59 protein-coding genes and 1 riboswitch (2 of these 60 only partly in view) are annotated in these 55,276 nt (G+C 62.6%); of the genes, 32 read left to right on the top strand and 27 right to left on the bottom strand.

The window, feature by feature from the left end:
- A protein-coding gene (locus KUD11_RS01990; protein WP_224380136.1) for a GntR family transcriptional regulator crosses the window boundary here: on the top strand, window positions 1–25 show its final stretch. It extends 959 nt beyond the left edge of the window; only the last 25 of its 984 coding nucleotides appear in the window; its start codon lies beyond the left edge, outside the window; it ends in the stop codon at window positions 23–25.
- Window positions 22–1,365 (top strand): nucleotide disphospho-sugar-binding domain-containing protein, encoded by a 1,344-nt coding sequence (locus tag KUD11_RS01995; RefSeq protein WP_109387071.1) that lies wholly within the window; start codon window positions 22–24, stop codon window positions 1,363–1,365. Before KUD11_RS01990 ends, KUD11_RS01995 begins: the two co-directional genes overlap by 4 nt.
- Here the strand turns inward: KUD11_RS01995 and KUD11_RS15160 are convergent.
- The 4 genes from KUD11_RS15160 to trxB form a co-directional block, all read right to left on the bottom strand.
- On the bottom strand, window positions 1,307–3,952 hold the full coding sequence (locus KUD11_RS15160; protein WP_109387069.1) for a calcium-binding protein: 2,646 nt from the start codon (window positions 3,950–3,952) through the stop codon (window positions 1,307–1,309). The genes KUD11_RS01995 and KUD11_RS15160 overlap by 59 nt on opposite strands.
- Window positions 3,953–4,116: 164 nt before the next feature.
- Complete coding sequence (locus KUD11_RS02010) at window positions 4,117–5,832, bottom strand: bifunctional sulfate adenylyltransferase/adenylylsulfate kinase (RefSeq protein ID WP_109387067.1); 1,716 nt, start codon at window positions 5,830–5,832, stop codon at window positions 4,117–4,119.
- Window positions 5,833–6,003: 171 nt separating this feature from the next.
- Window positions 6,004–6,834 (bottom strand): MBL fold metallo-hydrolase, encoded by an 831-nt coding sequence (locus KUD11_RS02015; protein WP_109387065.1) that lies wholly within the window; start codon window positions 6,832–6,834, stop codon window positions 6,004–6,006.
- Between the two features lie 31 nt (window positions 6,835–6,865).
- Complete coding sequence (gene trxB, locus KUD11_RS02020) at window positions 6,866–7,831, bottom strand: thioredoxin-disulfide reductase (RefSeq protein WP_109387063.1); 966 nt, start codon at window positions 7,829–7,831, stop codon at window positions 6,866–6,868.
- A 220-nt stretch (window positions 7,832–8,051) separates the two neighbouring features.
- Here trxB and KUD11_RS02025 point away from each other — a divergent pair, with 220 nt between their 5' ends.
- Complete coding sequence (locus KUD11_RS02025) at window positions 8,052–8,552, top strand: Lrp/AsnC family transcriptional regulator (RefSeq protein WP_109387061.1); 501 nt, start codon at window positions 8,052–8,054, stop codon at window positions 8,550–8,552.
- On the opposite strand, the gene KUD11_RS02030 is transcribed toward KUD11_RS02025, so the two are convergent.
- The 5 genes from KUD11_RS02030 to lgt form a co-directional block, all read right to left on the bottom strand.
- Window positions 8,549–9,307: a Hint domain-containing protein gene (locus tag KUD11_RS02030; RefSeq protein WP_109387059.1), complete on the bottom strand. Its 759-nt coding sequence runs from the start codon at window positions 9,305–9,307 to the stop codon at window positions 8,549–8,551. The two genes, KUD11_RS02025 and KUD11_RS02030, sit on opposite strands and share 4 nt — an antisense overlap.
- Before the next feature lie 289 nt (window positions 9,308–9,596).
- Window positions 9,597–9,758: a hypothetical protein gene (locus tag KUD11_RS02035; protein WP_181375321.1), complete on the bottom strand. Its 162-nt coding sequence runs from the start codon at window positions 9,756–9,758 to the stop codon at window positions 9,597–9,599.
- 273 nt (window positions 9,759–10,031) lie between these two features.
- Window positions 10,032–10,787 (bottom strand): peptidoglycan editing factor PgeF, encoded by a 756-nt coding sequence (gene pgeF, locus KUD11_RS02040; RefSeq protein ID WP_109387057.1) that lies wholly within the window; start codon window positions 10,785–10,787, stop codon window positions 10,032–10,034.
- Window positions 10,784–11,842, bottom strand: a complete 1,059-nt coding sequence (locus KUD11_RS02045) for a class I SAM-dependent methyltransferase (protein ID WP_109387055.1) — start codon at window positions 11,840–11,842, stop codon at window positions 10,784–10,786. Before KUD11_RS02045 ends, pgeF begins: the two co-directional genes overlap by 4 nt.
- The gene (gene lgt / locus KUD11_RS02050; RefSeq protein ID WP_109387053.1) at window positions 11,839–12,726 is read right to left on the bottom strand and encodes a prolipoprotein diacylglyceryl transferase; all 888 of its coding nucleotides are present in this window, start codon (window positions 12,724–12,726) and stop codon (window positions 11,839–11,841) included. Before lgt ends, KUD11_RS02045 begins: the two co-directional genes overlap by 4 nt.
- A gap of 97 nt (window positions 12,727–12,823) precedes the next feature.
- Between lgt and KUD11_RS02055 the strand changes: the two genes are divergently transcribed.
- The 8 genes from KUD11_RS02055 to KUD11_RS02090 all read left to right on the top strand — a co-directional run bounded on the left by KUD11_RS02055 (window position 12,824) and on the right by KUD11_RS02090 (window position 18,090).
- Entirely contained in the window at window positions 12,824–13,072 is a 249-nt protein-coding gene (locus KUD11_RS02055; RefSeq protein WP_109388350.1) for an accessory factor UbiK family protein, read from the top strand.
- 129 nt (window positions 13,073–13,201) lie between these two features.
- Window positions 13,202–13,423, top strand: a complete 222-nt coding sequence (locus tag KUD11_RS02060; RefSeq protein ID WP_146190868.1) for a hypothetical protein — start codon at window positions 13,202–13,204, stop codon at window positions 13,421–13,423.
- Window positions 13,424–13,639: 216 nt separating this feature from the next.
- The gene (locus KUD11_RS02065; protein ID WP_109387049.1) at window positions 13,640–14,140 is read left to right on the top strand and encodes a type III secretion system chaperone family protein; all 501 of its coding nucleotides are present in this window, start codon (window positions 13,640–13,642) and stop codon (window positions 14,138–14,140) included.
- Window positions 14,141–14,175: 35 nt separating this feature from the next.
- Window positions 14,176–14,991, top strand: coding sequence for a pyrroline-5-carboxylate reductase (gene proC, locus KUD11_RS02070; protein ID WP_109387047.1), 816 nt, complete (start codon window positions 14,176–14,178; stop codon window positions 14,989–14,991).
- Complete coding sequence (locus KUD11_RS02075) at window positions 14,984–15,322, top strand: tRNA-binding protein (RefSeq protein WP_109387045.1); 339 nt, start codon at window positions 14,984–14,986, stop codon at window positions 15,320–15,322. Before proC ends, KUD11_RS02075 begins: the two co-directional genes overlap by 8 nt.
- The gene (locus tag KUD11_RS02080) at window positions 15,319–16,269 is read left to right on the top strand and encodes a 2-hydroxyacid dehydrogenase (RefSeq protein WP_109387043.1); all 951 of its coding nucleotides are present in this window, start codon (window positions 15,319–15,321) and stop codon (window positions 16,267–16,269) included. The genes KUD11_RS02075 and KUD11_RS02080 overlap by 4 nt, the downstream gene beginning before the upstream one ends.
- A 66-nt stretch (window positions 16,270–16,335) precedes the next feature.
- Complete coding sequence (locus KUD11_RS02085; RefSeq protein ID WP_109387041.1) at window positions 16,336–17,457, top strand: beta-ketoacyl-ACP synthase III; 1,122 nt, start codon at window positions 16,336–16,338, stop codon at window positions 17,455–17,457.
- 174 nt (window positions 17,458–17,631) lie between these two features.
- Window positions 17,632–18,090, top strand: coding sequence for a hypothetical protein (locus KUD11_RS02090; protein WP_109387039.1), 459 nt, complete (start codon window positions 17,632–17,634; stop codon window positions 18,088–18,090).
- Between the two features lie 44 nt (window positions 18,091–18,134).
- Here KUD11_RS02090 and KUD11_RS02095 read toward each other — a convergent pair whose 3' ends face one another.
- Complete coding sequence (locus tag KUD11_RS02095; RefSeq protein ID WP_258305394.1) at window positions 18,135–19,037, bottom strand: GlxA family transcriptional regulator; 903 nt, start codon at window positions 19,035–19,037, stop codon at window positions 18,135–18,137.
- 126 nt (window positions 19,038–19,163) lie between these two features.
- Here KUD11_RS02095 and KUD11_RS02100 point away from each other — a divergent pair, with 126 nt between their 5' ends.
- The 9 genes from KUD11_RS02100 to KUD11_RS02140 all read left to right on the top strand — a co-directional run bounded on the left by KUD11_RS02100 (window position 19,164) and on the right by KUD11_RS02140 (window position 29,800).
- On the top strand, window positions 19,164–20,078 hold the full coding sequence (locus tag KUD11_RS02100) for a BKACE family enzyme (protein ID WP_109387037.1): 915 nt from the start codon (window positions 19,164–19,166) through the stop codon (window positions 20,076–20,078).
- A gap of 2 nt (window positions 20,079–20,080) precedes the next feature.
- Entirely contained in the window at window positions 20,081–20,839 is a 759-nt protein-coding gene (locus KUD11_RS02105; protein WP_109387035.1) for an SDR family oxidoreductase, read from the top strand.
- A gap of 25 nt (window positions 20,840–20,864) precedes the next feature.
- Complete coding sequence (locus tag KUD11_RS02110; RefSeq protein WP_109387033.1) at window positions 20,865–22,274, top strand: carnitine 3-dehydrogenase; 1,410 nt, start codon at window positions 20,865–20,867, stop codon at window positions 22,272–22,274.
- A 1-nt stretch (window position 22,275) separates the two neighbouring features.
- Window positions 22,276–23,436 (top strand): acyl-CoA dehydrogenase family protein, encoded by a 1,161-nt coding sequence (locus KUD11_RS02115; RefSeq protein WP_109387031.1) that lies wholly within the window; start codon window positions 22,276–22,278, stop codon window positions 23,434–23,436.
- 225 nt (window positions 23,437–23,661) lie between these two features.
- Complete coding sequence (locus tag KUD11_RS02120; RefSeq protein WP_109387029.1) at window positions 23,662–25,692, top strand: acetate--CoA ligase family protein; 2,031 nt, start codon at window positions 23,662–23,664, stop codon at window positions 25,690–25,692.
- The gene (locus tag KUD11_RS02125; protein ID WP_109387027.1) at window positions 25,689–26,471 is read left to right on the top strand and encodes a carnitinyl-CoA dehydratase; all 783 of its coding nucleotides are present in this window, start codon (window positions 25,689–25,691) and stop codon (window positions 26,469–26,471) included. Before KUD11_RS02120 ends, KUD11_RS02125 begins: the two co-directional genes overlap by 4 nt.
- A gap of 154 nt (window positions 26,472–26,625) precedes the next feature.
- Complete coding sequence (locus tag KUD11_RS02130; protein ID WP_109387025.1) at window positions 26,626–27,642, top strand: type 2 periplasmic-binding domain-containing protein; 1,017 nt, start codon at window positions 26,626–26,628, stop codon at window positions 27,640–27,642.
- A 112-nt stretch (window positions 27,643–27,754) separates the two neighbouring features.
- Window positions 27,755–28,387: a TRAP transporter small permease subunit gene (locus KUD11_RS02135; RefSeq protein ID WP_109387023.1), complete on the top strand. Its 633-nt coding sequence runs from the start codon at window positions 27,755–27,757 to the stop codon at window positions 28,385–28,387.
- Between the two features lie 3 nt (window positions 28,388–28,390).
- Window positions 28,391–29,800, top strand: a complete 1,410-nt coding sequence (locus KUD11_RS02140) for a TRAP transporter large permease (RefSeq protein WP_109387021.1) — start codon at window positions 28,391–28,393, stop codon at window positions 29,798–29,800.
- Here the strand turns inward: KUD11_RS02140 and KUD11_RS02145 are convergent.
- Window positions 29,797–31,971: a thiamine pyrophosphate-dependent enzyme gene (locus KUD11_RS02145; RefSeq protein ID WP_109387019.1), complete on the bottom strand. Its 2,175-nt coding sequence runs from the start codon at window positions 31,969–31,971 to the stop codon at window positions 29,797–29,799. The two genes, KUD11_RS02140 and KUD11_RS02145, sit on opposite strands and share 4 nt — an antisense overlap.
- A gap of 165 nt (window positions 31,972–32,136) precedes the next feature.
- On the opposite strand from KUD11_RS02145, the gene KUD11_RS02150 reads away from it, so the two are divergent.
- Genes KUD11_RS02150 through KUD11_RS02160 form a run of 3 tightly spaced genes read left to right on the top strand, consistent with a single transcriptional unit; the run spans window position 32,137 to window position 34,019 of the window.
- The gene (locus KUD11_RS02150; protein ID WP_109388346.1) at window positions 32,137–32,871 is read left to right on the top strand and encodes an energy-coupling factor ABC transporter ATP-binding protein; all 735 of its coding nucleotides are present in this window, start codon (window positions 32,137–32,139) and stop codon (window positions 32,869–32,871) included.
- Complete coding sequence (locus KUD11_RS02155; protein WP_109387017.1) at window positions 32,846–33,463, top strand: energy-coupling factor transporter transmembrane component T family protein; 618 nt, start codon at window positions 32,846–32,848, stop codon at window positions 33,461–33,463. Before KUD11_RS02150 ends, KUD11_RS02155 begins: the two co-directional genes overlap by 26 nt.
- Window positions 33,464–33,473: 10 nt before the next feature.
- A complete protein-coding gene (locus tag KUD11_RS02160) occupies window positions 33,474–34,019 on the top strand; it encodes a biotin transporter BioY (RefSeq protein ID WP_109387015.1) in 546 nt (181 codons plus the stop codon).
- On the opposite strand, the gene KUD11_RS02165 is transcribed toward KUD11_RS02160, so the two are convergent.
- The 5 genes from KUD11_RS02165 to KUD11_RS02185 form a co-directional block, all read right to left on the bottom strand.
- Window positions 34,016–35,116 carry a thiolase family protein gene (locus tag KUD11_RS02165; protein ID WP_109387013.1) on the bottom strand — a complete coding sequence of 367 codons (1,101 nt, stop codon included), beginning with the start codon at window positions 35,114–35,116 and terminating at the stop codon, window positions 34,016–34,018. The two genes, KUD11_RS02160 and KUD11_RS02165, sit on opposite strands and share 4 nt — an antisense overlap.
- A complete protein-coding gene (locus tag KUD11_RS02170) occupies window positions 35,113–36,210 on the bottom strand; it encodes an ANL family adenylate-forming protein (protein ID WP_109387011.1) in 1,098 nt (365 codons plus the stop codon). The genes KUD11_RS02165 and KUD11_RS02170 overlap by 4 nt, the downstream gene beginning before the upstream one ends.
- Window positions 36,207–37,064 (bottom strand): glycosyltransferase family 10 domain-containing protein, encoded by an 858-nt coding sequence (locus tag KUD11_RS02175; RefSeq protein WP_109388344.1) that lies wholly within the window; start codon window positions 37,062–37,064, stop codon window positions 36,207–36,209. The genes KUD11_RS02170 and KUD11_RS02175 overlap by 4 nt, the downstream gene beginning before the upstream one ends.
- Window positions 37,065–37,205: 141 nt before the next feature.
- Window positions 37,206–37,433: a DUF1150 family protein gene (locus KUD11_RS02180; RefSeq protein WP_109387009.1), complete on the bottom strand. Its 228-nt coding sequence runs from the start codon at window positions 37,431–37,433 to the stop codon at window positions 37,206–37,208.
- 12 nt (window positions 37,434–37,445) lie between these two features.
- Window positions 37,446–37,865, bottom strand: a complete 420-nt coding sequence (locus KUD11_RS02185) for an Hsp20 family protein (protein ID WP_109388342.1) — start codon at window positions 37,863–37,865, stop codon at window positions 37,446–37,448.
- Window positions 37,866–38,031: 166 nt separating this feature from the next.
- Between KUD11_RS02185 and KUD11_RS02190 the strand changes: the two genes are divergently transcribed.
- Window positions 38,032–38,256, top strand: coding sequence for a YdcH family protein (locus KUD11_RS02190; RefSeq protein ID WP_109387007.1), 225 nt, complete (start codon window positions 38,032–38,034; stop codon window positions 38,254–38,256).
- Window positions 38,257–38,262: 6 nt separating this feature from the next.
- On the opposite strand, the gene KUD11_RS02195 is transcribed toward KUD11_RS02190, so the two are convergent.
- On the bottom strand, window positions 38,263–39,060 hold the full coding sequence (locus KUD11_RS02195; protein ID WP_109387005.1) for a class I SAM-dependent methyltransferase: 798 nt from the start codon (window positions 39,058–39,060) through the stop codon (window positions 38,263–38,265).
- Window positions 39,061–39,202: 142 nt separating this feature from the next.
- Between KUD11_RS02195 and purE the strand changes: the two genes are divergently transcribed.
- Both purE and KUD11_RS02205 read left to right on the top strand, forming a co-directional pair.
- Window positions 39,203–39,691 carry a 5-(carboxyamino)imidazole ribonucleotide mutase gene (gene purE / locus KUD11_RS02200; RefSeq protein ID WP_109387003.1) on the top strand — a complete coding sequence of 163 codons (489 nt, stop codon included), beginning with the start codon at window positions 39,203–39,205 and terminating at the stop codon, window positions 39,689–39,691.
- On the top strand, window positions 39,684–40,757 hold the full coding sequence (locus KUD11_RS02205) for a 5-(carboxyamino)imidazole ribonucleotide synthase (protein ID WP_109387001.1): 1,074 nt from the start codon (window positions 39,684–39,686) through the stop codon (window positions 40,755–40,757). The genes purE and KUD11_RS02205 overlap by 8 nt, the downstream gene beginning before the upstream one ends.
- Window positions 40,758–40,810: 53 nt before the next feature.
- Here KUD11_RS02205 and rnr read toward each other — a convergent pair whose 3' ends face one another.
- Genes rnr through dapE form a run of 4 tightly spaced genes read right to left on the bottom strand, consistent with a single transcriptional unit; the run spans window position 40,811 to window position 45,264 of the window.
- Window positions 40,811–43,072: a ribonuclease R gene (gene rnr / locus KUD11_RS02210; RefSeq protein ID WP_109386999.1), complete on the bottom strand. Its 2,262-nt coding sequence runs from the start codon at window positions 43,070–43,072 to the stop codon at window positions 40,811–40,813.
- Window positions 43,073–43,103: 31 nt separating this feature from the next.
- Window positions 43,104–43,682 carry a TIGR04282 family arsenosugar biosynthesis glycosyltransferase gene (locus KUD11_RS02215; RefSeq protein WP_109388341.1) on the bottom strand — a complete coding sequence of 193 codons (579 nt, stop codon included), beginning with the start codon at window positions 43,680–43,682 and terminating at the stop codon, window positions 43,104–43,106.
- Window positions 43,683–43,702: 20 nt separating this feature from the next.
- Entirely contained in the window at window positions 43,703–44,116 is a 414-nt protein-coding gene (locus KUD11_RS02220; protein ID WP_109386997.1) for a GNAT family N-acetyltransferase, read from the bottom strand.
- Window positions 44,113–45,264 (bottom strand): succinyl-diaminopimelate desuccinylase, encoded by a 1,152-nt coding sequence (gene dapE / locus KUD11_RS02225; protein WP_109388339.1) that lies wholly within the window; start codon window positions 45,262–45,264, stop codon window positions 44,113–44,115. The genes KUD11_RS02220 and dapE overlap by 4 nt, the downstream gene beginning before the upstream one ends.
- 260 nt (window positions 45,265–45,524) lie before the next feature.
- Between dapE and KUD11_RS02230 the strand changes: the two genes are divergently transcribed.
- Together KUD11_RS02230 and KUD11_RS02235 are read left to right on the top strand one after the other, a co-directional pair.
- Complete coding sequence (locus tag KUD11_RS02230) at window positions 45,525–47,102, top strand: Hint domain-containing protein (protein ID WP_109386995.1); 1,578 nt, start codon at window positions 45,525–45,527, stop codon at window positions 47,100–47,102.
- A gap of 1 nt (window position 47,103) precedes the next feature.
- Entirely contained in the window at window positions 47,104–48,207 is a 1,104-nt protein-coding gene (locus KUD11_RS02235) for a Hint domain-containing protein (protein ID WP_109386993.1), read from the top strand.
- Here KUD11_RS02235 and KUD11_RS02240 read toward each other — a convergent pair.
- Together KUD11_RS02240 and dapD are read right to left on the bottom strand one after the other, a co-directional pair.
- On the bottom strand, window positions 48,204–48,566 hold the full coding sequence (locus KUD11_RS02240) for a hypothetical protein (protein WP_109386991.1): 363 nt from the start codon (window positions 48,564–48,566) through the stop codon (window positions 48,204–48,206). The two genes, KUD11_RS02235 and KUD11_RS02240, sit on opposite strands and share 4 nt — an antisense overlap.
- A complete protein-coding gene (dapD, locus tag KUD11_RS02245; RefSeq protein ID WP_109386989.1) occupies window positions 48,559–49,386 on the bottom strand; it encodes a 2,3,4,5-tetrahydropyridine-2,6-dicarboxylate N-succinyltransferase in 828 nt (275 codons plus the stop codon). The genes KUD11_RS02240 and dapD overlap by 8 nt, the downstream gene beginning before the upstream one ends.
- A gap of 266 nt (window positions 49,387–49,652) precedes the next feature.
- On the opposite strand from dapD, the gene KUD11_RS02250 reads away from it, so the two are divergent.
- Complete coding sequence (locus KUD11_RS02250; protein WP_109386987.1) at window positions 49,653–50,477, top strand: LOG family protein; 825 nt, start codon at window positions 49,653–49,655, stop codon at window positions 50,475–50,477.
- Between the two features lie 6 nt (window positions 50,478–50,483).
- Here the strand turns inward: KUD11_RS02250 and KUD11_RS02255 are convergent, their stop codons facing one another.
- From KUD11_RS02255 to KUD11_RS02270, 4 genes are all read right to left on the bottom strand, one after another.
- The gene (locus KUD11_RS02255) at window positions 50,484–50,675 is read right to left on the bottom strand and encodes a hypothetical protein (protein ID WP_109386985.1); all 192 of its coding nucleotides are present in this window, start codon (window positions 50,673–50,675) and stop codon (window positions 50,484–50,486) included.
- 253 nt (window positions 50,676–50,928) lie between these two features.
- Window positions 50,929–51,141, bottom strand: coding sequence for a hypothetical protein (locus KUD11_RS02260; protein WP_109388337.1), 213 nt, complete (start codon window positions 51,139–51,141; stop codon window positions 50,929–50,931).
- 174 nt (window positions 51,142–51,315) lie between these two features.
- Complete coding sequence (rlmN, locus tag KUD11_RS02265) at window positions 51,316–52,503, bottom strand: 23S rRNA (adenine(2503)-C(2))-methyltransferase RlmN (RefSeq protein ID WP_109386983.1); 1,188 nt, start codon at window positions 52,501–52,503, stop codon at window positions 51,316–51,318.
- Between the two features lie 186 nt (window positions 52,504–52,689).
- The gene (locus KUD11_RS02270; RefSeq protein WP_109388335.1) at window positions 52,690–53,184 is read right to left on the bottom strand and encodes an invasion associated locus B family protein; all 495 of its coding nucleotides are present in this window, start codon (window positions 53,182–53,184) and stop codon (window positions 52,690–52,692) included.
- Between the two features lie 278 nt (window positions 53,185–53,462).
- On the opposite strand from KUD11_RS02270, the gene KUD11_RS02275 reads away from it, so the two are divergent.
- The 3 genes from KUD11_RS02275 to KUD11_RS02285 form a co-directional block, all read left to right on the top strand.
- On the top strand, window positions 53,463–54,458 hold the full coding sequence (locus KUD11_RS02275) for an asparaginase (protein ID WP_109386981.1): 996 nt from the start codon (window positions 53,463–53,465) through the stop codon (window positions 54,456–54,458).
- Between the two features lie 46 nt (window positions 54,459–54,504).
- Window positions 54,505–54,729: riboswitch (FMN riboswitch) on the top strand.
- The gene (locus KUD11_RS02280; protein WP_181375320.1) at window positions 54,714–54,854 is read left to right on the top strand and encodes a hypothetical protein; all 141 of its coding nucleotides are present in this window, start codon (window positions 54,714–54,716) and stop codon (window positions 54,852–54,854) included. It overlaps the preceding riboswitch by 16 nt.
- Before the next feature lie 14 nt (window positions 54,855–54,868).
- On the top strand, window positions 54,869–55,276 hold the 5' portion of the coding sequence (locus KUD11_RS02285; protein ID WP_109386979.1) for a 6,7-dimethyl-8-ribityllumazine synthase. Its footprint extends 27 nt past the window's final position; 408 of the gene's 435 nt are visible here — the first part of the coding sequence; it begins with the start codon at window positions 54,869–54,871; its stop codon lies beyond the right edge, outside the window.

Consider the following 55,276-nt stretch of genomic DNA (forward strand, 5'->3'; position numbering starts at 1 on the left):
GCAACGCAGTGGCGGGATGACATGAGCCCACCCCCCGTGATCGCCTTCTTCCCCGAAGCAAGCTTCGGTGCGGCGCTTAACTGCGTCGGCATCGCACAGGAGCTGCACCGCAAGGGGGCTGTACCGGTGTTTATCTGCCATGCAGGGTTCACTGGGGTTTTTGCCCAATATGGTTTTAAGGAATACCATCTACCGGCTGCCGCAACCGACGCGCAGACCGAGGAATACTGGCAATCCTTCCTGCGCACCCATCTGGACGATTTCAACCTTTCGCCGCTGGAGCAATTGCCGCGCTACGTGGCCCCGACATGGGAGGCAATCGTCGACACGGCCATCGACGCGGAGGCGGGGCTCGCAACCCTTTTGGCGCGGATCAGACCCAGCGCCATCGTCCTCGACAACGTGATCATGTTCCCGGCCATCGCGTCCGCGGGCGTGCCGTGGGTGCGTGTCATCTCCTGCGCCGAGACAGAACTGCCGGATGCAAATGTCCCGCCCTACCTCTCGGGGCTGAGCGCTGATGATCCGGGCCGGGCCACGTTCGAGGCTGCAGCACTCACGGCCTGTGCAGCACCCCATGCGCGTTACAACCACTTTCGCGCCGCGCGCGGCCTCAAGCCCCTCCCTCCGGGTCAGTTCTTGGAGCCGTCACCGGATTTGAACCTGCTGCTCGCGCCCAGCGCAATCCGTCACACGCGCGCGGCACATCTCCCCGAGGAGCGCTTCGTTTTCCTTGAGGGCTGTGTGCGTGATGAGGCGCATTTCGACGTGCCCGCCCTGCCGCGCAACCAAGGCCCGCTGATCTATCTCAGCTTCGGCAGCCTCGGCGCGATCGACACTGACCTCATCTCGCGTATGATCGCGGCCTTCGCCGATCTGCCGGCGCGGTTTTTCGTCAATGTCGGCGATCACCTGGAGGCCTATGCCGCCGTGCCTGACAACGTCTATCTTGGGAGTTGGTTTCCCCAGCCGTCCATTGTGTCCCAAGCCGCTCTTTTCATCCATCACGGCGGCAATAACAGCTATTGCGAGGCGCTGTATCATGGCGTCCCCTCGCTGGTGATGCCCTATTGCTGGGACGGTCACGACAACGCGCACCGCGCTGTGCAAACCGGCACTGGGCTGCACATGCACCGTGCCAATTGGAGCGACGCGGAGTTGCGCCAGACAGTTATGGATCTCGCTCAGGACAGGAAAATACGCAACCGTATGCAAGGCATGTCACTAACTATGAAAGCCGATCCTGGCACGGTTCGCGCCGCTGAAGCCATCCTGCACACGGCCTCCTGCGCCAAGGCACCGCGCCTTAGAGAAACAAGAAATCCGCCTCCGTCAGGTCAATCACCTGCACCCCGCTCAGCGTGATCTGATCGCTCGGCGCACCATAGCGCACCACAGTGTCAGGGCCGCTCTGCGCCAAATCAAGATCACCCCATCCGAGACCCGTATGATGCAACAACACCGTATCAAGGCCGCTCTGGAAATCGGTGATCACATCGGCCCCATCACCGGGGATGAACGCAAACGTATCCGCCCCAAGCCCACCAATCAGTCGGTCATCGCCCGCGCCGCCAAAAAGGCTGTCACGCCCGCCATTACCACGCAGCATATCATTGCCATGCCCACCCGCGAAAATGTTGTCGCCTTCATCCCCGATAAGCTGATCACTGAAAGTCGTGCCGACCACCCTCTCTATGGAGACCAGATCAACGATATCCGCCCATGTGCCGGTACCAAGCGTGGGGCCAAGCCGCGTCCAGACCTCTTTGTCGGTTAGGTCAAGACTGACCCAGATTGCGGCACCGAAGAGCGAAAAATCCGCCGTATCCGTGCCCCCACGCCCATCCATAATCTCAAGGGGGGTCCGCGCGGGCATGGGGGTGAGATCGCTCACGTAGCTAAAGCTGTTGTCCATTGCATTGCCATAGAACTGATCAATGCCGCGCGTGCCAATGATGTTTTCCACCTCTTGCAGGCTGGCAAGCGCGCGCCATGTCCCGCTGAGCACATCGCCACCATCACGCGTCCAGACCGCAGAGCCGGACAAGTCCATATCCACCCAGATCGCCGCATCAAAACGCGAGAAATCCGCCGTGTCAGTGCCGCCGCGCCCATTGATGATATCGACCGCACGAGAGGGCACAGCCCCGCCCACATATCCAAAACTATTGTCCTGCGCGTCTCCGGCGAAATGATCCGCCCCCGCCGTCCCGACGACGTTCTCTACATTGGCCAGATCCATGATCTCCCGCCACACACCGCTTTGAACCGTCGGGCCATCGCGTGTCCAGACCTCCTTGACGCTCAGCGTGAGGTCCACCCAGATCGCCGTGTCGAATTGCGAGAAATCCGCCCAATCCTGCCCCATGCGCCCGTCGAAAAAATCCATGCCCTGTGCCGCGCCATCCGGGGCCATCATGAAGTGATTGCTGCCTGCGTCGCCGTAGACCCGATCAACAAAATCCGTGCCGATGATCGCGTCGATTCCATCCATCTCGGCGATACGCCGCCATTGGCCTGTGTCCGCACGCGACCAAACACTCTGGGTCGCACTGCCCATGGCCAGATCAGCCCAGATACCGGCACCAAGGCCCGAGAAATCCGCGTGATCAAACCCTTCGCCACCGCTGAGCCTATCGCCATCCCGATCCGCCACCAGACGGTCGTCGCCTGCGCCACCAATCAGGACGTCCTGCCCGGCACCACCCACGAGCGTGTCATCCCCCTCCCCGGCGTCAATCCTGTCACTACCACTCAGCCCCCTGATCGCATCCGCGCCACTGCCACCAAAAAGCGTGTCCGCAGCGTCCGTTCCAGTCACAAGGCCGCCACGCGGATCAAGGATCTGCACCGCCACATCTCCGGAAGCTTGCTCCCAAGCGACCACGATCCGGCCATCGCTCAGCACCTCGGCCGAGGCGAGAAACGCACCCGGCGCGACCCCAGCCACCAATGTGTAAGCGGCCCCTTGAGGGCTGGCGGTTGCGTCAAATACCTGCCCGACATAGGTGCCAAGCGTGGCGTCATAGTAAAAGCCCACAAACCCGCCATCCGGCAGCGCCGCGGCAAATGCGTTACTCTGCTCCCCCGCGACCTGCGCGTTCAGAAGCACCTCAGCGGTTACAAAGCTCCCGTCTGGCGCGATGATCCGGCCATAAGTGTCGAGCCCGTCCGCAGGTGGCCCACCCACCTCTTTTGTGTAGGTCACGAGGTAATTCCCATTGCTCAGCGTGATCACCTGCGCGCCCGGCTCGGGCACCCAAGTATTGGAAATCACCTGATCCACACCGATGGGATCGCCCTGCGCATCAATGCGGCGAAACTCCAGATCGCTGCCTTGCTGAAACACCACAATACCGTCACCACCCGCACCCAGCGCGATGGCAGGGTTGGTCTGATTGAAGGTGGAGTCGCTATTGAGGGTCCGGGTGACGTCCCCCGAGGTGCCAAACCCGTTCCACTCATATGTGCTGAGCGTGATGTCACGGTCCGCGCCCGTAATGGCCGTGAAAACATGCTGCACATTATTACCCTGCACGGCCACATCCACTTGCGTGCCTGCCGGGATCGGAGACATGACTGAGGAGATGATGCTCTGCTGCGCACCGCCCCGCGCATCGACAAAGCTCAGCCATGCCTCGGTCAGCGTGGCGTTGGGCGCGCTCAGCGCGTAAGAGACGACAAACTGCCCCGGAAACCCCGGTAAAATAGCCACGTCCGGCATTGCGAGGGAAACCCCGCCCGTGCCCTCGGCGATGGTGATTGCATCCCCCGCCATATCGCCGCGCGCGTCAAACCGCTGTGCGATGATCCGCTCCGTGCCTGCACCGTCATCCGAATGGAACACGACGACGAAACTGCCATCGGCAAAAACGGCCACGTCCGGGTCAGCACGGCTATCCCCGCCCAACGCATGGGCAAGGCTCGGCGTGTTCCAGCTTTGCAAACTCATAGCCTATCCTCAAACGCTTCTGGTTTGGGGATAGGTATCTGCCAGAACCTGCGAAGGTCTGGTTAAGCCACGCTGAAATCTGCGTACAATTTTACGGGAGGTTTAGAGATATCCCCGCGCCGGAAACTGTGCCGACGCAGGGAAACTATACATTAAGGCGTCGATCAGCCTGCGATGAGGCCCATCTGCTCAAGCTTCAGAATGACCTGATGCGCGCAGTTATCCACCTCGACATTCTCGGTCTCAACACTCAGCTCAGGTGCTTCAGGCACATCATAAGGGTCTGAAATTCCAGTGAATTCCTTGATCTTTCCCGCCCGCGCAAGCTTATAAAGCCCCTTGCGATCGCGGCGCTCACACTCCTCGATCGATGTGGCAACATGCACCTCAACAAAGGCACCAAACGCTTCCACATCCTCACGCACGGCCCGGCGCGTGGTGGCATAAGGCGCGATGGGCGCGCAAATTGCGATACCTCCATTTTTAGTAATTTCGGACGCCACATAGCCGATGCGGCGGATATTGAGATCGCGGTGCTCCTTGGAAAACCCAAGCTCGGAGCTAAGGTTTTTGCGCACGATATCACCATCCAGAAGCGTCACAGGACGCCCCCCCATCTCCATCAGCTTGACCATCAAAGCGTTCGCAATCGTTGATTTGCCAGAGCCGGAGAACCCCGTGAAAAACACGGTAAAGCCCTGTTGCGCGCGCGGGGGCCGCGTCTTGCGCAGCTCGGTCACCACCTCCGGAAAGGAGAACCATTCAGGGATCTCAAGACCCTCTTGCAGGCGGCGGCGCAGCTCAGTTCCCGAAATATTAAGGATCGTCACGTCATCCTTATCGGTGATCTCATCCATCGGCTCATATTGAGCCCTCTCCTGCACCCAGACCATATGTTTGAAATCCAGCATTTCGACGCCGATCTCATCTTGGTATTTGCGGAACAGATCCTGCGCATCATAGGGCCCATAGAAATCCTCCCCGGCGGAGTTCTTGCCCGGGCCTGCATGATCACGGCCAACGATGAAATGCGTGCAGCCATGGTTGGCGCGGATCAGCCCGTGCCAAACCGCTTCGCGCGGACCGGCCATGCGCATCGCGAGATTAAGCAGGCTCATCGCCGTAGTCGATCCGGGATACTTGTCCAGCACCGCCTCATAGCAGCGCACCCGCGTGAAATGGTCCACGTCACCCGGTTTGGTCATACCGACCACAGGATGGATCAAAAGGTTCGCCTGCGCCTCCTTGGCAGCGCGGAATGTCAATTCCTGATGCGCGCGGTGCAGCGGGTTCCGGGTCTGAAACGCCACAACCTTGCGCCAGCCCAGCTTGCGGAAATAGGCGCGCAGCTCATTGGGCGTGTCGCGGCGGGCGCGGAAATCATAATGTACGGGCTGTTGGATGCCGGTCACAGGACCGCCCAGATAAACCGCGCCTGCGGTGTTGTGCAGGTAATTCACCGCCGGGTGCGCGCTGTCATCCGCGCCGAACACCTTCACAGCCTCGCGCGCTTTGTTCGGCGTCCAGCGGTCGGTCACAGTCATCGTCCCGAGGATCACACCCTCTTGGTCGCGCAGCGCAATGTCCTGCCCAAGCTCAAGGCCCTCGGCAAAGTCCGCACTCACATCCAGCGTAATCGGCATCGGCCAAAGCGTGCCATCGGCGAGCCGCATATCCTCGACTACACCGTCATAATCCGCTTCGCTCAGGAACCCTTTGAGCGGGTTGAACCCGCCATTCATCAAAAGCTCCAGATCACAGATCTGACGCGGCGTAAGGTCATGGCTGACCAGCTCCGCCGCCTCCAGCTTCATCTTCTGTGCGCTGTCATAGCTCACATAAAGCTCGGGGATCGGGGTGAGGTTGCTCGACATTTTCATAGGATTCACTCTCAAAATTGCCTCGGTTCGGGATTGCGGCACCCGTTTGCGCGCGGAACTAGCGGCTGATTATGGCAAAAGTCTAGCCGCGCCGCCGAAATTTAAGTCATTCGCGCGATTTTCATACTGCGCCGCGTGTTTCTTGCATCGTTCAAACCGTCCGCAAGCGCGTCAGGTAAAACCGCGCAGCGCCTCCGCCCCAAACACAAGCCAGTTCAGCCCACAGACCTCGCGCTCAACGACGCCAGCACCCATATCGGGCGGCGCCGCGCGCACCCCCTCAAGACAGGCGATCAGTTCAGAGAGATGCGTCATATCCAACTGCGGCGGCTGCGCCTCCTCAACGCTGCTTGCATCCCCATGCGCCCCGTATATCAGCGCCACAGGAGGCAATCGCGCCTCCAAATCCTGCGCGGTGCCGAGATACGCGGCAAGCGATGCGCCGGGCACCTGTGCAAAAAGCGGGCCGTGATAGAAATAATCAGCGGCAAAAAGCACGCCTGCCTCCTCCCACCAAAGCGATACACTGTCGGGCGAATGACCGGGCGTGTGCAAAAGCTCAAGCCCCCGCCCACCCAGATCAATACGTGCCCCGATCTTCAGCCATTGAGACACATGGAAGCGCGGCGGCACCCGCCCCTCGCTCTTGGGCAGGAAAAGATCATCCGAGGGCGTCACTACATCCCCCTCGGCACAGGCCCGCAAAACCGCAATATCCGGCAGAATCACACGCTCAAATGCCTTAATACTGCCGAGATGATCGTAATGCATATGCGACGGCAGCACCGTCAGCGGCAGATCTGTGAGCGCCGCGACCTCAGGGGCCATCTCACCATAATAAGACCCCGTGTCAAACAAGAGCGCCCGCTCCGTGCCGCAAATCAGATAGGACCAGTTTTGCTGCGCGTAGCGCGGCTCACCAATCGCAAAGACGCCCGGCGCAAGAGAAACGATTTTGTACCAGTCCTGAATGCTCCCGCCCCTCGCGCTTCTTCTTAGCAAAAATACTCAAATTCTACGCCCGCAAAACGCCCTATTCGGCGGCTTGCGCCACATCCGCGTCCCGCTCAGCCAGCCAGCGTTCGGCTTCCAAAGCCGCCATGCAGCCCATGCCCGCCGATGTCACAGCCTGGCGATATTTATGATCGGTAAGGTCTCCGGCCGCGAACACACCGGGAATGGAGGTCTCGGTGCTGTCAGGTTTGGTCACGACATAGCCGCCCATATGCGTCTCCAGAACGTCTTTCACCAGCTCATTGGCAGGTGCGTGGCCAATAGCGATAAAAACGCCTTTGGCGGAGATATCGGTGATCTCGCCGGTCTGCACATGCTTCACCTTGACGCCTTCTACGCCCAGAGGGCTCTCGCCGCCATAAACCTCATCAAGCTCATGAAACCACAAAGGCTCGATCTTGGGGTTCTTCATAAGCCGGTCAATGAGAATGGCCTCGGCGCGCAGCTCGTCCCGGCGGTGCACAAGCGTGACCTTGGAGGCGAAATTGGTGAGGAAAAGCGCCTCCTCCACCGCCGTGTTCCCGCCACCCACGACGACAATCTCTTGCCCACGATAGAAAAATCCATCGCAGGTGGCGCAGGCCGACACGCCAAAGCCCTTGAACTTCTCTTCCGATGGCAGACCAAGCCATTTGGCCCGCGCGCCGGTGCACAGGATGATCGCATCAGCCACATAAACCGTGCCGCTATCGGATTGGCACACGAAGGGCCGTGCGCTGAAATCCACTGAAGAAATGATATCGCCGATGACCTCGCATCCCATCGCCTTGGCATGGGCCTCCATCCGCACCATCAGGTCAGGCCCCTGCACCTCGGTATCACCAGGCCAGTTTTCCACTTCGGTCGTGGTGGTCAGTTGTCCGCCCGGCTCAATCCCCTGCACCAAAATAGGGTCGAGCATTGCGCGGCTGGCATAGACGGCGGCGGTATATCCCGCAGGGCCAGAGCCAATGATCAGAACTTTGGTTTTGCGGGTCTCGGCCATTGCGCGCCTCTTTGGGTTGGGGTGTATCAGATGCTATCCCAAGGGATATAAACCCGCCCGCGCCACAGTGAAACCCCCCGTTAAGTCGCCCCGCATGCCCGGCCACAACCAGCGATGCGCGAAAGTATATTGCGCCGCAGCGAAACATTGTTGCGCAACTGCGTGCGCGCCTGTAAGAAACGCCAAAGTCCAACCGCGATATGCAAACGACAGGTGCGATATGCCAACCACCCGACTCGATCCGATCGACAGAAAAATTCTGGCCGAGCTTCAGGCCGATGGCCGCATGACCAATGTGGAGCTTGCCAAGCGCGTGGGGATTTCCGCACCGCCTTGCCTGCGCCGGGTCCGCACGCTTGAGGAAAACGGCCTGATCCGCGGCTATCACGCCGAGGTCGACGCGCGCGAGCTGGGTTTTGAGGTGCAGGTCTTTGCCTCCGTCGGGCTGCAAAGTCAGGCTGAGGCGGATCTGAGTGCCTTTGAGGCGCGCTGTCGGGCGTGGCCACTGGTCCGCGAGTGTCACATGCTCAACGGTGAGGTGGATTTCATCCTCAAATGCGTAGCCCCTGATCTGAGCACGTTCCAACGCTTTTTGACCGAGGAACTGACCGCCGCCGACAATGTGGCGAGCGTCAAGACATCGCTGGTCATTCGCGGTGCCAAGGACGAGCCCGGCGTGCCCTTTGAAGTTCTCGAAGCGCGGCTGGCGCGCGAGGCTTAACCTCGCGCGCGCTGCAAAGGCTGTCTTGGATGGGCCAGAGGGCCGAAATCTGACGGCCGCGCCACATGCGGGAAGAGCGCCATAAACTGATCAAAATGCTGATATGGCAGGGTGTTCTCGAACCCCGGTCCGGGGTGGAACGTCTCCATCGCAAGCCCTGCAGCCGTCACGGTTGCATGGCGGCGCAGCGCAATATGGTAAAGCTGCACGGCGCTTGGCGGGCGCAATTCAATCACCTGCATCCCATCCAGCATATCGCGCACCGGGCGCAGGACCTGCTCTGCCATGCCGGGAATGCGCTGCAAAATCCGCGCGCCGGGGCCGGTCATCAAATCCGACAAGGGCCGTCCCAACCCGAGGGCCGCAGATGTGATCCGCGTGAGGCTCGGGCCCTCCCGCTCGGCCGGGCGCAACGTGATGCTCCCCACCCACATCAGGGGCGAGGGGCCGCGCTCATTGGTGATGATCTTGTCGCCGGGCAAAAGGTCCTCTACGGCTACCGGGCCCGAGGCTGTGGCGATCAGCGTGCCGCGCGCAAACGCGGTAAATGCCGCCTGAAAAAGCGGCAGATCGGGGGCCACTTGCCTGAGCTGGCAAATCTCGCCCATGCGGCCCAGATAGGAGATGTCATAGGCTTGTTTGGGATAGTCATCAGCCGTGCGCCGGAGCAGATGCTCGTCCATGCGCGGGTCGGCTAAGGCCGAGCCAGCCTGCACCGGGTTCAGGAAATTCAACGCCGAGGGGGTATAGACCATTGTCACAAACACTTATTCTACAAGCTATCACAACCGCGCCGGCCCCCACCGACAACGACAATTGGACATCTATCGTCTTCAATTAAACGACGGCATAACGCTCCGCCATTGATTACTTCGCACCACTTCCCGTGGGGTCTAGCTGCCAATTGCATCGCTCCCCGATTGCACCATCAACTTGGCGTCTCCCTCAGTCTCTCATGCCGCCCGCCGCATGTATCGCGGGCCTGCGTCCCAATGTCTTCTCATATGCCGTCGCGCGCCCCAAATATTGCAGGCCACGCGCGGGTCAGGCTGTTTTCAGTGCCGCCGATTGCACATCAGGCCCAGCCCGGCGCAGCACCAAAGCGCGCCGCTTGCCGCGTTGAAACGGCAGGGTAAGCAGGTCCCCTTCGGCTGCTTTCAGAGCCGAGGCCATCCAACGTGGCTGCTTTTTTATTGTCGCATTCATTGTCGTTAATCCTCTTTTGCGGGCCGGTTGATCCGACGCGGCAATATCTGCTGAGGATCAATTTGCCTGCGCTTTTGGGCAGGAATGGGCCGGGGGTGGGGCTATTTCCGCACAAATCGGCAACAAGATGGCCACGATTGCCCGATCGCTTCTAAGCTTAGGAAACAAAGGCTTTAGATTGCTAACGACCTACATGCAGAGGCAAGAACGGCAGTAATCTGGGCAAAGCTGTGGCCAGCAACGGGCAAAAAGCCCCCTATCTGCGCAGACACCTCAAAGCGTGATCGACGCGATCAGACGTCCGTAATCCGCCTCGCCCAGATGGGTTGCCCGGCGGTAGGAGTAGAACCGACCCTCATCACCATAAGTGCAATGGCGGGTCCATTCAGCGCGGCCAACCCCAGCGGCGCGCAGGCGTGACAGGCCAAAGCCCGCCAGATCAAAGAGCATCCGGTCGCCCTCTCCATTTGCGAAAAACTGCGCGTGGGCCGGATCGTCGACCATGAAGCTGTCAAGAAATTCCGGACCGACCTCGTAATTGGCCTGCGCGATGCACGGGCCGATGACGGCGCGAATCTGGTCGCGCGCGGCACCCAAGCCCACCATCGCCTCCACCGCCGCCTCAAGCACACCCTCCAGCGCCCCGCGCCAGCCCGCATGGGCCGCACCTATCACACCCGCCTCAGGGTCGGCGAAAAGAACCGGCTGACAATCAGCCGTGAGGATGCCCAACGCCACGCCCGGCGTAGCCGTCACCATCGCATCCGCCTTTGGCCGCGCCTCCAAAGGGCCGTCCACGACCACGGCTGTGGCCGAATGGACCTGGTGCAGCGTCAGCAGATGATCGGGCGCCACCTGCATCGCTTGCGCCACACGGGCGCGGTTAATGGCCACGATCTCGGCCTGATCCGAGCTGCCTACACCGCAATTGAGACCCTTGAATATGCCTGAAGACGCACCGCCCTTGCGGGTAAAAAACCCGTGACGCAGCGGGGCAAGGGCATCGGCGGTGAGAATCTCCAGCGTCATGGCTCAAGCCCCGGTGGCGGCGCGGCACCTTCAGGATAAAGGCCCATCACTTTGAAGAGGGTTCCCATTTCCGCAGGGTGCGTCAAGCGCCGATGTGCCGCGATATGCCCCTCAAGCGCCGTACCGCTGAGCTTTGCCGCCAAAGCCTCGGCCCGCGCGGTGATCCCGAGACGCTCCAAAAACACGCCCTGCGGGGTGAGGCGGGTGTGGCGCGCAGGCGAGGACGCAAGGGCCAGCGCCTCGAAATCCACATGCGCGGTCAGATCCGCCTGCCCCGGTGCGGCAAAGGGATCAACGGAAGCATGACCGCTCAGCGCCTGAAACGTATCGCCCAGAGACCGCCAGTCGCCGTAATCAATCAGCAGTGCAGCCCCGCCATGGTCCGCGATGCGCGCGCCCAGCCCACCCGCAACCTCGCAAGCGGCAGAGGCCAGTTCCACCACATCTCCGTCCCGCATATCCGTTAGCCGATGCGCGAGCGCCGCAACAGGGCCGGGCGGACCGAGGCCAAAGCCCAGCGCCCCTCCGGTCAGGCCCACGCGCCGCTCGCACCAGCCCAGCCCCCGCCGCTCAAACTGCCGAATGGGCAGCGCATCAAAAAACTCGTTTGCGATGGCAAAGATCGGCATCTGCGGCACTGTGGCGAGGTCGGTGTGATGCGCGCATGTGCCAACCCGCGCGTGCTGCGCCGCCCGCAGCACCGGGGACGCCTCGATCAGATGCAGCTCGGCGGCCTCGGCAAAGCCCGGCACGCTGCGTGTGGCCCTGAGGATATCGGCCATCAACGTGCCCCGGCCCGGCCCAAGCTCCACCAGCGCAAACCGCGCCGGCGCGCCCTGATCGAGCCACGCATGCGCCAGGGACAATCCGATAAGCTCACCGAACATCTGGCTGATTTCCGGTGCTGTGATAAAATCCCCCGCCGCGCCAAAGGGGTCACGCGTGGCATAATATCCGTGCGCGGGGTGCAGGAGGCACAAGGCCATATACTCGGCAAGCGTGATTGGCCCGCCCGCCTCAATCTGGGCCGCGATTTGCGTGCCCAGAGGTGTCATGCCGGGCGCGACCGCGCGTAGAGGATCACGACCAGCCCCACGCCGATCATCGGCAGCGACAGGATCTGCCCCATGCTGAGCCCCGCCCCGCCAAATTGCAGCGCATAGCCCAGCGGATTGTCCTGCGTGATGAACTGCGCATCGGCCTGCCGGTAGAACTCCACAAAGAAGCGCGACGCACCATAGCCGAGGAGAAACAGCCCCGAGATCAACCCCGGCCAACGCAGCGCGCCGCGCATATAGACAAGGAAAATCAGCAAGCCTCCGAGCAAAAGCCCCTCAAGCCCGGCCTCATAAAGTTGTGACGGATGGCGCGCGCACAGGCCCGGAACAAAATCTGCGCAATCCTGCGCAGCCTGACCGGGAAAGATCACGCCCCATGGCACATCTGTCGGACGGCCCCAAAGCTCTGCGTTGATGAAATTGGCAAGCCGCCCGAGCATCACCCCGATGGGTGCCACCATACACATCATATCAGCGACCCAGAGTGGGCGCAGACCATGCCGCCACGCGAAAAGGTAATTGACCACCACAACGCCCAGAAGCCCACCATGAAAGGACATGCCGCCCTGCCACACCATCAATATCTCAGACGGGTTGGCGAGGTAATATCCCGGCTGGTAAAAAATCACAAAGCCGAGCCGCCCGCCAAGGATCACGCCCAGAACCACCCATGTCAACAAATCCTCGACTTGGCCCGGCGTCATCACCGGATCCTGAGGCCAAAGCTGGGACCGCCGCACGGTCCGCACAATCAGCCGCCAGCCCAGAACGATCCCCACGATATAGGCCATCGCATACCAGCGCAGCGCGACCTCCATCCCAAAAAGTGAGAAGGAGACAATTTCGGGCGAGAGCGGGGGAAAGGGAATGGCTGCCAGCATGCTCGCATCTGTCACCGCCCCCCAATGGGAAGTCAACCTTGAGATGCCCGGCCACCTGCCCCATATACAAGGAAAGCAAAACGCCAAAGGATGCCCCATGCAAAGCCGCAACAAAGTGCTCGACGATATCTCGCAACTGATGACCAACGCGATGGGCGTAGCGCAAGGCGCCAAGCAAGAGGCCGAGACGGCCATGTCGTCAATGATGGACCGCTGGCTTGCGGATCGTGATTTCGTCACGCGCGAGGAGTTTGATGCCGTGCGCGCGATGGCCCAAAAAGCGCGCGAAGAGAACGCCGCACTGATGGCGCGGATCGAGGCGCTGGAAGGCTCCAAAAAGGGCTGAGCTTACGTTAACCCTTTGCCAATTGAGGGATGACAAACCGCCCCCCGCGCCCTTAATATTTCATTAACTTTGGTGAATGGCGTGCATGCATATCGGGCGTTCCCGTGCCGCACGTCAGGTGTGGTACGAGTGAAGAAATCAATGGCCTCAGCCAGCGCCGAGAGGCTCGACAACCTTCGCAAAGGCGTGGCCAAAGTCCGCGCCCTGAGGGTCATCATACGCAACGCGCCCAACCAGCTGCGACGCGACGCGGCTATAATCACCTTCACCGGGACCCTTGACGCAATCCTTGAGGATCTTATCGCGCTCGAAGATGCGGGCGCGCTCAGCGCTCTGGATGATGCCGATTAACCCGCCACAGCGTCAACCATTGGGCGCATATAGACAACCAAGGCAGAGCATCCACAACTTATTGCGGTTATCCACAACTTATTGCTTTACAGCGCGAATCGGGTGGCGCACCATGTAAAGCAAGGGACGGGGGATAAGCTTCCGCCCATCGAGCAGGCATCTGGCACCGCAGGACCAAACCGGACCTCGGGCGCCATGAAAACACGAGGTGGCACCATGGCACTCTCCGAGCAATATCTCACCGACGACATTCACCCCATTGATATTGTTGAGCATCTTGCCCAGCATAATGAGTGGGATTTCGACCGGATCGGCGATGATCAGATCGCCATGGCGGTCGAGGGCAAATGGCGGACATATTCCATCACACTCGCATGGTCAGGCTTTGACGAAACGCTGCGGATGATCTGCACCTTTGATATGGACCCTCCGGCGGATAAAATGCCCGCGCTCTACAATATTCTCAACGATGTGAATGATCGCTGCTGGGCGGGGGCGTTCACCTATTGGGGCGAGCAAAAACTGATGGTTTACCGCTATGGCCTCGTCCTGGCCGGTGGGCAGGATGCCAGCGCCGAGCAGATCGATACGATGATCGGGGCAGCCGTGGTCAGCGCCGAACGGTACTACCCGGCGTTTCAGCTTGTCGTCTGGGGCGATCAGGAGCCTGCCGACGCACTTCAGGTCGCCATTGCAGAGGCCTACGGGCGGGCGTAAACCTCGCCCCCGTAAGGCAATCGCGGGGGGATTTCATGGATATGGATTTTGTGGCCAAACGAGGCCTCGTGCTTCTGGGTTGTGGCAAGATGGGCTCTGCCATGCTCGCCGGTTGGCTGGAGGGCGGGCTGCCTGTGAGCAGCGTCTGGGTGATTGATCCAAACCCGTCGGACTGGTTGCGCGGCACGGGTGTGCACATAGGCGGGGCGCTGCCCGAGGCTCCTGCCATCGTTCTTATCGCCGTAAAGCCGCAGATGATGGGCGATGCCTTGCCCGCGATCACAAGGATGGGCGGCGGTGAAACGCTCTTTGTTTCCGTGGCCGCAGGCACCTCTATTGCCGCCTTCGAGACGGCGCTGGGCGCGCAAAGCCCCATCATCCGCGCCATGCCCAACACCCCCGCCGCCGTGGGGCGCGGAATCACCGCAATCATCGGCAATGCCCAAAGCAGCGCCGCACAGATGGACCTTGCCGACGCACTTCTCAGCGCTGTGGGGCAGGTCGTGCGGCTTGAGCATGAGGCGCAAATGGACGCGGTTACAGGCGTTTCGGGCTCCGGCCCGGCATATGTGTTTCACATGATTGAATGTCTGGCCCGCGCGGGCGAGGCTGAGGGGCTCTCGCCGGATCTCGCCATGCAACTGGCCAAGGCCACAGTGGCGGGCGCAGGCGCGCTGGCAGAGGCGGCGGACGAAAGCCCGGCAGAGCTGCGCGTCAACGTCACCTCACCGAATGGCACAACGCAAGCGGGGCTTGAGGTGTTGATGAGCGAGACTGCGGGCCTGCCGCCGCTCATCCAAAACACCGTGGCGGCAGCCGCGAAAAGAGCACGGGAGCTTTCCAATGGCTGAGATTACCTTTGACGACTTTCTGGCCGTCGATATCCGCGCGGGCCGCATCACACGGGCCGAGGAATTCCCCGAAGCGCGCAAGCCCGCCTATAAGCTCTGGATTGATTTCGGCCCCGAAATTGGTGAGCGCAAAAGCTCCGCCCAGATCACCAAGCATTACACGCCCGAAGGCCTCATCGGCACCCAAGTGATGGGCGTTGTGAACTTCCCACCCCGCCAGATCGGACCGATGCGCTCGGAGGTTCTGGTGCTGGGCCTCGCCGATGCAAACGGCGATATCGTCCTCATCCGCCCCGATCATAAGGTGCCAAACGGCGAGCGGATGCAGTGATCCGCGTCTTTCTCACCCGCCCCCTGCCCGAGGCCGTGATCACCGCCGCCGAGGCCGCGTTCGAGGTGGAAATCCGCGACAGCACCGCCGCGATGAAACCGGCGGAGATGCGCGCGGCCTTGGCGCTCTATGATGGGGTGCTGGCGACGCTGGGTGATACGTTCGACGTGGAGATTTTCGGAGACGCCCCGCACCGCTGCAAGGTCATTTCCAACTTTGGCGTTGGCTACAATCATATCGACGCCACTGCCGCCCGCGCCTGCGGGATCACCGTGACCAACACGCCCGGCGCCGTCACTGATGCCACCGCCGATATCGCCATGACCCTGATGTTGATGACCGCGCGGCGCGCGGGCGAAGGCGAGCGTATCTTGCGCGCGGGCCGCTGGGACGGCTGGCACCCCACGCAGCTTCTGGGCACGCATGTCACCGGCAAGACCGCCGGGATCATCGGCATGGGGCGCATCGGCACGGCTATTGCGCAGCGCTGTCATTACGGCTTCGGAATGGACGTGCTCTACACCGCGCGCTCGGACAAGGATGTGCCCTTCCCCGCCACCCGGATGGCGCTTTGGGACGTGCTGAGCCGCGCCGATATCACCTTTATCTGCGTGCCCGGCGGGGCCGAGACCTATCACATGATCGACGCCGCCGCCCTGAAGCAGATGCCGACCCACGCCCATCTCATCAACATTGCGCGCGGCGATATCATCAGCGAGGCCGCACTGATCGCGGCCCTGCAAAAGGGAATGATCGCGGGCGCGGGGCTTGATGTCTACGAGCATGAGCCGAAAGTGCCCGAAGCCCTTATTGCCATGGAGAATGTTACCCTCCTTCCCCATATGGGCACAGGCGCGCTGGAGGTGCGCACACGGATCGGGATGCTGGCCGTCGAGAACCTCAAAACCTTCTTCGAGACGGGCACAGGGCCGCACCTGGTCAACTGACGCCCGGTTACGCTTGACGCTGCGACACCGGGCGGCGACACCTATCCGCTATTTGGGAGCGCTTCTATGACACCCCCCGCCATCACCGGAACCGGCGTTTTTACCCCGCCGCAGGTCATTACCAATGACGAGTTGGTCACCGCGTTCAATGCCTATGCGGACCTTTTCAACACCCGGAACGCCGCCGCAATCGACGCAGGGGAATTAGAGGCCAAAGCCCATTCCAGAACCGATTTCATCATCGGCGCGTCAGGGATTCATCAGCGTCACGTAATGGACAAGTCCGGCATTCTCGATCCCGAAATCATGCACCCCAGCTTTGCGGCACGCGCTGATGATGCGCCCTCGATGATGGCCGAAATGGCGCTGAGCGCGTGCCACGCAGCGCTGGCTCAGGCCGGGCGGCGGGCCGACGAGGTTGATCTGATCATCTGTGCGGCATCCAACCATGAGCGCGCCTACCCGGCGATTGCCGTGGAAATACAACAGCTTCTGGGCGCGGGTGGCTTTGCGTTTGACATGAATGTCGCCTGCTCCTCGGCCACGTTCGGAATACAAGCGGCGGCCGATATGGTGCGCGCAGGCTCCGCCCACTGCGCCATCGTGGTCAGCCCTGAGATATGCTCAGCCCATCTGGAATGGCGCGACCGCGACTGCCACTTCATCTTCGGGGATGTCTGCACCGCCGCCGTGATCGAGCCGTCAGAGGCCGCCAAGGGCGCAAAATTCGACATTCTCAGCACGCGCTGCGCCACGCAATTTTCCAACAACATCCGCAACAATAACGGATATCTGCGCCGCAGCCGGGGCCAGATGGAGGACCGCCGCGACATGCAGTTCATGCAAGAGGGGCGGCGCGTCTTCAAAGAAGTGCTGCCCATGGTCAGCACCCATATCCACGACCATCTAGAGGACGAACGCATCACGGCGGACGCGCTCAAACGCCTCTGGCTGCACCAAGCGAACAAATCCATGAACGATTTCATTGGCCGCAAAGTGCTTGGCCGCACGCCCAGTGCCCAAGAACAACCAAATATCCTTCAAGACTACGCGAATACCTCCTCGGCAGGCTCCATCATCGCCTTCTCTAAATACTCGGACGACCTGCGCTCGGGCGATCTTGGGCTGATCTGCTCCTTTGGGGCGGGATATTCCGTGGGCTCTGTCATCGTGCGGCGGGCGGGGTGAGAAACACGGACCCCGAGGCATCCGGCACAACCACAGCAATATGCGGGTGTGCGCCGCAAGTGCGATTTAAAAATGACTTTTCCCGAGTAACTCGCTAGGTGAAAAGGTGCATGCAGCGCACCCTTGCAATGCGCGCAGTTTTTTGAAGATAGACGTTTTTTAAGGATATAGTGTATGTCGTCCATGGGCAGTTACCTGAAGAAACACACCGAGGCACTGGTGAAGGATGTGGGCATCGAGCCCGCCTGCCAACTGACGGGCAAATCCAAGGCAACACTGGGCCGCTATTATTCGGACCATGACGAACACGTGGATCGCTTCATGCCCGTCGATGCGGTGGCGGCCCTGGAAGACGCCGCGTCCTATCCGCATGTCACCGCCGCGCTGGCCGAGCTTAAGGGCATCTCGCTTGAGTTCGGCGAAGACCGGCGCAACGCCAGAGAAAAAGGCGGCGTGAACAGCGATGTAATCGCGCTGAGCCAACGGTTTGCGATGCTGATGGCCGAATATCAGCAATCCATTCAGGATGGCGTGATCACAGTGAACGAGGCCAAGCGCCTGCTGCGGGAGACGACGCAGCTTCAAAAGGTGCTGATCGACATGAAGATGCACCTCGAAGAAGAAAGCGGCTAGAGCCTGTCGCGTTCACTTGAGGCATCAGTTACACGCGATACGCTTTAAAACGCGCTGCGCAGATCCGATGGCGCGCGGCCATAGCGGCGGCGCATCGCGCGCGCCAAGGCAGCCGGCGATTCGTAGCCGCAGCGCACAGCAATCTCCGACACGCTGAGCCGTGTGCTCTCCAACAGCTTCAACGCCTCCGACAGACGCAAATGCCGATACACAGTACCCGGCGGCGCGCCCAGAGCGGCACGAAAGCGGCGGTCCAGCGTACGGGGCTGCACCGATAGCGCCTCGGCCAAAGCGACGAGCGTCAGGGGTTGCTCCACATGCGCGCGCATGTGCGCCAGCGCCCGGCGGATCACCGGCGCGCGCCCTTGAGGGTCCGGCGCAGCCCTGCCGCGCCCATGCATCACATGATCCTCCACATCGAGCCGCCCCGCCGTCCCGAGGTGGTCCCCGATCAGCCCCAGCATCAGGTCCAGCGCCGACATCGCTCCGGCGCAGGTCATCACCGGCCCGTCCCGCACCACGCGGGCGCGTTGCACATCGACCTGCAAGAAAGCCTCGCCAAACGGCTCGATCAGGTCCCAATGCAACGTCGCGCGCCGCCCCTCCAGCATCCCCGCCGCCGCCATAAGCCACGGGCCCGCATCAAGGCCCACCACCACGCCCGCCTGCCGCGCCGCGCGGCTGAGCGCCCGGCGCATGGCAGCGGTGTTCAGCGCCTCATGCCCGTAGCTTGCGTGCACGAAAAGGTAATCGCAGGGGATCATATCCCCCAATGCGGCATGGGGCAGAACCTGCATTCCCGAGGACGAGGTCACAGGCGCACCACCCGGTGTCAGGATAGACCAGTCAAACGCCGCGCTGCGGGTTACCGTATTGGCCGCGCGCATCGGCTCAAGACAATTGGCAAGGCAAAGGTTGGAGAACTGATCGAAAATGAGCACGCTCACCCGGATGGGGCGGAGTAGTGGTTTTGTCCATTTCTGCATCATTTCTGTCCATTACGGCAAATGTACATATGCGTCCAGCACAGTAGTCTCATCCGCAGACCTGCCACCACAAAAGGAGCCGCCGATATGCCGCTGACCATGAACAAAGATGTCTTCATCACCTGCGCCGTCACAGGCGGCGGCGGCACTCAGGATCGTAGCCCCCATGTACCACGCAGCCCCGAGCAGATCGCCGAAAGCGCCATCGCCGCCGCCAAAGCAGGCGCCGCCGTGGTCCATTGCCACGTCCGCGACCCCAAGACCGGCGCGCCCAGCCGCGATCCCAAACTCTACCGCGAGCTGACCGACCGCATCCGCGCCGCCGATACCGATGTCGTGCTCAACCTGACCGCCGGGATGGGCGGCGATATGATCTTTGGTGATCCCGAAAACCCCCTGCCGATCAATGAAGGTGCCTCCGACATGGTCGGCGCGACCGAGCGCATGGTGCATGTGGCCGAATGCCTGCCAGAGATGTGCACGCTCGATTGCGGCACGATGAACTTCGCCGAGGCCGATTACGTGATGACCAACACGCCCGGCATGCTCACGGCGATGGGCGGCATGATGACCGATCTGGGCGTGCGCGCCGAGATCGAGGCGTTTGACACGGGCCATCTTTGGTATGCCAAGCAACTTGTGAAGGATGGCGTTCTGGAAAAGGACGCTCTGGTTCAGCTCTGCATGGGCGTGCCATGGGGCGCGCCAAATGATCTCAATACTTTCATGGCGATGGTCAACAACGTGCCTGACGACTGGACATGGTCCGCGTTCTCGCTGGGCCGCGATCAGATGCCATACGTGGCCGCCGCCGTTCTGGCGGGTGGCAATGTCCGCGTGGGGCTGGAGGATAACCTCATGCTCGACCGTGGCGTTCTGGCCGAAAACCATCAGCTCGTGACCCGCTCGGTCGAGATCATAGAACGCCTCGGCGCGCGGATCATGACACCGGGCGAGGTGCGCGAGCAACTTCGCCTGACCAAACGCGCGCCACGCGGGTGAGCATGCGCGTCCTGATCACCGGCGGCGGCTCGGGTATCGGGTTGACCCTTGCGCGCAGGTTTGCGGCGGATGGCGCCGAGGTGGCGCTTTGTGATGCGGACCCCAAAGCCGTCGCCCACGCCGCCGAGGCCCTGCCCGGCGCTATCGCGCGCACCTGCGATGTGACGGACGCAGCCCAGATGGATACGTTTCTCGGCGAGGTTGAAGCGGCATGGGGCGGCATCGACGTCGTGTGCGCCAACGCAGGCACCGGCGGGCCTGCGGGCTTGATCGAGGATCTGGATTATCAGGCGTGGCAGGATTGCGTTGCGGTCAACTTGCACGGTGCGTTCCTGACATGCCGTTGGGCCGCGCGGCTGATGCGGGCCCAAGGGTCGGGCGCGATCATCATCACCTCGTCCACCTCGGGCCAATGGGGCCACCCGCTCCGCTCGCCCTATTGCGCATCAAAATGGGCGCTGGTGGGTCTCACGAAAACGCTGGCGATGGAGCTTGGCCCCGCAGGCGTGCGCGTCAACGCGATCTGCCCCGGCGCGGTTGAGGGCGACCGGATGGACCGCGTGGTGGCCATGGAAGCCGCCGCCGCAGGGCGCGACGAGGCAGATGTGCGGGCGCAATATGTAAGCGGCGTGTCGATGCGCACATGGGTCACGGCGGATGATCTGGCCGACACGGTGCTTTTCCTCGCCTCACCCGCCGCCTCCAAGATATCCGGCCAGATCATCGCGATTGACGGCCACACAGAAACCAACGCGCCCTGAGCGCACCGAAGCAGGACCACAGCATATGACCAGAACAGCATCCATCATCGGCGGCGGCGTCATCGGCGGCGGCTGGGCCGCGCGGTTCGCGCTCAATGGCTGGGACGTGCGGGTGTTCGACCCCGACCCTGAGGCAGAGCGCAAGATCGGCGAGGTCATGGACAACGCACGCCAAGCCCTGCCTATGCTCTATGACTACGCGCTCCCCGCAGAGGGGAGCATCACCTTTCACGGCTCCATCGCCGAGGCGGTCGCGGGGGCGACATGGGTGCAGGAAAGCGTCTCCGAGCGGCTGGACCTCAAGCACAAAGTCTACGGCGAGATACAGGCGGCGGCTCCGGCTGTGCTGATAGGCTCGTCCACCAGCGGCTTCAAGCCGTCCGAGTTGCAAGACGGCGCGACAGACCCCTCGCGCATCATGGTCACGCACCCGTTCAACCCGGTCTACCTCATGCCCCTGATCGAGCTTGTGGCCTCGCCTCAGACAGCGCCAGACGCCGTGGACACCGCCGCCGATATGCTGACCTCCCTCGGCCTCTATCCGCTGCGCGTGCGCAAAGAAATCGACGCCCATATCGCCGACCGTTTCCTTGAGGCCGTGTGGCGCGAGGCCCTCTGGCTCATCAAGGACGGGATCGCCACGACTGAGGAAATTGACAACGCCATCCGCTATGGCTTTGGCATCCGCTGGGGCCAGATGGGCCTTTTCGAGACCTACCGCGTCGCGGGCGGTGAAGCGGGCATGAAGCATTTCATCGAGCAATTCGGGCCGTGTCTCACCTGGCCATGGACCAAGTTGATGGACGTGCCGGAGCTTACCGATGAGTTGGTGGATATGATCGCGGATCAGTCGGACGCGCAATCGGGCCACCTCACCATCCGCGAGCTGGAGCGTAAACGCGATGGCAACCTCATCGCGATGATGCGCGCGCTTAAACAACAAGGCAACGCATCAGGGCGCCTGATCAACGAGCACCAAAAAACCATGCGCCCACGTATGGAAGACGCCACACCCCTGATCAGTCAGCGCCGGATGATCCCCGTCGATTGGACCGATGTGAACGGCCATATGAACGAGGGTCGCTATGGTCAAATCTTCTCCGATGCCGCTGAGGAAGTCATGGCCCATATCGGCGCGGATGATGATTATATCGCGGGCGGGATGAGCTATTTCACCGTGGAGACAACCGTGAAATACCTCGCCGAGACCCATGCGGGCGAACGGGTTGAGGTCCGCACGACCATTACAGAAGGCCAAGGCAAAAAACTCCGCTGCGCCCATGAGATGATCCGCGCCTCAGATGGGGAGCTACTCGCAACATGCGATCAATTCATGCTGCATGTCAGCCTTGAGACCCGTCGCACCTGCGATCCCGCACCCGCCGTGCGCGCCAATGTCGAGCGCCTCGCCGCGCTGCACGCGAAGGAGACATAAGATGAATTTCGGCCTGACCGACGAACAAGAGATGATCGTCTCCACCGTCCGCAGCTTTGTGGAAAAGGAGATCTATCCACATGAGGCAGAGGTCGAGCGCACCGGCGAAGTGCCCGAAGCGGTGTCTGAGGCGATCAAGCAAAAGACCATCGATCTGGGCTTTTACGCCTGTAACTTCCCTGAGGAAGTCGGTGGCGCAGGCCTTAACCATCTGGAATTCGCGCTGGTCGAGCGCGAGCTTGGACGCGGCTCCATGGCACTCAACCACTTCTTTGGGCGGCCCCAGAATATCCTGATGGCCTGCGAAGGGGAGCAGCGTGAGAGATACCTGATGCCCGCCGTGCGCGGCGAACGGATGGACGCGCTGGCCATGACCGAACCCGGAGCAGGATCGGACGTGCGGGGCATGAAATGCAGCGCGCGGCGCGACGGCGGGGATTGGGTTCTGAATGGCACGAAACACTTTATCTCGGGCGCAAATCACGCCGATTTCCTGATCGTCTTCGTGGCCACGGGCGAGGATGACACTCCGAAGGGGCCGAAAAAACGCATCACCACCTTCCTCGTGGATCGCGGCACGCCGGGCTTCACCATCCGCGACGGCTACAAATCCGTGAGCCACCGCGGCTACAAAAACATGATCCTCGAATTCGATGACTGCCGCCTGCCGGACGCCCAGGTGCTGGGCCAGGTCGATGGCGGCTTTGCGGTGATGAACGAGTGGCTCTACGCCACCCGCATCACCGTGGCGACGATGAGCGTGGGCCGCGCGCGGCGCTGCTTTGATATGGCGCTGAACTACGCCGCCGAGCGCGAGCAATTCGGCCAAGCTATCGGGAAATTCCAAGGCATCAGCTTCCAGATCGCCGATATGATCACCGAGATCGACGCCGCAGATTGGCTCACCCTCGCCGCCGCCTGGCGGCTGGATCAGGGTCTGCCCGCCAACCGCGAGATCGCCTCAGCAAAACTCTACGCCTCCGAAATGCTAGCGCGCGTGACCGACGCAACCTTGCAGATCTACGGCGGAATGGGCTTGATGGACGACTTCCCGATCGAGCGGTTCTGGCGCGACGCCCGCGTCGAGCGGATCTGGGACGGCACAAGCGAAATCCAGCGCCACATCATCAGTCGTGACCTTCTGCGCCCCTTGGGCGCGTAAGATAGATTTTATGCCTTCGGCGAGAATATTTTCAGCAAGAAGAAGAGGGGGCGCCCCAAAAGCAACCCCCTCTAGAAAAGACACAAGATCTTCTCCTTGCACGGCCATCGGCGTCCCCGCCTGTCCCGCTCTGAGAAGGTCTCCGATTCTGGTTAACAAAATGTATATTCTTCTTGCCTTAAATATCCTCGCCGAAGGCTCTTCTCTCTTCGGAAAGACATCACAATGACCCGCGACCTTGCCCGCCTCTTGCGGCCCAAATCCATCGCCGTGGTCGGCGGCGGTGCGTGGTGCGCCTCGGTGATCGAGCAATGTGCCAAAATGGGCTATTCAGGCGCAGTCTGGCCAGTGCACCCAACACGTTCTGAGGTCGCGGGCACGCGCGCCTACGCCTCGCTCGAAGACCTGCCTAGCCCACCAGACGCCGTTTTTCTCGGTATCAATCGCCACGCCACGATAGACGCCGTGCGCAGCCTCAGCGCCATGCGTGCGGGCGGCGCGGTTTGCTTTGCCAGCGGCTTTGCCGAGGCGCAGGCCGAGACGGGCGATGGCTTGGATTTGCAAACGGCCCTGCTTGAGGCCGCGCGCGACATGCCTGTGCTCGGCCCTAATTGCTACGGGTTTATCAACTATCTCGATGGCGCGCTCTTGTGGCCGGACCAGCATGGCGGTCAGCGGGTGGAGCGTGGCGCCGCCATCCTCGTGCAGAGCTCGAACATGGCGATCAACATGACCATGCAGGCGCGCGGCTTGCCACTGGCCTATGTGCTCACAGCGGGCAATCAGGCGCAGACGGGCCTTGCGGAGATGGGCCTTGCCGCGCTCCGCGACGAGCGGGTCACCGCCCTTGGAATGCATATTGAGGGCATCGGCGACATTCGCGCGTTCGAGGCCCTCGCGGCTGAGGCGCGCGCGCTTGGCAAACCCATCGTGGCGCTGAAGGCGGGCCGCTCGGATCAAGCGCAGGCCGCGACCGTGTCGCACACCGCCTCCCTTGCAGGCAGCGACGCCGGGGCCCGCGCCCTATTGCGCCGTCTAGGGATTGCGCAGGTCCATGGGCTGACTGCCCTTCTGGAGACGCTCAAGCTGCTGCATTTTGCAGGCCAGCTTGCGTCCAACCGCATCATCTCAATGTCCTGCTCGGGCGGCGAGGCGAGCCTGATTGCAGATGTTGCACTCGACCATGATGTCACGTTCCCGCCGCTGAACGACGCGCAGCGCAAGGGCTTGCGCGACGCGCTCGGGCCGATGATCGCCCTCGCCAACCCGTTGGATTACCATACCTTTATCTGGAACGATGCCGCGAAGATGACCGCCTGTTTCACCGCCATGCTACAAGGCGATGTGGCCGCAGGCATCCTCATTGCGGACTTCCCGCGCCCAGACCGCTGCGACCCCGCCGCGTGGGGGTGCCTGTTTGAGGCCGGTGGCGCGGCGCAAAAAGCCACCGGCAAGCCGCTCCTTCTGACCGCGACGTTGCCCGAAGCGCTCCCCGAGGCCTTTGCCGCCCGTGCCGCCGCCGCCGGGATGGTGCCGATGATGGGTCTGGAGGACACGCTCACCGCCATCGCCGCCGCTCAATTGCCCCCCCCGCAAGCGGAGCCAATCGCGCTGACCGGCACCCCGATCAACCCAGTCACCCTGAGCGAAGCGCGTGCCAAATCCGCCCTCGCCGCGCATGGTCTCAGAGTGCCGCAGGCACACCAATGCCAGCGCAGCGCATTGCCCGAGGCCGCACCCGAGGCCCCCTTCCCCGCGGTTTTGAAATCCGAAGGCTTGGCGCATAAAACCGAGGCAGGTGGCGTCGCCCTGAACATCGCCACACCCGAGGCGCTGATAAAGGCCGCAGGCACCATGCCCGGCGACAGCTTCCTGATTGAGGAAATGATCACCGGCGCAATCACCGAGCTTTTGGTCGGGGTCATCCGCGATCCGGCGCATGGGTTTGTCCTGACCCTGGGTGCGGGCGGCACAATGACCGAGCTTATGTGCGACACGGCCTCGCTTCTGCTGCCCGCGACGCCCGAGGATATCCGCGCAGCCCTCATGACCTTGCGCATCGCGCCGGTTCTGTCAGGCTATCGCGGCAAGCCCGGCGCGGAGATGCAGAGCATCGTCGATGCTGTGCTGGCCGTGCAGGCCTACACGCTGGCCAATGCGGCGCGCGTGGAAGAGGTTGAGATCAATCCGCTCATCGTCACCCCCACCCGCGCGGTGGCCGCCGATGCGCTTATCACTTTGGGAGAAGAGCCATGAGCCATCCGATCACAACAGAGACACGCGGCCAAGTGCTTGAGGTCACGCTTGATAGGCCCAAGGCCAATGCGATTGATCTGACCGCCAGCCGCCTGATGGGGGAGGTGTTTCGGGATTTCCGTGACGACCCAGCCTTGCGCGTCGCGATCATCACCGGCGCGGGAGAGAAATTCTTCTGCCCCGGATGGGACCTGAAGGCGGCGGCGGATGGCGATGCGGTGGATGGCGATTACGGCGTCGGCGGGTTCGGCGGCATTCAGGAACTGCGCGACATGAACAAGCCCATTATCGCCGCTATCAACGGTATTTGCTGCGGCGGTGGGCTGGAACTGGCGCTCAGCGCCGATATCCTTCTGGCCGCCGATCACGCGAGCTTTGCGCTGCCCGAAATCCGCTCGGGCACCGTCGCGGATGCGGCGTCAGTCAAGCTGCCCAAACGCATCCCCTATCATATCGCGATGGAGATGCTTCTGACCGGGCGCTGGATCGAGGCGGAGGAGGCCGCGCGCTGGGGCATGATCAACCGCATCTACCCCGCCGCCGATCTTATGAGCGAGGCGCGCGCGATGGCCGATCATCTCGCCAGCGGCCCGCCTCTGGTTTATGCCGCGATCAAGGAGATCATGCGCGACGCCGAAGGGCGCAGCTTCCAGGACACGATGAACAAGATCGTCCGGCGGCAATATCCGACCGTGGATGCGCTCTATGCCTCCGACGATCAGATGGAGGGCGCGCGCGCCTTTGCGGAAAAACGCGACCCGGTATGGAAGGGAAAATGAACCTGCCGACCCGCGATTTCATCGGCTATGGCCAAAACCCACCCCGATCCGCGCCTGCCTTGAGGGTCCGGGAAATTTTCTCGTTTCGCATCACGGCCCAAATCGCTATCTTATCCGTCACAACGACAAAAAACGTCCAACTGGGAGATAACGCATGAAATATTACCTCAAATTCGGGGTTGCTGCCGCAATCAGCATGACTTTCGCCGGCGAAGCCCTCGCCACGGAGTGGAATGTCTCGCTCTGGGGCAAGCGCCGCGCGTTCACCGAGCATGTGGAAAAGCTGGCCGAGCTGGTCGATGCAAAAACCAACGGTGAGTTCACCCTCAACCTCAGCTATGGTGGCCTCAGCAAAAACCGCGAAAACCTGGATGGGATTTCCATCGGCGCGTTTGAGATGGCGCAGTTCTGTGCGGGCTATCACCGCGACAAGAACCCCACCATCACCGTGCTGGAGCTTCCCTTCCTCGGTGTTGAGACGCTTGAGCAGGAACGTGAATTGTCGATGGCGCTCTACGCCCTTCCCGCCGTGCAAGAGGACCTTGGCCGCTGGAATGCCACGCTTCTGATGCCTTCGCCCATGCCGCAATACAACCTCGTGGGCCTCGGCGATGCGCCTGCAACCCTTGAGGATTTCGCAGGGCTGAGCGTGCGTGCCACCGGCGGCATTGGTGCCGCGATGGAAGCTGTGGGCGCCGTGCCCACCTCCATGTCCGCCACCGAAGTGCGCCAGTCGATGGATAGCGGCGTGGTCAAGGCCGTGGCCTTTGCTCCTCATGCGCATATGTCCTTCGGCACAATCGAGAATGGCCAGTGGTGGACGACCAACCTCAACCCCGGCACGGTGAATTGTCCCGTTGTGGCCAACACCGACGCGCTCAATGATCTAAGCGATGCGCACCGCGAGGCGCTGCTCGGCTCCATCGACGAGGCGCTGGATCACTACGTGGACAATTACACCAACGTGACCATGGCCGCTTGGGGCCCAGCGCTGGACGAGCGCGGGATCGAGCGTGTGAGCTTCTCCGCCGAAGGTCTCGCCGCCTTTGAAGACGCCGTTGCAGGCCCCGCCGCCGCCGCATGGATCGAGGACATGAGCGCCCGCGGCCTGCCCGCGCAGGAGCTTTATGACTTCGCCACCGGCAAGATCGGTGACCTCAAGGGCATGTAAGCCATGAGAGGCGCTCCGGGGCTTTGCCTCGGGGCGTCTCACCCCTGTCTCGCCGTCCAGATTGGGCGCGGTGGGCTGACCCGACTTATCCCAGCAATATGAAGGATATATCATGGCCGGTGGCGCCTCCGTCCTCTCAGATGACAGCACCCTGTCGCGCATCGACACCCGCCTTTATGGGCTGGAGCGTGTCCTCGCATTGGTAAGCGGTCTTGCCGTGTTCTCACTCATGTTGCTGGCTGTCGCCTCGGTCAGCGGGCGCAATTTCTTTGGCCAGCCCCTTCCCGGCTATGTCGATTGGATCGAGCAGGCCATGCCGCTCATCGCGTTCATGGGCATCGCCTATGCCCAGCGCGACGGCGGCCATATCCGCATGGATATCGTGGTGGGCGCGCTCAAGGGCCGCGCCCTTTGGGCGGTGGAGCTGATCACCACCTTCTTCGTGCTGGCGCTGATGCTGCTGCTGGTCTGGGGCACGTGGGCGCATTTCGAGCGTAGCTTCGATTTCGGCGCACCGATGTGGAGCCGTGACAGCTCCATGGATATCGCCCTGCCGCTCTGGCCCGCCAAGCTGCTGGCTCCGGTAGCGTTCGGCGTGCTCTGCCTGCGCCTTTGTCTTCAGGTCTGGGGCTTTGCGCGCGCACTCATCTCCGGCACCGACAGCCCTGTGGCCGTGCCCTTGGTGATCGACGCCGCCACCCAAGCGCGGCTTGAGGCCGAGCAACTCATGGGCCGGGACACATAACCAATGACCACAGACCCCACAGATATCGGCATCATCGTCACCGGCGGCATGCTCGTCATGGTCATCCTCGGGATGCGCGTGGCCTTCGCCGCCGCAATGGCCGGGATGATCGGCCTCATCTGGATTTTCTGGGCGCGCAAAGGCTATGCGGGCGATGAGCTAGGCTGGGCCCTTACCGTGGCCATCAAGACCGCGGGCCAAGTGCCCCATTCCAAGGTCAGCTCGCAGGCGCTCAGCCTGATCCCAACCTTCATCCTGATCGGCTATCTCGCCTATTATGCAGGGCTCACAGTGGCCCTTTTCGAGGCTGCAAAACGCTGGATCGCGTGGGTGCCCGGCGGGCTTGCGGTCTCAACCGTCTTCGCCACAGCCGGTTTTGCGGCTGTCTCGGGCGCATCGGTGGCTACTGCGGCAGTGTTTGCGCGCATCGCCATCCCAGAGATGCTTAAAATCGGGTATGATAAACGCTTTGCCGCAGGGGTGGTGGCCGCAGGCGGTACGCTCGCCTCGCTGATCCCGCCCTCGGCCATCCTCGTGATCTACGCCATCATCGTGGAGCAGGACGTGGGCAAGCTCCTCCTCGCAGGCTTCATCCCCGGCGTTTTCTCGGCCTGCGTCTACGCCATCCTCATTGTCGGTATGGCGCTGACCATCAAAGGGTTCGGCCCCCCTGTGGGCGGCTTCACATGGCGGCAACGATTCGAATCCCTGCCGCCTGCGCTCCCCATCGTCTTTGTTGTCGTGACCATCATCTGCTTCGTCTACAACCCGTTTGGCGGCGATGCATGGGGCACCCCGACCGAGGGCGGCGCAATCGGCGCGTTCGTTGTCTTCCTCATGGCGCTTTATCGCGGGATGCGCTGGCCTGAGTTGAGATCGGCCCTGCTGGAGACAGCCAAGCTCAGTGTGATGATTTTCACCATCATCTGGGGCGTGCTGATCTATGTGAGGTTTCTGGGCTTTGCGGATCTGCCGGGCGTGTTCTCGGACTGGATCACGTCGCTCACCATGTCGCCCATGCTGATCCTCGTGTGCATCCTTTTGGCCTATGCGGTACTCGGCATGTTCATGGACGCAATCGGGATGCTGCTCTTGACGCTGCCCGTGGTCTACCCGGCGGTCATGGCCCTCAATGGCGGTGAGTATGTCTCAGCGGCGGATAGCGCGTTTGGCATGTCCGGCCCGATGTGTGCCATCTGGTTCGGGATATTGGTGGTGAAAATGGCCGAGTTTTGCCTTATCACCCCGCCTATCGGGCTCAATTGTTTCGTGGTGGCGGGCGTGCGCGATGACATCTCGGTGCAGGATGTGTTCAAGGGTGTGACACCCTTCTTCATCGCCGACGGGATCACCATCGCGCTGCTGGTCAGCTTTCCCATCATCGTGCTGTGGCTGCCGGGTCTGGCAAGCTAAACGGCCTTGAGCGCCGCCGCAATGATGCTGTCCTTCGACGGCATCGTGGCGGCATAGGCCGGCCCCGTGGCGATGAAGCTGTCCTCCGCCGCCAATCGGCTGACCCGCGCGCGCCCCGCCTCCACAAAGAGGGTCACAAGCCCCTCGGCCTGCCCGCCCGTGCGGCGGCACTCATCCACCACCAGCACCGCATCGCACTCTTGCGTCGCCCGCAGCAACGCCGCCTCCGGCACCGGTGCGACCCAGCGCATGTCGATGACCCGCGCATTGACGCCCTGCTGGGCCAGCTCCGCCTGCGCCTGCCGCGACAGGTAATGCCCGTTGCCGTAGCTGACGATGGCGAGGTCCGTGCCGTCACCGTGCACGCCGACCTGATCCAGCCCGATCACCTCACCACGCGGCGGATAGGTCCCCATCCACGCCCCGTCCCCCGCATGCAGATCGCGCATCGGATAAAGCGCAATTGGCTCCACAAACACGACAACACGCTGCTCCTCGCGCGCCAGCCGGACGCATTCGCGCAACATGCAGGCAGCCTCCGGTCCCGAGGACGGAACGGCAATAATAATCCCCGGAATATCGCGCAGAACGGCCAGCGAGTTGTCATTGTGGAAATGCCCGCCAAAACCCTTCTGATAGCCCAGCCCCGCGATGCGCAGCACCATCGGATTGGTAAACTGCCCCTGGGAGAAGAACGGCAAGGTCGCCGCCTCCCCGCGTATCTGGTCCTCGGCATTGTGCAGATAGGCCAGAAACTGAATCTCCGGCATCGGCAAAAACCCGTTATGCGCAAGGCCAATGGCGAGGCCAAGAATGCTCTGCTCATCCAAGAGCGTGTCAATCACCCGGTCCGGCCCAAACCGCCCGTGCAACCCTTTGGTGACGCCGTAAACACCGCCCTTGCGGCCCACATCCTCACCCATCACGGTGATCTCGCCATGCTCCAGCATGAGATCCGTGAGCGCCCAATTGATCAGGCGGCTCATCGGCTGGGGCGTGTCCATGCTGCGCAGATCACTGCCAAAGGCCACTGCGCGGGTCGCCTCATCAGGACCATTTGTCGGCGCACAGGCGCGTTTGGGCGGAATGATACTGGCCATTACATCGGCGGCGGTTTTCAGCCGTGGCCGCTCAACAGCCTTCTGCGCCACACGGTCCGTCTCGGCGCAGGTCTCGTCGTAAATCTCCAGCGCCTCGGCGCGGCTCAGCGCGCCCGCCTCATCCAGCAATCGCACCGTGTGGAGCAAAGGATCAGACGCCTCATCCGCCTCCACCCGGCTGAGTGGTAGGTAGGTCGTCGGCAAATCCGCGCCGGCATGGCCGTAAAGCCGCACCATCGTGAGGTGCAAGAAAGCGGGCTTGCGCGTGCGTCGCGCATAGGTCGCCGCCTCCGCCGCGACACGGGCCGTGTCATAAATATCAAGCCCGTCGGCGTGGAAATACTTCAGCCCCGGCCGATGCGCCATCGACGCCGCGATCCAGCCCTTGGGCGTCTGCGTGGAAATGCCAATGCCATTATCCTCACACACCCACAAAAGCGGCAAAGGCACCGATTGCACAGAGGCCCAGCCCGCCGCGTTGAGCGCGCCTTGGGCGGTGGAATGATTGGCCGACGCATCGCCGAAACTCGCCATGGCAATGCCGTCTTCAGGCAGTATCCGGTGCTCTGGCGGGCGACGGCGGGCAAGGCCGATGCCATACGCCGCCCCCACCGCTTTGGGCAGATGCGAGGCAATCGTCGAGGTTTGCGGCGGGATCATCAAAGCCTTTGAGCCCAGAACCTTGTGCCGCCCGCCGGAAATGGGGTCCTCGCTGGAGCAGGCAAAGCTGAGCAACATATCCCATGTGATATCCTGATCCGGCACCTGCCCCGCACGGGCGATCTGAAACGCCGCGTCGCGGTAATGCAGGAACGCGATGTCATCAGGGCGCAGCGCATGGGCCACCGCCGCCATCCCCTCATGCCCGGATGAACCGATCGTATAAAACCCCTGCCCCGCCTTTTGCATTGCCCGGCTGGTCCGGTCGAGCGCGCGGCTCAGACATTGCGCGCGAAAAAGCGTGATCGCCTCCGCGCCGCTCAGCGCATCCGTGGGCGCGCGCCCAGGCGGCAAATCCCCGGCAGGCACGCGGGTGCGAAAATTCTCATGCACGATCTCGGCGCGGTCCATGCGGCTCTCTCCCCCGTAATACTCCCGCCGAACCATGCCGCCGCGCACCGCGCACCGCAAGCAGGGATCACACGGCGAGGGGGCGACCCGCGCCTTGGCGCTTGTTTCAAGCCCGCCGCCTGAGGTATCACCGGTCCGGTGATCCCGAAGGAGGCCATTCCGCGCATGACAAATGCCGCCGACCCAGCGCTCGACCTTGTGGGCGTAAGCCTGCGCCTTGAAGGGCGCTTGGTTCTGGACGCGCTCACCCTGCGCGCCGATGAGCGGCGCATCGGCATTGTGGGGCGCAATGGTGCGGGCAAATCAACCCTCGCGCGGCTCATCGCCGGGCTGGAGGAGCCGCAGGAGGGCGCGCTCAGCGTGTTTGGCGTCAATGTCGCGCGGGACCGGGCCCGCGCATTGAGCACTGTGGGCATCCTCTTTCAGAACCCCGATCATCAGATCATCTTTCCCACCGTGGACGAGGAGATCACCTTTGGCCTGCGCCAGATGGGCATGACCAAGAACGAGGCTCACGCCCGCACCACCGATATGCTGGAAGCGTTTGGCAAAAGCCACTGGGCCGGGGCCTCCGTGGCCACGCTCAGCCAAGGGCAAAAGCAGCTTTTATGCCTGATGGCCGTGCTCGCGATGGCCCCGCGCCTGATCGTGCTGGATGAGCCTCTCTCGGGCCTCGATATCCCCACGCGCCTGCAACTGACCCGTTATCTGGACGCGGCCCCCGCCACGCTGGTGCATATCTCGCACGATCCCGCCACGCTGGCAGGGTATGAGCGGGTGATCTGGCTTTCGGAGGGGCGGCTGCGCGCGGACGGTGCTGCCACAAAGGTTCTCGCCGCCTTCACCCGCGAGATGCAGGACTTGGGAGGGCGCGATGATATCTCTGACCTCGCCGGTTGAAACCCGCGCCCATGGCTGGCCCGCAGGCGCGAAACTGGCCGCTCTTTGCGCAGCGACGATGGTGCTTTTCGCGGCGCAATCTCTCGCCTTTCATATCGGCGCATTGGCGGCCTGTCTTGCGCTTTATGCCGCACCGGGATGGGTGTTTTTGCGGGCCGGGTTACGGCGGCTTTGGATCTTGTGGCCGTTCATAGGCCTCATCGCGGCGTGGCACCTGATCACCGGGGCACCGCAAGAGGGGGCCATCATCGCATTGAGAATGCTCACCGCCGTGGGCCTTGCGAACCTTGTGACGATGACAACACGACTGAGCGATATGATCGCCGTCATCCGCTGGCTCGCCACACCGCTGCGCCGCATCGGGTTGAGCACCCGCGCGCTGGAATTGGCCATTGCCCTGATGATCCGTTTCACCCCGGTTCTGGTCGAAAAAGGCACGCATCTCAGCCGCGCGTGGCGCGCCCGCTCGCGCAAAGGGGTGAACTGGCGCATTGTCATGCCTTTCACCCTTCTGGCCATTGATGATGCCGAACATGTGGCCGACGCGCTGAAAGCACGCGGAGGGCTGGCGCCCGGCACGCAGGCGCGTTAAGCCTCGCGCTATGGAACGCTCCCTCGCCCTCATCGCGCTTTTTGCGGCCCTCATCGCAGCCCTTGGCCTGATCCCCAAATTCTCGCTCGCCTTTGGTGTGCCGATTACGGCACAAAGCCTCGGTGTCATGCTGTGCGGCACCATTCTGGGTGCGCGGCGCGGCGCGCTGGCGGTGCTTTTGTTCCTTTTGCTGGTGGCGATGGGCTTGCCGCTTTTGGCGGGTGGGCGCGGCGGGCTTGGGCTTTTTGTGTCACCCACGGCGGGCTTCCTGATCGGCTTCCCGCTGGCGGCCTTTGCGGCGGGCTGGATCACCGAGCGGTGGCGCTCCGTGCCACTTGGCCTTGCCTCGGGCATGGCGGCGGCGGTGGGCGGGATACTCGTGCTCTACGCGTTTGGCGTGACAGGCATGGCCATCGTTCTGGGCAAAAGCTGGGGTGAGGCCGCCCTCCTAATCACGGCCTTCCTGCCGGGCGATGCAATTAAGGCGGTGCTGGCTGGACTGATCACCGCAGCACTGGCCCGCGCCCGGCCCCGCGCTGTGCTCTCGCGGCTCTAGGCGCGCAAAACCAAAGCAGACCCGAGGCCACCCGCCGCCGCGATGGCCGCAAGTCCGGTGCCGCCGCGCGTCTGCATCTCGTGGAAAAGCCGCACCGCAAGCACCGCGCCAGACGCACCGATAGGATGCCCGCGTGCCAAGGCCCCGCCACCCAGATTGACGATCTCGGGGTCAATCCTGGCGCCGTCGATACAGGCAAGGGCCTGCACCGCGTAAGCTTCCATGATCTCTGCCACGCTCAGCGCGCCGGGCGTTACACCCGCCGCTTGCAATGCCTTAGCGATAGCCCCAATCGGCGCGATCCCCGGCTGCGCTGGATCGGCCCCAAGCGTCGCCGTCCCGGCAATCCGCAGGCCACACCCCACCGCCACCCGCGCAGCCACCCGTTCTGACACCACCACGCAAACCGCAGCACCATCCGCCGCAACGGCCGTATTGGCCGCTGTGATATCGCCTGTCACTTGCGCCGCGCGCACCGCCAACGCGGCGCTGAGATTCCGGGCAAAAGTGTCCTGCGTGACACCGGCCAGCGGCACGATCCCGGCGCAGGGGGCCACCGCAAGGGCCCGCGCATGGCTGCGTATGGCCCAAGCATCCTGCGCCGCGCGCGAAATCCCCCAAGCGCGGCTCAGAGCATCCGCCGCTTCGGCCATATCAACGTCCTGCGCGGTATCGGGGGCGAAGTCCGCCTGCTCATAAGGCTCCGGCGGGCGCCCGTCGGCAAAGGTGCGCGCGCGCAAAGGCCTGCGGGAATAGCTCTCCACCCCGCCTGCAAGCACCACCTCCGCTTGCCCGGCCTCCACCATCGCCGCCGCAATCCGGATCGCATCAAGCCCGCCCGCGCATTGCCGATCAATGCTGAGCCCAGCTACCCGCTCGGGCAGACCCGCCGCAAGCGCCACAAGCCGCGCAGGATTGCCACCCGCACCCAGCGCATTGCCAAGGATAACCTCCTCCACATCCGCGCCCGTGAGGCCCGCATCGGCCAGAGCCGCCACAATTACAGGGGCGGCCAACGCGTGTATCTCAAACGCTGCGAACGCCCCGCCACGCGGCACCACGGGGGTGCGCCGGGCCGCCAGCAAAACCGCGCTCATTGCCGCCCCAGCCAGAGTGTAAGGGCCGCGAGGTCCGGCTTGCCCGCCGCCGTGATAGGCATCTGCGGGTGCCTGAACACGCGGCGCGGCACCGTCATTGCATCCAGCGCCCCCCGGCAGGCGGCAAGCAGCGCCTCCGGCTCCGCATTCCCCTCGATCACGGCCACCAAGGCCTGCCCCCGCGCTGCATCCGCAACTGGCAAAACCGCGGCGTGAATGACACCCGGCTGGGCCGCCAAAACCGCCTCAACCGCTTCGGGATGCACCCAACGCTCCGCCACGCGCAGCGCGCGGTCGCGCCGCCCCTCAAGAGAGAGATACCCATCCGCGTCCAGCCGCCCAATCTCGCCCGCGCTCACCCAGTCTTTTTCGCGGCGCAACGGGCCATCCGCATAGCTTTCGGCCACATACGGCCCACGCACCCAGACCTCGCCCGTATCATCCACACGAAGCGCCGCTGCACCATAGGCCCGCCCGACCGACCCTTCGGGCGTATCCGCATCACTCATCGTGATGAAGCTCGTCTCGGACGCGCCGTAAAACGCCGTGACCTCGGCCCCCGGAAAGCCCTGCAAGAGCGCGGTTCGTAGGGCTGCATCGAGTGCACCGCCCCCGACAATCACATGGCGCAGGCCAAGCGCACCACCCGCCGCAAGAACCGGGCGCAGCTGTGACGGGCTGGCGTATAGCACCTCCTCACCCATCAACGCCGCCGCCTGCGCGCGAGGCCCCTTGCCGCCCAGAAAGCTCACATGCGCGCCGAGATGCGCCCCCTCCACCACCGCGTAAAGACCCAGAGAATGGCGCATATCCCCCAGCACCGACACCCGCGTCCCTGGCCCGATACCAAAGCGCGCAGCATTTAGAGCAAAGCTCAGCATCCAAGAGCCTGCGCGCCGCCAGATCCGCTTGGGCGCGCCGGTAGTGCCGCCACTCAAAACCTCGAAAACGCCATCCGGCAGATCGGCGGGGCGCACGCCTTCTGGCCCGGCGGAAAAGCTGCGCCCACTCTCAATTGCCGCGCGTAGAGCCGTCGCATCGCCCCCGCGCACCTGCGCGCAGGTGTGCCACGCAAAGCGCGGCGTGCGGCTCACCCCATCACCGCCCGCGCGGCACGGGTATAGAAATCCCCGTAATCCGCCGCCACTGGCACAAGCGCCTCCAGCGCCGGGATCCGCGCTGCATAACCATCTTCCGAAGCGGCCAGAACCGCCGCGCGCAAGCTGGCCTCATCCTCGCAAACAATCATGCCCGATGTATCGAAGAAATCGGCAATATTCGGACAGCCCCAATAGATTGGCACCGTGCGGCACAAAATGGCATCCACCAGCTTCTCGGTGAAATAATTTCGCTCTTGGATATTCTCGATCACAACCGAAAACCGATAGGGCGCCAAGGCCTCGGACTTGTCGGCAAGCGCGTTATATCCCCGGCCCAGCGCGTCCATGTCCACATCCGAACCGCGCGCCCAATCCACCATCCTATGGCGCAGCCTGTGCCCCTCCTGCGAGCGTTTCTCGGACGCGATCAGCGAAAGATTGCGGCATTTGGTGCGTTCCAGATCACGCCAGCCTGGCACCCAACACCCGCCCGCCGGGAAGAACACGCCATTGGGGATCGCACCCAAAAGCGCCTCGTCACTGGCCAAAACCTTGTGAAACCGTCCATACGCCCTTTGCAAAAGGTCCATATGCCCGCCATGAATGACGCGCGGCTCAAGGACCATGATCGACACTTTTGCCCGCGTGCCAAAGCCAAAGCGCCAGTAATGCGACTTGCGCGGATAGACGAGCAGATGATCCTCAGGTCCCAGATCGCGCAAGGCCTTGCCCACGATCCCCTCTGGCGTGCCCAACGGCCAGACAAGCTTGTCCAAAGGGAATGCGCCAGGCAGCAGGCCCAGCTTGGCCTCGTAGGGCAGGATGGCAATACGGGGAGATTGGGACAAATCGCGCGCCTTTATGACGGATTGCAGCCCCTGCGTGATACGGCCAAACCGCCTAATGCGCAATGCCGAGCGGGGTCTTTGAACGCTGCGGGATGGCCCTCAATCCGCGCGCAGGGCCAGCCCGCGCGCGAGGTCATTGCATCAGTGTACCGTCACCGGCATCATGTCGTTTTGACGCGCAAGCACAAAGGCCAGCTTGCGGTCACGCACCAGCGCCAGCCGCTCACCTTCGGCGCTGTGCACCGCATAAAGCGTCTTGAGGCCCGTCGCCTGACTGCGCAGCTCTTCGGGCAAATCCACCACCGCAACCGAGCGGATATAGGCGATAGGTGCGCCGCTCTCTTCGGCGAAATCATATTTCGTGTTCATACCAATCTCTCCTTATTTGCCCGTTTTGTTGATCTTGATCGTCTGCACCACGACATCGGGCTGCGCACGCGTCAGATCGACATGCAAGAGCCCGTTTTCCATAACGGCCATGCCCACTTCGACCCCGTCCGCCAAAACGAACGAGCGTTGAAACTGCCGCGCCGCGATCCCTCGGTGCAAAAAAATGCGCCCGTCGCTGTCATCGCGCTGCCGCCCGCGGATTACCAATTGCCGGTCCTCCAGCGTCACCGCCAGATCCTCCTCGGCAAAGCCCGCCACAGCCAGCGTGATTCGGTAGGAATGGTCCGAAGTCTGTTCAATATTGAAGGGGGGATAGCCTTCGTTGCCGGATTTTGCGCTGCGTTCCAGCAACCGTTCCAGCTGTTCAAACCCCAGCATATAGGGGTGCGCCCCCAAACTCAGCTTTGTCATCGACACGTCCTTACTCAAGCGACTGGCCTGCGAGGCCTGCGTCCCGTTATGGCGGCGCAGGCTCATACGGAAAATATGGGGCCGCGAGCGCCGCTTCGCAAGGGCTTTGCCAAAACCGGCGGAGCGCTTATCTTGGTTGCTCTGCCTGACTGGAGAATCACGCAAGATGAACGCCTTCACCGATCTGTCGATGAAATCTGACGACGTGTTGCGTGTGGAGCTTGAAGAGTTCCGCCGCCAGCACCGCGATCTGGACGAGGCTATCACGGCGCTTCAGGAAAAAGGCGCGCGCGACCCGCTGACCATCAAACGGCTGAAGCAGCAAAAGCTGCGTCTGAAGGATCGTATCGCCTATATTGAAGACCGTCTGACGCCCGATATTATCGCCTGAGCACGCTCAGACCTTGCGCGCCACAAGCGTGTAGCACAGCGGCATCTGCGCCGCGCGCCCTTCATACATGTCATACTCCACCTCGCGGTTGGAATGGGGATGCTCGGTCAGCCGCTCTATCGCCAGCCCCGCCGCCACACAGCCCGTGACCACCTCGCCCAGCGTGTGCGTGAACCAGAACATCTCGGGAGAGGCCTCGCCCGGCGAGCCGTCATAGGTGATCGTCTCGGACCACGTCATAGGCGCACGGTCAAAATAGGACCGGTCCAGCGCGAAAGGGTCGGCGGCCTCAGGCTCAAACATCTCAAGAAACGGATGCGTTTCATAGATCACCAAGGGCGCGCCGGGCGCCAGAAGGTTTGAGACCGCGCGCAGCATGCCCGCAAGGTCGGGCATCCAGTTCAGTACGCCGATGGTGATCAGCCCCAGATCAAACGGCCCGAGCCCCTCAGGCAGATCGTAGATATCGGCGCGCAGAAAATCGCAGTCCGAACCTGCCGCTTTGGCAAGGCCGCGCGCCTGCTCCAGAAACGCCTCGGATTGATCAATCCCCAGCGCAGGCGTGATCCCAAGCGCGGGCAGCGACAAAAGCTCCCGCCCGTTATTGCACCCAACCTGCACGGCGCGCGCATCTTTGAGATCAAGCGCATCCAGCGTCGCGATCATGGTCTCGTCCAGCTCGGAAAAGCCCGGACGCGCCACAGCACGCATCATCTCGGCCCATGTGTCCTTCGCCTCAAACGCCGCCGCAGAGGCGTCCCATGCCGCGCGGTTGGCGGCTGTGTAATAAGATGTTTTTGCCATGCCGCACCCTGCCCCTTGCGCGCGGCCTTTTCAAGCAGCACAAAATTATCACGCGCAAGCCCGCTCAGCCCTAGCGCTTCACGCGCGGCATGCTAGGGTGTGCGCTCTTTTACAGGTAGCTATTGAGCATAAGGGGCGCGCGATGCCAAACGTGCAAATCGGGATCATCATGGGAAGCCAGTCGGACTGGCCCACAATGAAGGAAGCGGCGGATATTCTGGACGCGCTCGGCGTAGCCTATGAGACGCGCATCGTCTCGGCCCACCGCACACCGGACAGGCTCTGGGATTACGGCACCAAGGCCGCCGGGCGCGGCCTCAAGGTTATCATCGCTGGCGCAGGCGGGGCCGCCCATCTGCCCGGCATGATGGCCTCCAAGACCCGCATCCCCGTGATCGGCGTACCGGTGCAGACCAAGGCCCTTTCAGGTGTCGATAGCCTCTATTCCATCGTGCAGATGCCACGCGGCTACCCCGTGGCGACGATGGCGATCGGCGCGGCGGGTGCGGCCAATGCAGGGCTCATGGCAGCGGCGATCCTCGCCAACGGGGATGCAGACCTCGCAGAGCGGCTTGATGTGTGGCGCGCGGCCCTTTCGGCCTCCATCCCCGAGGAGCCAAGCAATGACTGACATGCTGCCCCAAGGGGCGACCATCGGAATTCTTGGCGGCGGGCAGCTGGGCCGGATGCTGGCCCTGGCCGCCGCGCGGCTGGGCTTTAAGACCTGCGTGTTTGAGCCGGGTGCAGACTGCCCCGCAAGCCATGTGGCGCATCGCCATATTCAGGCGGGCTATGATGATGAAGACGCCCTACGGACCTTTGCCGCCGCCGTCGATGTGATCACCTATGAGTTTGAGAATATTCCCACCGCCGCGCTCGATATCTTAGAGCCGCTCAGGCCCGTCCGCCCGGACCGCACAGCGCTACGCGTGTGTCAGGACCGTCTGGTTGAGAAGGCGTTTCTGAACGATCTGGGCCTGAAAACCGCTCCTTTTGCCGCCGTGGATGATGGTGTGGACCTCACACAGGCCATGGCCGAGATCGGCATCCCCGCGATCCTCAAAACCCGCCGCTTTGGCTATGACGGCAAGGGGCAGGCGCGCATCTCAGACCCAAATGAGGCCGAGGCGGCGTTGGCCGCGATGAACGGCGCGCCTGCGCTTTATGAAGGTTTCGTCGATTTCACCCATGAAGTGTCGGTGATCGCCGCGCGCGGTTTGGGCGGCGATGTTGCAGCCTTTGATCCCGGTCAGAACGTCCATGAGGGCGGCATTTTGCGCACCACGACCGTGCCCGCAAAGCTCAGCCCCGCGCAGCGAAGCGACGCCGTTTTGCTGGCTGCACAAATCCTCAACAAGCTTAACTATGTGGGCGTGATGGGTGTGGAGCTTTTCGTGACCGCAGAGGGGCTTGTAGTGAACGAGATTGCCCCGCGCGTACATAACTCCGGGCACTGGACGCAAAATGGCTGCACCGTGGATCAGTTTGAGCAGCATATCCGCGCCGTGGCCGGATGGCCGCTGGGCGATGGCAAACGGCACGCGAATGTGGTGATGGAGAACCTCATTGGCCGCGATATGGACCGGGTGCCGGATCTGGCCAAGTCAGGCGATTGCGCGCTGCATCTTTATGGCAAGGTCGACGTGAAAGAGGGCCGCAAGATGGGCCATGTGAACCGCATCACCGGCGCGGCCTGATCCTCCGCCGCCTTTACGGGCGTTTTCAGCAGCAACGTAGCCCCGCCGCAAGATCACCCCCGCCGCGTGCGCTCCACCTTGCGCTTGGCTTTGGCCGCCTTGCGCTTCGCGGGCCCGGGCTTGCGGCGTGGCGCCTTGCCACGTCCCTTGCCCGACCCACCGCGCGGCACAGCCTTGCCTTCAACCGAGATAAGCTCCAGCGCGATCCCGCCCGTAACCGGCACCGCCTCAGCCAAACGCACCGTCACCCGCTGACCCAGCCCGATGACCCGCCCGCTCTCCGCGCCCATCAGCGTGCCCGCCTCACGGTCAAAATGGAAATATTCCCGCCCAAGGCTGCGCACCGGGATAAGCCCATCGGCCCCCGTCTCATCCAGCCGCACGAACACGCCGAACTTCACTACGCCGCTGATCCGGCCCGTGAACTCATCGCCTACACGCTCGCTCAGAAACGCCGCAAGATAGCGATCATTCGTGTCACGCTCCGCCATCATCGAGCGCCGCTCCGTGTCGGAAATATGCTTGGCCGTGCCCTCCAGCCGGTCAATCTCCTGCGCGCTCAACCCGTCATCGCCCCAACCATGCGCCGTGATCAGCGCGCGGTGCACGACCAGATCCGCATAGCGCCGGATCGGCGATGTGAAATGGCCATACGCCCTGAGCGCCAGCCCGAAATGGCCGTAATTGCCGGGGCTATAGTAAGCCTGTGTCATGGCGCGCAGGGTGCTCATGTTGATCTGCTCGGCGTGATCCGTGCCCGCAGCCCCACTCAGAAGCGCGTTGAGATGCGCGGTCTTGAGAACCTGCCCCTTGGCAAGTACGAGCCCCGCCGCCTCGGCCACCTCACGCAGGCTGTCGAGCTTTTCCTCCGCAGGCTCCTCATGGACCCGGTAGAGAAGCGGCACCTCCCGCGCGGCCAAAGTCTCGGCGGCGGCCACATTGGCCAGTACCATCATCTCCTCAATCAGCTTGTGCGCATCCAGCCTTTCGGTGAAATTCACGCTCAGAACCTCACCCGTATCGCTCAGTTGCACCTTGCGCTCGGGCAGGTCCAGATCGAGGGGCTGACGCCGCCCGCGGGCTTCTTTGAGCGCCCCATAGGCAGCATATAGCGGGCGGATCACGGATTCCAGAAGCCCCAAAGCGCGCTCAGAGGGCGCGCCATCCATCGCCGATTGCACCTCCTGGTAGGTCAGCGAGGCCGCCGAGCGCATCAGGCCGCGCACAAACCGCTGGCCGATTTTCTCACCCTCTGCGCTGATCTGCATCCGCACGGCGACACAGGCACGCGGCACGCCCTCATGCAGGCTGCACAAATCGCCCGAAAGCCTGTCCGGCAGCATCGGCACCACACGGTCAGGGAAATAGCTGGAGTTACCGCGCTCGCGTGCCTCCGCGTCCAGCGCGGAGCCGGGGCGCACATGATGCGCCACATCGGCAATCGCGACCCATATCACATGGCCACCAGGGTTTGCCGGATCATCATCGGCATGGGCATAAACCGCATCGTCATGGTCACGCGCGTCCGCCGGGTCGATCGTAACCAATGGCATTTCGCGCAGATCCTCGCGCTCTTCAAGGCCTGCCGGGGCCATCGCATCGGCCTCCGCAACCACATCATCGGGGAAGCGGTCGGGGATGCCGTGCTGGTGAATAGCAATCAGCGAGACCGCGCGCGGCGCGGACGGATCGCCCAGACGCGCGATGATGCGCGCCCGTGGCAGACCCATGCGGCCACGCGGGCCGGATTGCTCGGCCTCGACCAGCTCTCCGTCCTGCGCACCGTCGGTCGCATTCGCCTCGACCAGCCATTCCTTGCCGTTGCCCTTGTCGATGGGCACGATCCGCCCGCCCTCGGCCCCTTTGCGGAAAACGCCCAGCACCTTGAGCGGATTGGTCCCGATGCGTCGGATTAGGCGCGCGTCATAACCATGCGCCTCGCCCTCAACCTCGCTCAGACGGGCCAAGATACGGTCGCCCGTGCCCAGCGCTGGATCAGAGGCGCGCGGCACCAAAAGGATCACAGGCTCCGGCCCGCTGCCCTGCCACTCCATCGGGCGCGCCAGAAGCTCACCATCACTGGCCGCCCCTGTCACTTCCAGAACAGAGACAGGCGGCAGGCGATCCGGGTCGCGCCGGGATTTCTTGCGCGCCTCGATATGGCCGTCCTCGGCCAGTTCCCTGAGCATGCGTTTAAGGTCGATCCGCGCCGCCCCCTTGATGCCGAAGGCCTTGGAGATGTCGCGTTTCGAGGTGAGGGTCGGGTTGTCGGAGATCCATTGCAGGATCTCGTCGCGTGTGGGCAGCTTGCTCATGGCGCGGGAGTAGCACGCAGAAAGGCGGACGTCATCCGCGAAATCCGAGGCGAGGCTTTACCGCCAAGTCGGCGGCGGTATCAACATCGCGGAGCGTATCGAGCAGGGCAATCGGCAGCGGCGCCAGCGTTTGCGCAGTATCATTGAGCGCGTATCGCGTGGACCAGCGCACCCCTTGGAGGAAGGCCGCAGGCGGCGGAGCGCTGCGTTTCAACCCGATAAGCCAATAGCCACCATCCGGCGCAGGGCCAAGCGCGGCACCGCGGCTGCCCAGCGCGCGAAAGGCACGGGCGATGTGGTGCTTGCGGATGCCGGGAATATCCCCGCCGATGATGCAGACCGGGCCGGGTGGCGCGCCACGCATCAGGCGGGCCATCCGCTCGCCCAGATCGCCGCGCCCTTGCGGGAGGCGCGGCAGGTGTGCAGGCCAGATGCGACTTTGCAGACCCTCGTGGTCGGGGCTGACGGCGAGGCATGTCTCCCAGCGCGGGTCTTGGACTTCGCGCAAGAGCCGCGCCGTCTGGTGTCGGAACCACCATGCGGCAGTCGTCATGCCGATATCCGCGCCCAGCCGTGTCTTGACCCGGCCCGGACGTGGCTCTTTCACCATCACGATCAGCTGCGCACGCCTCACAGGTCGCGCACCATGTCACGATGATCTATGCCTGCATCGTCATAGACAGGCCCCTCGGCGGTGAAGCCCAGCTTTGCGTAAAATTCCAGCGCATGGATCTGCGCGCCCAACCGCACATGTTGAAGCCCCCGCGCTTTAGCCGATGCCATTGCGGCGCGGATGAGCGCTTTGCCCAGTCCCGTGCCCCGCTGTTCGGGCAGAACACAAACGCGGCCGATCTTGGCCTCATCGGGGCCAAGCAGGATGCGGGCGGTGCCCACAGGCCTATCGTCCTGATGCGCGAGAAGGTGTATTGCGCCCGCGTCCAGCGCGTCGCGTTCCTCATCCTCAGGCACGCCTTGTTCTTCCACGAAAACGGTATGGCGTAGCCCAAAGCAGGTCGCATGATCCTCGGTCTCAGAAATCCTCACGTGAAGTAATCGCGCAGGATACGGGCATAGATCGCCTTGAGTTGACCGATTTGCTCCACGCTCACCCGCTCATCGACCTGATGCATCGTGCGCCCCACAAGGCCACATTCCACCACCGGGCAATGATCCTTCATGAAGCGTGCGTCCGACGTGCCGCCAGAGGTCGAGAGCACCGGGCGGCGGCCAGTCTCCGCCTGCACAGCGGCCACGACCAGATCGGAGAACGCACCGGGGAGCGTCACGAAGCTCTCGCCGGAATTTTTGACCTTGAGCGCGCCCTTGACGCCAAATTCGGTACAGACCTTATCCATCTGCTCTTCGAGCCACGTGGTCAGGGACGCGCCGGAATGGGTGTCGTTGTAGCGGATGTTCAGCGTGGCGCGGCAGGCGGCGGGAATCACATTGGTGGCTGCATTGCCGGTGTCGACCGTGACCACCGCGAGGGTGGAAGGGTCAAAATGATCCGTGCCCGTATCAAGGGGCGTGGACGAGAGCTGATCCACCAGCCGCGCCATCGCGGGCAAAGGATTGCGCGCACGATCAAGATAAGCCGAATGGCCCTGCTGCCCGGTGATCGTGATCCACGCGTTCAGCGATCCGCGCCGCCCGATCTTGATCATCTCGCCCATGGCGTCAGGGCAGGTCGGCTCGCCCACAAGGCAGACATCCATCGCCTCGCCATTGCGCTCCATATGCTCCAACAATGCCGTGGTGCCGTGCAGCGCGTCGCCCTCCTCATCGCCGGTAATCGCAAGGATCACAGCGCCGTCAGGCGGCGTTTGCGAGACAAAGTCAACGGCAGCGGCCACAAAGGCGGCCACGCCTGATTTCATATCCGTGGCACCGCGCCCCCAGAGAAACCCATCCCTGATCTCGGCCCCGAAGGGCAGGACCGTCCATGCCGCCTCATCGCCCAAAGGCACCACATCCGTATGTCCGTTAAAGCCGAAACTGCGCGCAGCCCCCTTCGCACCCCAACGGGCATAGAGATTTGCGATCCCTTCCTTGTCGGCGCGGGCACACTCAAACCCCGCCTCACTCAGAAGGCGCTCCAAGAGCACCAAAGCGCCACCCTCCTCGGGCGTGACAGAGGCACAGCGCACCAGATCGGCGGTGAGCGCAACAGGATCGACGGGGGTATGGGGCATGGTCATCTCCACAAGCAGAATTGCCCCATTGGCTAGCGCGGATCGCGGCCAAGGGCAACGCGCGCATTGCCCCCTTAACAGAACGATCAAAAAAGGTTATGATGCGCTTAATAATAAACCCGAGGCAGGGTAACAGACGCAGGGCCGAGCAGCCCTCAAACTACCAAAGCCGCACCATATGCGGCTTCGTACATGCAGCATTTTGCGCTGTCATGCGTATCTGTTGATCCATGCCCTAGATAAAAAGAGCAGAGGCAAAGATGGTCGCAGGCGTCGAAATACCCATCAACCGCAATGCAACAGCCACGCAGATGGCTCAGGAAATGTTTGGCCCCGGTGTGGTGATCGAGGATGCCTCCTATAGCGGGGACCCCGACAGCTCAGGAATCTACACCAACGGCGATAGCATCGCACCGGGCGTCATGCCGGGCGATACGGGCGTCATGTTCTCCACAGGCGATCTGCGCGGATTTACCAATAATAACTGGTTTCAATCCAACCAAAGCGCCAGCACGACAACCAATTCCAGCGGCCCAAACGGCGTACAGGATTTCGACACTGCCGCCGGCGCGCCCACATTCGATGCGTCCTATATCGACGTGGATTTCACCCCTGATGGCGATATGCTGACGATGCAATTTGTCTTTGCCTCCGAAGAATATCCAGAATTCGCCATCGGCGCCTTTCAGGATTTTGTCGGCGTCTGGATCAACGGCAGCTTTGTGGAGCTGAGCGTAGGCGACGGCGATGTGGACCCCAACAACCTCAACTCAGGCGCCAACCAGAACCTGTTCATCGACAACACATCCGATCAGTTCAACACCGAGATGGATGGCTTCACGGTGAATCTCACCCTGAAAATCCCGGTGATCCCCGGTGTAACAAACTCCATCCGCATCGGCATCGCAGATGTGAACGATAACCAATACGATTCCACATTGATCATCGCGGGCGGCTCCATCCAAGGCTCGGTTCTGGCGATTGACGACAGCTTCCGTCTCGACCCGTTCGGCGACAGGACGGTGGATGTGCTGGCAAATGATAGCAATGCCGGCGCCGGGTCGCTGACCATCACCCATGTCAACGGCCAAGCCGTGAACGCAGGTGATACCGTCACCCTGAACACCGGGCAAACCGTGCAGCTGAATGCTGATGGTACGCTTACCATGACCGGCGACACGCAGACCGAAGAATTCGCCTTTACCTACACGGTCGAGAATGACGCAGGCGTGTCCGACACAGGCTTCGTACTGGTCGATAGCGTGCCGTGCTTTGTCGCAGGCACCCATGTGCAAACACCCGACGGCCCCCGCGCGGTCGAAACCCTTGTGCCCGGTGATCTGGTCATGACCCGTGATGAGGGCGCACAGCCCCTGCGCTGGATTGGGGAGCGGCGCGTTGAGGCAAAGGGCGGTTTCGCACCGATCCATATCGCCGCCAACACGTTTGGACGCCACGGCGATCTGTTCTTGTCGCCGCTGCACCGTGTGTTGATCCGCGACAGCCTGGCCGAGCTTCTCTTCGGCGAAGCCGAAGTGCTGGTCTGCGCCCGTGATCTGGTCAATGATCTGTCCGTGCGCCGCGTTGAGGGCGGCGAGGTGGACTATGTGCACATCCTCTTTGATCGCCATCAGGTGGTGTTCTCCGAAGGGCTGGAGACCGAAAGCTTCCTGCCGGGGCCGCAAACGCATAACAGTTTCGAGGCCGAGATCGTCGCCGAGATCTGCGCGCTCTTCCCCGAGATCGACCCGGACACCGGCGCTGGTTATTCGCCCGCCGCGCGCCGCACCCTCAAACGACACGAGGCAAAGCTTCTCGCTCAAGGCTGGGCCGCCTGACATGAGACCCAATGGGGCCTGGATTGGGATCGCCGATCACGAGGGCGGCACGTTCAACGCAGGCGGGCTGGGCAGTGCTCCCGACACACGCGAAGACGAGATGCTCCCCCGCGGCACCCTTATGCTGGAGACGCATCTGTCGCCCGAGGGCCGCCCCCAGACCTTGCTGAATTTCGCACGCGGCGCGCCTTGGACCGGGGGGCTCACGCTCAAGGCGCTGCCCAATGGCGGGATCGTCCTGATCGAACAGCTGGCCGATGATCTGCGCCACGCCGCCCTGCCCCATGATCTGGATGGCCGCAATGACGAGGTGCGCGTCTATTACAGCTGGGACGCCCCTGCCCGCTGGGGCCGCCTCTCGCTTGAGCATGTTGCAAAAGGCCGCATCACGAGCGTTCAGACCCCGCCACCCCACCCGATGACAAATGAGGACATGCGTATGATCTCGCGCTTTCCCGCACGGCGCACCATGGACCGCGATGTGAGCTTCCTTGCCGTGTCGTCTGAGGTGGAGCCGCTGGGCCCGATGCCGGGCCTTACGGCCAGCGTGCCCATCGCCACACCGCGCGGCCCCGTGCCCGCCGCACGCTTGCGCCGGGGCGATACCGTCCTGACCAGCAGCGGTGCCGTGGTGCCGATCCTGCGAACTGTAGCGCAGCGGTTTCCCGCACGCGGCGCGTTGCGCCCGGTCCGCCTGCGCGCGCCCTTCTTCGGGTTGCGTCAGGATATCCTCGTAGCCCCGCATCAACGGCTGGTGATCGGCGGCAGTCAGGTGGAATACATGTTCGGCACCGAAGCCGCCCTCGTGCCCGTGCGCCATCTGGTGAACGGCGCCTCGGCCTATTACGATAATAGCCCCTCAGGCACATGCACCGATACGGTCACCTATTACGATATCCTGCTGCCGGGGCATGAGGTGATCGTCGCTGCGGGCTGCCCGATAGAAAGCCTCTATATCGGTCGCCTGCGCCGCGATAAACCCGCGCTGATGGCCTCGCTTATGGCCCCGTTCGAGCGCGCGCAGCTGCCAGAACATGCCCGCCCCATCTGGCCGGTGCTCAAACCCTTCGAGGCCAAAACGCTCGCCGCCCTGCGCGCGGCTTAACCCTTGGCCCCGCCTTCAGGCGTGTCGAAAAATGGCGTCATCTGCGCCACGATCACCGAATTCTCATCGAGCGCCCGCTGCATCAGGCCACGCTCTTCCTCAGATATGTCGTGGCCCTCCTCCTCGCGCTCCGCAAGGCTGCCATAGCCCGACACATCCAAAGGCGCGGTATCCGCCTGCTTCAAAATCGCCACCGTCTCACGCACCGCTTCCGCCTCATCCACGCCGCTGGCATAGATCATCAAAGCGGCTCCGGTGGCCCCTTTGGGCAACCCGTCCCCGGCCTTGCGCCCGATCTCCACCAGCAAGGTATAGACCTGCTGGCGGCTGGGCTTTTTGGGCTTGGCGGGTTCAGTCACGCAAAAGCTCGTTGATCGACGTTTTGGAACGCGTCTGCGCATCCACCCGCTTCACGATCACCGCGCAGTAAAGGTTCACGCCATTCTTCGACGGCATCGAGCCCGCCACAACAACGGAGCCCGATGGCACTTCGCCATAGCTCACGGTCCCGGTCTCACGGTCCACGATCTTGGTGGATTGCCCGATAAAGACACCCATCCCCAAAACCGACCCCTCGCGCACGATGCAGCCCTCGACCACCTCGGACCGCGCGCCGATAAAGCAATTATCCTCGATGATCGTGGGCCCCGCCTGCATCGGCTCCAACACACCGCCAATCCCCACACCACCGGACAAATGCACATTCTTGCCAATCTGCGCGCACGAGCCGACCGTGGCCCATGTATCCACCATCGTGCCGCTATCCACATAGGCGCCGAGGTTCACAAAAGACGGCATCAAAACCGCACCCGGCGCGATATAGGCCGAGCGGCGCACCACGCAATTGGGCACCGCACGGAATCCGGCCTTGCCCCACGCGTCCGCATCCCAGTCTTTCCACTTGCTGTCGACCTTGTCCCACCAAGAGCCCCCTTGGGCAGAGCCGCCCTGAAGCTCCATATCCTTCAGGCGAAAGCCGAGCAAAACCGCCTTCTTCGCCCATTGGTTCACATGCCAGTTCCCATCGGGGCGCGGTTCAGCCACCCGCAACCCACCGCCATCAAGCGCATCCAAAGTCGCCTCGATCGCATCGCGCGTCTCGCCCTTGGTTTGGGGCGTGATCGTATCGCGCGCCTCCCAGGCTGCTTCGATTGCTGTTTCAAGTTGCGCATTGGACATGGGATAAGCCTTTCAAGAAAACGGGATCAGTCCCACCCGGCTATAAGGCCCTAACCCGCTCTGCGCAATCCGAGGCCGACGGCCGCACCGCGCCCCACTTTCTTCTTAGCTAAAGCGTTTCGCCTTAAACTTGAGACACTCAATTGAGGCGAAACGCGCGGAACGCTTTAATATATTCAAAACAGCACCACCCGCTACCCGCTTCCCAAGGCCCGCGCCCTGCTGTACCTCTAAGCCAAGTTCCAAAGGCCAAGAGGACCCGTCCCATGAAAGACGACCGCACAAGCCCCTTCCGGGGCGCCCATGCCGACCGCAACACAGCCGAGCAGGTGCCCGACACGCCACAGACGCGTGCCCCGGCCTATCGCCTCGCCTTTGACGATCCGGATTTTCTGTGCCGTGACGAGCTGCGCCCGGTGCGGCTGCAACTGGAATTGCTGAAGCCCGAGATGATCCTGAACGAGCGCGGCATTACCTCCACCGTGGTCCTTTTCGGCGGCGCGCGCATCCCCGAGCCTTCAAAGAAAGATACAGCCCGCACCCAGACCCTCGCGGATCTCTCGAAATACTATGACGAGGCGCGCGAATTCGCCCGTCTGATGACCGAACGCTCGCTTGGCTCTTATGGCCGCGATTATGTGGTCGCGACGGGCGGCGGTCCGGGCGTGATGGAGGCCGGAAACCGCGGCGCGGATGACGCGGGCGGCGAATCCATCGGCCTTAATATCGTGCTGCCGCATGAACAGGCCCCGAACGAATATGTCACGCCGGGCCTGTGCTTCAATTTTCACTACTTCGCGATCCGCAAGATGCACTTTCTCATGCGCGCGCGGGCAATCTGCGTCTTTCCCGGCGGCTTTGGCACGCTGGACGAAACGTTTGAGGCGCTGACCCTGATCCAGACAGACCGGATGAAGCGCATCCCCTTCTTGCTCTTCGGCGAGACGTTCTGGCGCTCCATCATCAACTGGGAGGCGCTGGCAGATGCCGGCACGATCAGCGAAGAAGACCTCGATCTTTTCCAATTCGTCGAGACCGCCGCCGACGCGGTGGCAATCATCGACGCATGGGAAGACGCCGCCGAGAGCTAAGCCTGCTTAAACAGCCAGATGCGCCGGAAGGTGGCAAATGGCCGAGCCGTGCAAAAGAGAGGTCACAATACGCCCCTCATCTGTCTCGCGGATGCCGTAGCCATAGCCTCGCAGGCGGTGCTGCCATTCGCGCTCGGATACGGCCATGCTGCGCTCGCGTTCGATCAGGGTCAAAATTTCTGTGGTCTGCTGTGTCATTGGTTCAATCCTCGTTACTCTACGTTATGCACTCACGCTAGAATCGGACCATGGCGAGATTCCCGCCCAATTTGGGCAGGCCAGCGGTCATTTGAGGACCAGCCAGCCACAATACACGCCGTGCGTGTGGTGGGCGCGCATGGGCACTTCAAACAAGGTAAGAGAGATAAAGATTGCTGCGCAAAGCTCCAAAAGCCTCTGCACAGCATGGTCAGGTATCACCGTTTCGGGCGCACCCAAACACAGTTCAGGCTTAGCGAGACACGCTGCCCGAAGGCAGGCGGCAGACTTCCACACCATGCGGAAGGGTCGTCACATACGCCCCCCGGTCGGTTTGCTGCACCGCGTAGCCATAATGGCTCAGCGCCTTGTGCCAGTCTTGTGTGCTGCGTGCGTTTTGCTTTTCGTGCAGGACCAAGGCCAAGACACCGGCCTTGGCTGTGGGATCACTGTTCACGTAAACCATTCGGTTGCCCTCCGTTGAAAGACCACGCGAGGTGCGGAGACCTTCACATTCCATAGGGTTCAATCTCGACGGGAATTGCGGCAGCCATAGGGAAAAAGCCGCACAGTTTCGCGGCGCGACGTGCAAATGCGAGATCCAGTGTAGCCCCAAGTTCAGATGGTGCTCAGGCGTGCCTCAGGGCTGGCTCAGCCCCGCCTCCGCCGCGATCTCGCGGCGCGATTTGCGCGCGCGCTCGGTCGCAGATTTCAGCTGACCACAGGCGGCCATGATATCTTCGCCACGTGGGCGGCGCACCGGGCTGGCATAGCCCGCATCATGCACGATATCGGCAAATTTCTTGATCCGCTCGGGCGTGCTGCGCGCGTGGGGGGCGCCGGGCCATTCGTTGAAGGGAATAAGGTTGATCTTGGCCGGAATGCCCTTGATCAGCTTCACCAGACGCCGCGCATCCGCATCGCTGTCATTCACATCCTTGAGCATGACATATTCAAACGTGATCCGCTCGGAATTGCTGACGCGTGGATAGGCGCGCAGCGCGTCGAGCAATGTCTCGATATTCCATTTCTTGTTAATCGGCACGAGCTGATCGCGCACCTCATCGGTGGTGGCATGAAAGCTCACCGCCAGCTGACAGCCGATTTCCTCGGCGGTGCGCGCAATTTCTGGCACCACGCCGGACGTGCTCAGCGTGATACGGCGGCGGCTCAGCTGAATCCCCTCAGGGTCCATCGCGATTTTCATCGCGTCGCGCACATTCTCAAAATTATAAAGCGGCTCGCCCATGCCCATCAGCACGATATTGCTCAGAAGGCGCCCCTCCACATTGGGCGCGCCGGGCACGGGCCACTCGCCCAGATCATCGCGGGCCACCATGACCTGCCCGATGATCTCACCGGCAGTGAGGTTACGCACCAGACGCTGCGTCCCCGTGTGGCAAAATGAGCAGGTCAGCGTGCAGCCCACTTGGCTGGAGATACACAAAGTCCCGCGATCCGTCTCGGGGATATAGACCACCTCGACCTCATGCCCGCCCGCGATGCGTACCAGATATTTGCGCGTGCCATCCTCGCTGACCTGCTTGCTGACCACCTCAGGGAGTTCGATGCAGAACGTCTCATCAAGCTCCGCGCGATAGGACTTCGACAGGTTCGTCATGCTTGCGAAATCGCGCACGCCCCATTGATACATCCACTGCCAGATCTGGCCCACGCGCATCTTCGCCTGCCGCTCGGGCGCGCCATGCGCAATCAACGCATCGCGCATCGCATCCCGTGTAAGGCCTACGAGGTTGACCTTGCCGCCCTCCGGCATTTTGCGCGGCAGGGTCAGAACATCTTGGGTGATCGGCGCTTTGGCGGTCATGACGGTCCTCAGGCGGTAAACTGATCCGCCTGCTATATAGGATTTTGCGCGCGCGTCAAAAGAGGCCGACACGCACACCACGACCTAGGCCATGCTGAGCCACCTGCGAGGAGGGCATCCCTGTCGCAGGTTTGGCAAATACACCAACGCCCGGTTTGGCCGGACAGGCATCACAAAACAATCAGATCACTGGCAGCGCTTTTGCGCCTCGTCCGTCGCGGCCGTATAGCCCTGCAACGAGAATGTGTCTTTGGTCTGCGTGCCCCGCGCCGAACGGGCCGTGAGCACAGCATCTGCCCCACGTTTCATCGCCGCGATGATCTTGCCATCCTCGGCCGTGCTGGCGGGCCATGCCCACTCACCTTCGGTATAGAGGTCAAACGCCGTGCCGCCGATATTCACTTCGACGTTCGATCCCGGCGCAAACGGGTAGCCGCCCGTAAAGGCTACTTGCCCGTTCACCCCCGCATCGGGGCGGAAAAACGTCATCAAAAGGATTTCGCCCCGGCGCACGGAGACGACACGCCCATCGCGGCTGTTGACCGTCTCTGTGGGCGCGGATACGGCCCAGCATTCGCGTGGCGTCTGCTCTTCAAAAACACTCCACGCGGTCTTTGCCGCAACCTGATTAGTGCTCTCGGCCTGTGCAAATGCCTGTGTCGGCACCAAAGACGTTGCCATCAAAGCAACAATTGCCGTGCCTGCAAGGGTGCGCGCAGCGCGCGACGTGAGCGTTTGAGCGGCACGCGAATAAAGTAATTTCATCTGTCCAGCCTCCAAGCCGTCCTAAACCTCAATGTCTGGCCCTCACTCTGGCGGCTTTTTGCCGGTCTTATGCGTGCAAGGGCCTGCTTTCTCTCGACACTGCAACATTAGCCTGAAACAGACCAGAAACGAAAGAATGAATTGGCGAAAACCCGCACATCACAGCATTGCTCTCTCTGACGAAAGGCCTCGACATGACCCAAGCAGCCCCAATGGTAGAAATCTGGCGCGGCCCATTGGCCGAAAGCCTGCATAGCGGACATGCGGTGATCTGCGACGCAGGCGGCGATATCGTGGAGGCGTGGGGTGATCCGCAAACGCTGGTTTTGCCGCGCAGCTCCGCCAAAATGCTGCAAGCCCTGCCCTTGATCGAGAGCGGGGCCGCCGCGTCACATGGCCTGACATCTGAGCATCTGGCGCTCTCTTGTGCGTCGCATAACGGAACCGAGGCGCATACAACCCGCGTGGCCGCATGGCTGAGCGCGTTGGGGCTGACCGAGGGTGACCTGCGCTGCGCCTCTGACGCACCGATGGGCGAGGCGGCGCGCAATGCCTTGATCCGCGCCGACGCCGCCCCCTGCCAGTTGCACAACAACTGTTCAGGCAAACATGCGGGGTTTCTCACGCTGGCTCAGCATCTCGGCGCGGGGCCTGAGTATATCGCCCCCGATCACCCCGTGCAGATCGCCTGCCGCGCGGCGTTTGAGGAGGTCACGGGCGCGCCGTCTCCGGGATACGGGATCGACGGCTGCTCCGCCCCCAATTTCATGACCACGCTGCACAGCATGGCCCGCGCGATGGCGCGCTTCGCGTCTGCCACGAATGGCGCGGATGCCCGCCAATCGGCCATGGTCGCCCTGCGCGAGGCGATGATGACGCATCCGGATCTCGTGGCGGGCGAGGGCCGCGCCTGCACCGAGCTGATGCGCGCCTGTTCAGAACCTGTGGCAATCAAGACCGGGGCCGAAGGGTTCTTCATCGCCATCCTGCCCGCGCGCCAGATGGGCCTCGCGCTCAAGATCACTGATGGGGCCACGCGGGCCTCTGAATGTGTTGTGGCGGCGCTTCTCGTCCGTCTTGGGGCGCTTGATCCGGCGCACCCGGCGGCCAAGCGCGTGCTGAACGCGCCGATCCTGAATGCCGCAGGCCGTGTGACCGGCGCAATCCGCCCGGCGGCGGTTTTAAGCTGAGGGGCGCGATTGGCCTTGCAGGACCGCGCCCATGCGTGCAGCATAAACGCGTTCTCAGGGCGGGGCGGAACTCCCCACCGGCGGTAAAGGGGGTGCGCCCCCAAGCCCGCGAGCGGCTTTTGAACGGGCAGCGTTGAGACCGGCCGCCGTGCGGCGCATATAGCGTGCCGCACGATCGCCGGTTTTCAAACGTCACCCCCGTCAAAAAGTGTCAGCAGATCTGGTGCAACTCCAGAGCCGACGGTCACAGTCCGGATGAGAGAGAACGCCGGGATGCGGGGCCTTTGGGCCGCGCGGGTGCGTGGCACCTTTCCTGTCGTCTTTCGCCTTGGGCGGTATGTGTCGCGCGCATTTCGCCTTGATCTGGTGCCCCAGATGAAAGGCGAAACGCTTTAGGAAAGGACTACACTATGACACTCCCCCAATATGCCTTCATCAAGGCCAATTGGCATGCTCCCATCGTGGAGCGCGCCCTCGCCGGATTTTGCGAGGTGATTGCGCCCGCGCAGGTCCATATCTTCGAGGTGCCCGGTGCGTTTGAAATGCCGCTTCTGGCGCGTGATCTGGCGCTGACCGGGCGCTATGCCGCCGTGGCCGCCGCCGCCCTCGTGGTGGATGGCGGCATTTACCGGCATGATTTCGTGGCCGCTGCGGTGGTGGATGGGCTGATGCGGGCAGGCATGGACAGCGGCGTGCCGGTGCTGTCGGTCTCGCTCACCCCGCACCAGTTTCAGGAGACGGAGCATCACATGACCATCTATGGCGCGCATTTCGTCGAAAAAGGGCGCGAGGCCGCACGCGCGGCGCTGATGATCGGG

It is taken from the genome of Roseovarius carneus, from assembly GCF_020141465.1.
GTDB lineage: Bacteria > Pseudomonadota > Alphaproteobacteria > Rhodobacterales > Rhodobacteraceae > Roseovarius > Roseovarius carneus.

What these genes read in the sequence shown, in the direction of transcription:
- KUD11_RS02090 (WP_109387039.1), top strand. Translation starts at nt 17,632, where the DNA reads ATGTCGTCCATGGGCAGTTACCTGAAGAAACACACCGAGGCACTGGTG.
- KUD11_RS01995 (WP_109387071.1), top strand. Translation starts at nt 22, where the DNA reads ATGAGCCCACCCCCCGTGATCGCCTTCTTCCCCGAAGCAAGCTTCGGT.
- KUD11_RS02100 (WP_109387037.1), top strand. Translation starts at nt 19,164, where the DNA reads ATGCCGCTGACCATGAACAAAGATGTCTTCATCACCTGCGCCGTCACA.
- KUD11_RS02165 (WP_109387013.1), bottom strand. Translation starts at nt 35,116, where the DNA reads ATGAGCGCGGTTTTGCTGGCGGCCCGGCGCACCCCCGTGGTGCCGCGT.
- KUD11_RS02105 (WP_109387035.1), top strand. Translation starts at nt 20,081, where the DNA reads ATGCGCGTCCTGATCACCGGCGGCGGCTCGGGTATCGGGTTGACCCTT.
- KUD11_RS02085 (WP_109387041.1), top strand. Translation starts at nt 16,336, where the DNA reads ATGACACCCCCCGCCATCACCGGAACCGGCGTTTTTACCCCGCCGCAG.
- KUD11_RS02180 (WP_109387009.1), bottom strand. Translation starts at nt 37,433, where the DNA reads ATGAACACGAAATATGATTTCGCCGAAGAGAGCGGCGCACCTATCGCC.
- KUD11_RS02160 (WP_109387015.1), top strand. Translation starts at nt 33,474, where the DNA reads ATGGAACGCTCCCTCGCCCTCATCGCGCTTTTTGCGGCCCTCATCGCA.
- rnr (WP_109386999.1), bottom strand. Translation starts at nt 43,072, where the DNA reads ATGAGCAAGCTGCCCACACGCGACGAGATCCTGCAATGGATCTCCGAC.
- trxB (WP_109387063.1), bottom strand. Translation starts at nt 7,831, where the DNA reads ATGGCCGAGACCCGCAAAACCAAAGTTCTGATCATTGGCTCTGGCCCT.
- KUD11_RS02280 (WP_181375320.1), top strand. Translation starts at nt 54,714, where the DNA reads ATGAGAGAGAACGCCGGGATGCGGGGCCTTTGGGCCGCGCGGGTGCGT.
- KUD11_RS15160 (WP_109387069.1), bottom strand. Translation starts at nt 3,952, where the DNA reads ATGAGTTTGCAAAGCTGGAACACGCCGAGCCTTGCCCATGCGTTGGGC.
- KUD11_RS02115 (WP_109387031.1), top strand. Translation starts at nt 22,276, where the DNA reads ATGAATTTCGGCCTGACCGACGAACAAGAGATGATCGTCTCCACCGTC.
- KUD11_RS02270 (WP_109388335.1), bottom strand. Translation starts at nt 53,184, where the DNA reads ATGGCAACGTCTTTGGTGCCGACACAGGCATTTGCACAGGCCGAGAGC.
- KUD11_RS02125 (WP_109387027.1), top strand. Translation starts at nt 25,689, where the DNA reads ATGAGCCATCCGATCACAACAGAGACACGCGGCCAAGTGCTTGAGGTC.
- KUD11_RS02250 (WP_109386987.1), top strand. Translation starts at nt 49,653, where the DNA reads ATGAAAGACGACCGCACAAGCCCCTTCCGGGGCGCCCATGCCGACCGC.
- dapD (WP_109386989.1), bottom strand. Translation starts at nt 49,386, where the DNA reads ATGTCCAATGCGCAACTTGAAACAGCAATCGAAGCAGCCTGGGAGGCG.
- KUD11_RS02130 (WP_109387025.1), top strand. Translation starts at nt 26,626, where the DNA reads ATGAAATATTACCTCAAATTCGGGGTTGCTGCCGCAATCAGCATGACT.
- KUD11_RS02185 (WP_109388342.1), bottom strand. Translation starts at nt 37,865, where the DNA reads ATGACAAAGCTGAGTTTGGGGGCGCACCCCTATATGCTGGGGTTTGAA.
- KUD11_RS02150 (WP_109388346.1), top strand. Translation starts at nt 32,137, where the DNA reads ATGACAAATGCCGCCGACCCAGCGCTCGACCTTGTGGGCGTAAGCCTG.
- KUD11_RS02110 (WP_109387033.1), top strand. Translation starts at nt 20,865, where the DNA reads ATGACCAGAACAGCATCCATCATCGGCGGCGGCGTCATCGGCGGCGGC.
- KUD11_RS02195 (WP_109387005.1), bottom strand. Translation starts at nt 39,060, where the DNA reads ATGGCAAAAACATCTTATTACACAGCCGCCAACCGCGCGGCATGGGAC.
- dapE (WP_109388339.1), bottom strand. Translation starts at nt 45,264, where the DNA reads ATGCCCCATACCCCCGTCGATCCTGTTGCGCTCACCGCCGATCTGGTG.
- lgt (WP_109387053.1), bottom strand. Translation starts at nt 12,726, where the DNA reads ATGCTGGCAGCCATTCCCTTTCCCCCGCTCTCGCCCGAAATTGTCTCC.
- KUD11_RS02205 (WP_109387001.1), top strand. Translation starts at nt 39,684, where the DNA reads ATGACTGACATGCTGCCCCAAGGGGCGACCATCGGAATTCTTGGCGGC.
- KUD11_RS02055 (WP_109388350.1), top strand. Translation starts at nt 12,824, where the DNA reads ATGCAAAGCCGCAACAAAGTGCTCGACGATATCTCGCAACTGATGACC.
- KUD11_RS02145 (WP_109387019.1), bottom strand. Translation starts at nt 31,971, where the DNA reads ATGGACCGCGCCGAGATCGTGCATGAGAATTTTCGCACCCGCGTGCCT.
- KUD11_RS02235 (WP_109386993.1), top strand. Translation starts at nt 47,104, where the DNA reads ATGAGACCCAATGGGGCCTGGATTGGGATCGCCGATCACGAGGGCGGC.
- KUD11_RS02120 (WP_109387029.1), top strand. Translation starts at nt 23,662, where the DNA reads ATGACCCGCGACCTTGCCCGCCTCTTGCGGCCCAAATCCATCGCCGTG.
- KUD11_RS02065 (WP_109387049.1), top strand. Translation starts at nt 13,640, where the DNA reads ATGGCACTCTCCGAGCAATATCTCACCGACGACATTCACCCCATTGAT.
- KUD11_RS02275 (WP_109386981.1), top strand. Translation starts at nt 53,463, where the DNA reads ATGACCCAAGCAGCCCCAATGGTAGAAATCTGGCGCGGCCCATTGGCC.
- purE (WP_109387003.1), top strand. Translation starts at nt 39,203, where the DNA reads ATGCCAAACGTGCAAATCGGGATCATCATGGGAAGCCAGTCGGACTGG.
- KUD11_RS02140 (WP_109387021.1), top strand. Translation starts at nt 28,391, where the DNA reads ATGACCACAGACCCCACAGATATCGGCATCATCGTCACCGGCGGCATG.
- KUD11_RS02075 (WP_109387045.1), top strand. Translation starts at nt 14,984, where the DNA reads ATGGCTGAGATTACCTTTGACGACTTTCTGGCCGTCGATATCCGCGCG.
- KUD11_RS02045 (WP_109387055.1), bottom strand. Translation starts at nt 11,842, where the DNA reads ATGACACCTCTGGGCACGCAAATCGCGGCCCAGATTGAGGCGGGCGGG.
- KUD11_RS02260 (WP_109388337.1), bottom strand. Translation starts at nt 51,141, where the DNA reads ATGGTTTACGTGAACAGTGATCCCACAGCCAAGGCCGGTGTCTTGGCC.
- KUD11_RS02255 (WP_109386985.1), bottom strand. Translation starts at nt 50,675, where the DNA reads ATGACACAGCAGACCACAGAAATTTTGACCCTGATCGAACGCGAGCGC.
- KUD11_RS02010 (WP_109387067.1), bottom strand. Translation starts at nt 5,832, where the DNA reads ATGAAAATGTCGAGCAACCTCACCCCGATCCCCGAGCTTTATGTGAGC.
- KUD11_RS02230 (WP_109386995.1), top strand. Translation starts at nt 45,525, where the DNA reads ATGGTCGCAGGCGTCGAAATACCCATCAACCGCAATGCAACAGCCACG.
- KUD11_RS02035 (WP_181375321.1), bottom strand. Translation starts at nt 9,758, where the DNA reads ATGAATGCGACAATAAAAAAGCAGCCACGTTGGATGGCCTCGGCTCTG.
- KUD11_RS02215 (WP_109388341.1), bottom strand. Translation starts at nt 43,682, where the DNA reads ATGGTGAAAGAGCCACGTCCGGGCCGGGTCAAGACACGGCTGGGCGCG.
- KUD11_RS02030 (WP_109387059.1), bottom strand. Translation starts at nt 9,307, where the DNA reads ATGGTCTATACCCCCTCGGCGTTGAATTTCCTGAACCCGGTGCAGGCT.
- proC (WP_109387047.1), top strand. Translation starts at nt 14,176, where the DNA reads ATGGATATGGATTTTGTGGCCAAACGAGGCCTCGTGCTTCTGGGTTGT.
- KUD11_RS02135 (WP_109387023.1), top strand. Translation starts at nt 27,755, where the DNA reads ATGGCCGGTGGCGCCTCCGTCCTCTCAGATGACAGCACCCTGTCGCGC.
- rlmN (WP_109386983.1), bottom strand. Translation starts at nt 52,503, where the DNA reads ATGACCGCCAAAGCGCCGATCACCCAAGATGTTCTGACCCTGCCGCGC.
- KUD11_RS02155 (WP_109387017.1), top strand. Translation starts at nt 32,846, where the DNA reads ATGATATCTCTGACCTCGCCGGTTGAAACCCGCGCCCATGGCTGGCCC.
- KUD11_RS02190 (WP_109387007.1), top strand. Translation starts at nt 38,032, where the DNA reads ATGAACGCCTTCACCGATCTGTCGATGAAATCTGACGACGTGTTGCGT.
- KUD11_RS02025 (WP_109387061.1), top strand. Translation starts at nt 8,052, where the DNA reads ATGCCAACCACCCGACTCGATCCGATCGACAGAAAAATTCTGGCCGAG.
- pgeF (WP_109387057.1), bottom strand. Translation starts at nt 10,787, where the DNA reads ATGACGCTGGAGATTCTCACCGCCGATGCCCTTGCCCCGCTGCGTCAC.